This is a genomic window from Mucilaginibacter aureus (assembly GCF_053514885.1).
Window position 1 is genome coordinate 4,204,676 of sequence record NZ_CP170601.1, and the last position, 57,671, is coordinate 4,262,346.

Sequence of the window (57,671 nt, forward strand, 5' to 3'; positions counted from 1 at the left end):
AGGCTTATCGGTGCGGTTTACCACAAAGTAAATATCGTTATTGCCGTCCCTGCGATGGATCCAGCTCAGGTCGCTATCCAATGGTTTTTCAAATTCCAGGTCCGGTTTAACCTGTGCGGCGTTCAGTACATCTTTAAGCGCCGTGCCCCAGTACACCCTGCCTTTGCCGCAAATACGCTGTGTACGGCTTATGCCGTCCAGGTTGCCCCAAACCTCGTCGGCCAGTTGAGTTACCTCCCCCGCCGCATCTTTGCCGCCATAACCTGGTGTGTTAACAGGTTTAGGGCCGCAAACAGTGGCACCGCCGGCAACCAGTTCTTTTATTTTTTTTAATACCGATAAACTCATTTCGCTGGTTTGCGGTAACACTAAAACGCTGTAGGTCATGCCATCGGGCATAATTAATTTACCTCTCGCATTAACACTCATCCGGGTGATCAAAGCATCAGCATTAATAAAATCGTATTGATAACCATCGGGCAGGGCAGGTTGTAAGCCTGCTCCCCAAAACGGCATGGTTGATGGTGCGCCTTCATTCAATAAATAGGCTACATCGGCCACATACAAACCTTTTTGCAGCATATACGAGTTACGCGATACATAATCAATAAAAGGTTTGGCTTGTTCGGCCCAGGTGATATTGCGGTTGATATGTGTGCCTACCATTACATTGCCGGGCTTGGTATCTAAAGGTTGATGCGCAGAGGTATGGAACACCAAACGGTTAATGCCTTGTGTAAACCAATAATCGCTGATCTTTTTCAGCGTGTATGGCGATTCATAATTACCACCGGTAAATGATTCGGCAGCAACAATATTCTTCCCATAAACATGCCCCGCCGATGCCGCGCCCCTTACATCCATGTAATACATCGACGATGGGTGCAGATCCTTCACCCAAAATTCGCCCATGGGAATGTTTACGTATTTTTTGTTGAGCAGCGCATCCTCTGTACTTTCCAGTGATACGCCGCCTGCTTCGCCATAAACGCCTATACCTTGTTTATTCAGGTAATTGGTAACGGTACCATAAGTATTTTCGGCTATCAGGTCAACCAAAGTCCGCCTGAAATCCCACAATACCTCGTCGCTTACAGTTGAACTTTTTACAATTTTTCCGGCTAATGCGGGCAGATATTGTGTCAGATCATAACCCCGGCGCTGCAAAAACTCAAGCGGCATGTTTTCGGTCCAATTTTGTATCCCGGCTTCCCAGCTATCCATCATCACATAATTTAAGCGTGTGCCGTATAACTTGCCAAGCTCTTCCTGCAAAGGCTGTGTATAACCATAAATATAAGCTTCCATATGCTGTTTGCTCAGCTTATCGGCTTCCCACCCTAAGGCAGAGGGCACTGCCGGGCGGTTTTTTGCACCCGTTTGCGAATAGCCAAAGCGCATAATGGTGTAATTACCTTGCGGGATGTTCCAGCGTAACGTACCGTCGGATTCCATTTTATTGGTCAGAATGATGATATCATCGGAATTAATGGCCGAATTTGATGTTACAGCGGGTGTTTCGGTGTTGCTGTATTCAAATAACTGGTTAAAGCCTGCTTTTTCTTCATAGCGGTTTACCCGGCCACCCGAAAATAATTTCATTTCGCACAGCTCATAAACACTGTCTGGCTTAGTTTCAACCTGCGATATCACTTCTGCCGGTGTGTAGGCAGCGCTGGTCATCTCCAGTTTATAATATTTTGCGTTGGTTTCCGCGAAAGCGAAGGTGCGCACACCGCCCGCACGGTAGCCTTGTTTGCCGGGCAATACCACTAACGTTTTGTAGTTAACGCCATCATCGCTTACCAGTAATCGCCCGAAAGGGATGCCTTTACGCGCCGCAATAGTTATTGCTTTGGCCTTAAATGGTTTGTTAAAAGTGTATAGTATCCAGGCAGTTCCGGGTTTGCCCGATGTGGTTTTAATTTTTACCGATGAGTTCAGATCATCGTCTAAAAGCGATGCAGTGCTAACCGCGCCGCTACTCGATGTAATGGTTGGCGGGTTATCAACCATGCTCAATTCATCAGGCGGAGTAGGATAGGCGATCACAGCAAAATCGGCATAATAGCCATTACTGTTACCCCAGTTACGGATAGGCCCAATGGTAGTTGGTGGGTGAGGTAAGATACCTTTAAATGCCTGGCCGCCGATAACGTTCATTTCGCTCCAAACCAGTTTTTTCATCGCTTGCGATGGCTTTACCCAGGTACCGCCGGTTAAACTCCAGCCCGCCGAACTGAATATAGCCATTTCCAAATTAAGTCGTTCGGCCTCGTTGGCGGCAAAGTGTACCGCATCCAGCCATTGCGGCGAACCAAATTCTAATTTGGCGGTGGTGGTTTGCCCGCCGCCCGCATTAACATCGGCTAACTGCATACCTGCAATGCCTACACGTTTCATCCATTCCAGGTCTTCGGTAATGCCTTCTTTGCTTACATTGCTCTTCGTCCAGTGCCACCAGGTGCGCGGGTGCGCCGATGCCGGAGGTTTCAAAAAACCGGCCTTAAGCGTATCGCTTACCTGGGCTTTAGATATGTTATAAATACTTGTTAAGCAGATGGTTATTATGAATAATGTAAACTTGTTTTTCATTGCTTATTCAATAAATATTTTTTGAACGGATCGCCCTTAAGCGTACGCAGGCCCTCAACTACGCAGGCCGCGTTTAATTTGGCACCGGCCTCAATAGTATGGGTATGGTCTTTAACAGTAAAGTAACGCCCCATCACAGTATCGGCGCCAAACTGATCGTATTTATCGGCAATGATCTTATTCAGGTCGATAACCTCAACGCCGGTTTGTGCCGCAACCTCCTTGTCTATCTGTACATATTCGCTGCCTACACGGTCAACCTTGCCGTCCTTCCACATATTACGCGGCACTAAGGTTAATACAACAGGTATACCGCCCCTGGCCTTTGTTTCGCGAATGTATTTGCGGATATTCCAGCCAAATGAATGTGCCATCATGGTTTTTTGCGTGCTCGGATTGGTTACCTCAACACTATCATCACCATTGCCTTTTAACGTGGTAGGGTTGCCGTCGTTATGGCCAAACTGGATCAGTACATAATCGCCGGGTTTAATGTAAGGCTCAACTTTGGCCCAAAAGCCGCCGGTAACAAAGCTTAAACTACTGGTACCGCCAAAAGCTTTGTTTTGCACGGATATTTTAGTGGTATCAAACAGGTTTTGAATAAAGCTGCCCCATCCCCACAAACCACCGTCGCCACGGCCGTAAGTGCCGTTACGCACAGTTGAATCGCCAATGAGCCATAAGGTTGGTTTTGGCGCAGGTTTAAAGGCCATGATCGCGCTTGATACCGCAACTGCCAGTAAAAGCTTATTGATGTTCTTCATTTGTTTAAATGTATTAATTAAGTAATTTATTTACAATTGATTATGGTTTTTATTTGCACCGGCTTATCTCATAAATATAAGCAAAATTATCCTAACTATCAATACCTTATTTATCCCAGGCAATGTTATGTTCGGGCATGGCATCGCCCGCCATCTGCAGCAACTCAATGGCATTTAAACACCACTGCGATGTACTGTTTGTTGATACATTTCTGATCTCGTACAACGGCTTCAATACAGCCGGCCCGGTGAGTAATTTCGAATCGAATTTGTTCGGTCCACCTCCGAACCGTCCTTGCGTTGATGGTAAAAATTCATCCCATGCACGTTTGGCAAACTTTGGGTCTTTAGTAATGTAGTAGGCGTATCCGGGCTGTCGCGCATAATCACCGGCATTATCTCCTAATTTTATGCTTACACCAAAAGCTGCTTTAAATTCTTCGGCAGGAGCACCATACAGCGCGCAATATTGCAGATACATCCGGCTCCAATCTTTATTGTTCAGCAAAGGTGTCAGTTCATAAGCCATCTCCATACCGCCCATCAATGTGGCCAGGTGCAGGTTGCCGATATCCTGTGGCGCCATCTGGTAAATGTGGTTGGTTTTCGGATCGTAACCCATACCGCCGTCTTTACCCTTGTTCGAGTAAAAACCATAAGGCATCTTGGTAAAATCATTTACACCCACCAATATTTTATTTTTCCATTTAATATCGCCGGTACGTTCCCACTCGGTCATCCAGTTGCCCACCAAACCAACCCAATCCGGCCCGAAACGCGCGTGGGTAGGGAATTTATCCTTCGGCAATATCTCCCGCAAAGGGTCAACATGTGCCAAACCGCTATCCGCATTCATGGCCGATTCGTGCATGATCTCGCCGGTACGCTCGTCGGTGCTCAGGTAATAATAAAAACGGCGCAGTATAGCCTGGCTTTCACGCACTTCCTTCGAGCCATCGCCCCAGTGATTTACATTATGACGTGAACCTAATCCGGCAAATGGCCCCAAATGGTAAAGGTCAACCTCGCTGGTATGGCGGGTCATGGCTTCGGCCATTTTAAATATATCTGCACGCCCGGTTCGTAAAAAGCTGTACCAAAGCCATATATCGGTTGATAGTTCGGTATTATCCCAGGCAAAACCACCAATGTCGTATTTCCAGGTATGGCGTGCAGCATCGTAACTATGCATCACATCGCCATAGTTCCAAAAGCCATACCATTCGCGCCGGTCTATCTCACCCTGGTAAAAAGCTATGGCTTTATCTAATTGATCTTCAATCCATTGTTTACCTTTAGTCGAACGATCGGGTAAGCTCCACATACCTAACGCTCCAACACTGTGCAGGTATTGGGGTGTGGCAACCAACAAGGTAGGGTTATTTGTTGCAGCGGCATTATCGGCTAACTGCTGGTTTGACGGCAGTGCGGCATAGGGGTAGATCATTACTTCACTGGTGCGGGCAATGCCATGCGGTGTGCTGTAGCCTTTTTGCACGTCCTCGTAAGTGATGTCCAAACTATGCGCTACAGTATCGTAATGGCGCATGTCCATGGCATCCGAGTAAGGCGACCAGAACCATATTTTAACTTTAGCTGTAGCCATCCGTGCATCATTGATCTCTAATGCTGCCGGATACGATTGCCAGAAGTTTTTCAACCCAACAGCCAGCCCGCCGCTAACATCGCCGGCAAAGGCAAGGCCGGTGGCGCGCTTGCCACCGTTCACGTCCAGCCAGCTGCTGGCGCCATTGGTGCGTTTTTGAATATTAAAACCATCAGCACTGCCTTGCACCAGCTTATAATCGTTCCAGCTGGCCATCTCGTGATACAAAGCTTTTTGATTGGGCGATGCGGCTACACCTGGTAATAATTTACCTGCGGCCTGATCCTGGTAGGGTCCTGGCCTGCGCCCGTTAAGCGGCTGTACAGGCTCGGCCCACACACCATCGCCCTCTCCCGAAAAACGGACATGGCGGTTTTGCAGTTCTTCGCGAAAGGGAACCGAAAAGGTTAAACCTAAACCCTTAATAAAGTCTTTCTGATCGTCGCCGTCAAATATCAGGGTATGTACCAGGCGGATGTTATCGGTATTCTGGTAAAAATACAATCGTACAATAAACCGCAAAAGCTCCCGGCTGCCCGAAACCGATTTGAAATGCCCGTCGATACGCACAACGGCACGTACCGGGCCGGTTTGCTCCACTTTAACGTTCGAGATGCTGCTGATAAATTTTTGTTTTACAGGTGTAGCATCAATATCGCCGTCCGATTGGTTTTGTACAATCGCTTCCAGTTTGCCGTCAATAGCTATTGGCTTACTGCCAATGTTTACGGCAGGGATCAGGATATTTCCTTTTTTTGCGATATCGCATTGCATATTGCCGGTGTTGACATGGATGGTGTTGCCATCATCGGCAACCAGGGTACGGATAGCCATTGATCTTATCGCTTTCGCGGATGTTATGCTTAACGAAACATTCTTAGCTGCCGAATCTCCAACCGAAGCAAAGGCCGTCCATTTGATCGATCCATCCGGCCAGTAAGCCAGGGGCCAGCTTTGTAAGGGCATGCTCTTTCCATCCGCGGTAAGCGTAAAATTAGCAGTGGCTTTTACTTTGCCTTGTGGCCAGGGGATGCCCCAGCTTACTCCGTTTTGCGTTTTTGGTGCACTATTAAGCCAGTTTAGCTTAATATCATCGGGCTGGTTTTGTGCTACCGATAATGTAATATTCAATAATAAAATCATAAAAGGCAACGCAAAACGTTTATAACAGGTATTTAAGTACATAGGGTAAAAATTATGCCTGGTTTTATGGGTTTGCCCGGGCGGTTATTGGTTTATAACAACTAATGTATAATGCAGATAATGATCTACCATCCTGTAGTGTGATGATATCTAAGTAAAATTTTTGTTGTAATTGGATAAATCAATGAATAAGCAGCCCCCGGAAGAATAGAGAGCAATATTGACCGCTGAAAAACGGATAATTGTAGTAACTTTATCAATTGATAATAAGTTGTTGTAGCAGGATGATAAATCCCAGGGCATATATATTCGGGGTGATAATGTTGCTTTTGATCAACATTGCCAAAGCGCAATGCCCCGAAAATATTGGATTTGATTTTGGTACCTTTAAAAACTGGAGCGGGGCAAAAGGTATTGCCAGCAATGTTGACGGCAGCCTTCTTTTTACTCAGCAAGGCATATTTTCGGATGTACATACACTTTTTTTTAGTAAGGATAAATTAGTTGACCCGTATGGTCAGTTTCCGATAGCGAGTCCGAACGGCAGCAGCACCTGTGTGAGGCTCGGTAATACTACAACAGGTACAAACAAGGCGCAGCAGTTAACCTATACCTTTACAATTCCGGCCAACAATCCCGACTATAGTTTAATATATTATTATGCCGTTGTTTTTCAAAACCCCAACCATCAGACATACCAGCAGCCACGGTTTACGGCAAAAGTGTATGATGTAACCGGCGGTAAATACATTACCTGCGGCGATTTCGATTTTGTGGCCTCGTCTGGCCTGCCGGGTTTTAAAAATGTCGGGGATGTGTATTACAAAGATTGGTCTGCAGTTACGATCAATTTGCTTGGGTTTTCGGGCAAAACGTTAAGGTTGGAGTTTGCAACCAATAACTGTACCCTTGGGGGGCATTTTGGATACGCTTATCTTGATGTAAATCAAAATTGTACATCGCCGGTATCGGGCAATACTTTTTGTACAGCAGGCGCATCGCAAATAACATTGGCTGCCCCATCGGGGTTTAAAGAGTATTACTGGTATACAGGCAATGATCTTAAAAATGCTATCGGGAATACCAATACACTTAATATCAGTCCGGCCCCGCCAATAGGTACTCAGTATGCTGTGCGGATAGTCCCATTTCCGGGTATTGGCTGCGAAGACACTATTTATACCACGATAAAACCTTTAGAGCCAATAGTATTTAAGGTAAAGGATACGATAGCCTCATGTTCGGCCAGAGGGATTGATCTCACCGATTCTCTGGTAACGGCAGGCAGTAATTTAAATTTTACTTATACTTATTTTACCGATGCCGCCTGTACCCAGGGAGTTATAGGCCCGCAAAACATTACAACCAGCGGCACATACTATATTAAAGCGACCACGCCCGGTGGCTGTTCGGTAGTCAAACCGGTCAGGTTATTTGTTTTTGGCACATCGAGCCTGACAGTAACCGACCCCGCGCCGGTTTGCAAGTTTAACGTGGTTGATATTACGGCGCCTGCAATAACCAAAGGCAGCGACCCGGGTTTGACGTTTACCTATTGGCAGGATTTGGCAGCTACTAAAAAACTGGCTAACCCTGCCGCGATTACTACCGGGGGCACCTATTATATTAAGGCCGCCAACAACAGTTTTTGCAGCGTCACTAAGCCGGTAACAGTAACAGTAGTTGATCAGCCCAACCTGGTTATTCATCATCCTGCGGGGTGTTTAACCGTTGATATGACCCTGCCTGAGGTAATAGCCGGAAGCGACGCCGGCCTTACGCTTAGCTACTGGCTGGATGCTGCTGGTACCCACATTTTTAATACGCCCGGCAATGTAACAGTTAGCAACACTTATTATATCAAAGCTATTAATAGTACCGGTTGCACAACAATTGCTCCTGTTAATGTAGATGTAAGGCCGGTACCTGTGGCCACAATAACTAATCCGCCGGCCGTGGTATTTCCGGAAACGGTTGATCTAAGCACTACTTACACGCCGCAAAGCGGTTTAACTTATACGTACTGGCACGATGCCGCCGCCACTATTTCATTAGCAAATGCCACTGCTGTATCAAGGCAGGCAACCTATTATATTAAGGTATCAAACACGGGGTGCAGTACAATTTATCCTGTAAAAGTAATTATAGGTAAACCTGCCGATATTGATTTCGGGCCAAATGTTTTTACGCCTAATGGCGATGGCGTGAACGACGTGTTTAAATTTAAAGCGCCTGTTTCTATCAAATTAAAGTATTTTAAAATATACAGTTCGTGGGGGCAGCTGCTTTTTGAAACCACAGATCTTAATAAGGCATGGGACGGCAGTTATAAGGGCAAAGCTATGCCCCTTGGCACCTATTACTGGGTTTTTGATGCATTTGATACATACAGCAATTCCAATCTTACCCGCTCAGGCAGCATCAGCATAGTACGCTGAGAAAATTCAGTATTGTGAAATAAATGTTTTTTTGAATTAAAGAAATTTAGAAAGAATTATTTTTACGCGGTTGTTATTTGAAAAAAAATGAAAATTGGAGCTTAATAACTAACTTTAATTGTAATATTGTTAATTGAATTGAAACCTAACTAATTTATAACCATGAAAAAAATCTTTACCCTGATTTTATTTACAGCCTTTGTAAGTTTTAAGGCAAGCGCACAAAATGACGATATTTCCGGCATTTTTAAAGGTAATTCCGATGATGTTAACAAGTTACTAAACGCTTATACGCTTCCTTTATTTAAAGGGTTTGGCAACAGTTTAAACGGCGGCTGGGCCAATACAGCCAGTACTCAAAAATTTTTACACTTTGATATCAGGATAAGTGCATCGGCCAGCCTGGTTCCTCAATCTGATAAAACCTTCGATATTGCAGCCTTAGGGTTGTCGAGTAGTGTTAAGGCTACCGATCCTAACAAAACCATTACGCCAACTTTTGGCGGTGATACGGGCAACGGGCAGTCAATAACAGTGTCGGACCCTGCCCACCCGAATGATCCAAATTATCAATACAAAACAACATTGCCTGGCGGGGTTATCTCTTATATACCGGCTCCTCAGTTACAATTAACTATTGGTTTAATTAAAAATACTGATGTAAGCCTGCGATTAATACCTACTACCAAACTTGGTGACGACTTTGGTTCGGTTGGTTCGTTCGGTATAGGGTTTAAGCACAATATTGCGCAGGATTTTGGTACTGCCAGCCACCTGGTTCCGTTTGACCTGGCTATAGCTGTTGGTTATACCAAATTAACGTACAATAAGCCTATGGATGTAAAACCCGATGCAAATAATGGTGGTGTAAGCGGCAATACCGATTTTAGTAATCAAACCCTGGAAGGAAATTTCAGCGGTTGGAACGCGCAGGTGATCCTTTCTAAAAAGCTATTGTTTTTTACACCGTTTGTATCTGTTGGCTACTCAACAAGCTCAACCGACGTTGGCTTTAAAGGCAATTATCCATTTGTTACAGGCGTTGCCGTTGGTACGGCTGGTAATGGTAAACCGATCTACACCAGTGTACATGATCCAATCACAATCAATGGCTCTGCTGCAGGTACAAGCAGTATGCGTGCCGATATTGGGTTTAAGTTAAGCCTGTCATTCTTTAAAATATATGCCTCTTACAGCTTTGCCGAATACCAATCGGCCAACGCGGGTATTGGCTTAGGCTTTTAAGTTTCTCTGATCAGTATGAAAAGCCCCGGACAAACCCCGGGGCTTTTTGTTTTAATGATAGTTTAATACAAAAATGTGGCAAATAAATATTACGTGTATACCGGGGGGATATTTACATTTGTTATATAAACCCAATACACCAACACCCTGAATGCCGGTATATCAAAAAATCCTCATTGCTTTTGCAATGGTATTATCTGTTCTCCATTTTAAGTTATCCGCCCAGCAAACTACTGCATTGCCCGGTGTTTTAACCATGAACAATGGTAAAAAGGTAACTACAGCAAAACAATGGTTTAATGAGCGCCGGCCGGAGCTGTTAACGCTATTTAAAAAGGAAATGTATGGCCAGTTGCCCGGAAGGCCCAAAGATATGACCTTTAAGGTTTTTGATACTGATACTAAAGCATTGAATGGTAAAGCCACACGTAAACAAATAACCGTTTATTTTAACGGTAAACCCGATGGCCCGCAAATGGATATTTTGCTGTATATCCCTAATAACGTTAAGCACCCTGTTCCTGCTATAGCGGGATTAAACTTTGACGGTAACCACGCTATTAATAGCGATCCGGCCATTAAACTTTCAACCAGTTGGTTTGATAAAGGCAAAAATGTAATAAATAACCATGCCACCGAAGCCATGCGCGGAACCAACGCCGCCCAATGGCCCCTGGAAATGATCATGGATAAGGGGTATGCCGTAGCGACGGTTTACCGTGGCGATATTGCACCAGATCATGATCACAATTTAAATGAAGGTATTTTCCCGATGTATCCCGAACTGGAAAACCGGCCGGATAATTTCGCAACAGTTGGCGCATGGGCGTGGGGCCTGAGCCGGATACTGGATTACCTGGAAACGGATAAAGCTATTGATAACAAACATGTGGCGGTTTTTGGCTTTTCACGATTGGGTAAGGCTGCTTTGTGGGCCGGTGCCACCGATGAACGTTTTGCTTTGGTGATCAGTAATGAATCGGGTGCCGGGGGCGCAAAACTGTTTCATGAAACGGCAGGAGAGGGCATCCGCAGGTTATCCACAAAATTCCCGTTCTGGTTTTGCAATAATTTTAAAAAGTATACCGATCAGGATTCTATTTTGCCATTCGATCAGCATATGGTTATTTCGCTGGTTGCGCCAAGGCCAATATATGTCGCCAGTGCCGAGGGCGACCTGAACTCAAACCCCAAGGGCGAATTTATGGGCGCATTAGCTGCCAGCCCGGTTTATAAATTATTGGGCACAAGCGGATTGCCGGTTGCCATTATGCCGCCGGTAAATACGCCTGTTGTGGGCCGTATAGCCTATCATATCCGTACAGGCACACATAACGTTACCGATTTTGATTGGACACAATATTTAAACTTTGCCGATCAATACTTAAAGAAACCAACCAAATGATGAGGAAATATTTACTTGTGGTACTGGTATTTGCCGACGTAGTGCCTTCGTTTGCACAAACTTTAAAAGTTGTTAACTTACGCTGCGAATATAAAACCAACCCGATAGCAATTGAACCGGTAACGCCGCATTTAAGCTGGGAAATACAGTCGGACGCGCGCGCGACTTTGCAAACCGCTTACCATATTTTGGTTGCCGATAATGTTGCGCTGCTCACCAAAAACACAGGCAACATTTGGGATAGCCATAAAATCAACTCTGCTGCTTCCATACAGGTTATGTATGCAGGTAAAAAGCTTTTACCTGCAAAAAAATACTATTGGAAGGTAAGAGTTTGGGATAATAAAACCCATGAGTCTGCATGGAGCAAACCTGCCGAATGGCAAATGGGCTTGTTAACCGCTGCCGATTGGAAAGGGGCAAAATGGATCGCTTATGAAACGATGCCCGATTCAAACCGGATATTACCGGGCATTCCGCCGAAAGGCGCAAAAAAACAAAGTCCAGGCAAGGATATTCTACCCATACTTCGCAAAAGCTTTAACGTAACTAAACCGGTTAAAAACGCTACCCTTTTTATTTCGGGGCTGGGTCATTTTGAGGCGAGCCTTAACGGCGATAAAATTGGCGATCACTTTTTAGATGCCGGTTGGGTTAATTATCAAAAGCAGGCGCTGTACGCAGGCTTTGATGTAACTCAACAGCTAAAAACAGGCGAAAATACGATAGGTGTAATGCTGGGAAATGGATTTTATTTTACGCCCAGCGGCAGGTACCGCAAATTAACCGTTGCTTATGGTTATCCAAAAATGATCTGTCGTTTATTGGTTGAGTATGCCGATGGCACAATAGAAAATTTAGTGAGTAATGAGTTATGGAAAGCAGCGCCTGGCCCTATAACCTTTTCGGCGATATACGGCGGTGAAGATTTTGACGGTACGTTGGATCAAAAGGGCTGGAATTTGAATAAGTTTGATGATAGCCATTGGAAAAACGCGTTGGTTACCGAGGGGCCGCCTGCCTTAAATGCGCAAATGGAAGAGCCACTAAAGGTAACCGACGTGCTTGATTCAAAAAAAATAACACAGCCTAAACCTGGCGTGTGGGTTTACGATATGGGACAGAATGTATCGGGCATACCGCAAATTTTGATCAAGGGTAACAGGGGCGATACAGTTAAAATAACGCCATCCGAATTGTTGGACGATCAGGGAATGGCCACGCAAAAAAATACCGGCAGATCTTATAGCTATAAATATACTTTAAAAGGACTCCCGTTTGAAGAGTGGTGGCAGCCAAGATTCACCTATTACGGATTTAGGTATTTACAAATAGAGGGCGCCGTGCCGGCGGGAGAAAAAAATCCGGAACATAAGCCGGTAATGGTGTATGTAAAAACAATGCATTTTCAAAATGCTGCAACTAAAGTTGGCAATTTTACCTGCTCAAACGACTTATTTAATAAAACTGATACGCTGATTGACTGGGCTGCTAAAAGTAATATGGTGAGTGTTTTTACCGATTGCCCGCACCGCGAAAAGCTGGGTTGGCTGGAGCAGGATCACCTGATGGGGAATTCACTGCAATACAATTATGACCTGGTCAATCTTTTCAAAAAAACCATCAGCGATATGCAGCATTCGCAAACGCCGGATGGTTTGATCCCCGAAATTGCACCCGAATTTACCGTATTTGGCGATGGCTTCCGCGACTCGCCGGAGTGGGGTAGTGCTGCCGTTTTATTGCCATGGTATGTGTACCAATGGTACGGCGATAAGCAGGTTTTAGCCGGTAGTTACAGCATGATGCAGCGTTATATGGCATACCTGGATAAATTATCGGATAAAGGCATTTTAACAGAAGGTTTAGGCGATTGGTATGATTTGGGGCCGAAACATCCGGGGGTATCGCAGTTAACGCCAAAAGGTATTACGGCAACGGCCTTTTATTATTACGATCTCGATATCCTTGCCCAAATAGCACAAATGTTGAATAAGCCTGCCGATGTTGTCCGGTATACTAAACAGGCAATCATGGTTCGCACGGCATTTAACAAAGCATTTTTTAATACCGAAACTAAGGAATATGGCACCGGCAGCCAAACTGCAAATGCCATTGCCGTTTACATGAAACTGGTTGAACCGCAATATAAACAGGCCGTGATCGATCATATTGTGAAAGACCTGCGCAGCCGTAACAATAGTTTAACGGCAGGCGATATCGGTTACCGGTACCTGCTTAAAGTATTAGGCGATGAAGGCCGTTCGGATGTGATATTTGATATGAACAACCGCAGCGATGTACCGGGTTATGGCTACCAATTAGCTAAAGGCGCTACCGCCCTCACTGAATCGTGGCAGGCATTACCATCGGTATCAAATAACCATTTAATGCTTGGGCACATTATGGAATGGTTTTATGAGGGCCTGGCTGGAATCCGCCTTCCGGACGGTGCTGTGGCTTACAAACAAATTGTGATCCGCCCCGAGCCTGTAGGCGATGTTACATCGGCAAAAGCAAATTATCACTCGGTTTATGGAAACATCAGCAGCGAATGGAAAAAGACGGCAGGCAGCTTTGATCTGTCAGTAACTATTCCGGCCAATACAACCGCTTCCGTTTATCTTCCCGCAACAGCGGCGTCAAAAATTACAGAGGGTGGAAAAGCTTTATCCGGAAATAATAAGCTATTGAGAATAGAAAACGGTTGGGCAGTGATCAAAGTAGGAAGTGGTAACTATAACTTTAGCGTAAGCGCAAGTTAAGGCCATACTTGTTACCGGATATGTTAAATAACCGTGTGTTTTAGCCGTTTTATGATACTTTTTATATATTGCCGCCCGAAACGTAAAACCGGACTAAAACGGCGGTGAGTAATGGGTATGAAATTCGATATGCGATCACAACTTAACTATAAATTTTTATTGCGCTTAATTGTTTTGTTTTTAACCGGGGTAATCATCAGCACTTATCCGGTGGTTGCACAGCATAAAAAAACAAGTAAAAAATCATCCGGAAGTTCACATTCTTCCAAAACAAGTCATTCTTCATCGGGCTCAAAAAGTTCGGGTAAAAAATCAAGCCACAGCTCATCAGGCAGCAGCCATAAAAAATCAACAGGCAGTAGCAAAAGCAAATCTTCACACAGTAGTTCAAGTCACAGCAAAAGCTCAAAAAAGGGGCGTCATAGTCGCGAATCATCATCGCGGGGCAGACATGGGCATCATGTTAAGGAGCATTTCAGGGTGATGCATTATACCGAAACGCAGCATAACGACCTGGAGCCCATAACCGATAATTCGGATATGCGTAACGCCTTTCAGCATCCGCCCGAAGGCGCCAAACCCTGGGTATTTTGGTATTGGGATCAGGCCGCGGTATCTCAGGAGGGTATCACTGCCGACCTGGAAGCCATGCGTGACAACGGCATCGGCGGAGCATATTTAATGACCATTAAAGGTGTACAAAACAACCAGCCATTAATAAGCCAACCCGTTGTACAATTAACACCGCAATGGTGGCAAATGGTAAAATATGCCATGAACGAGGCCGACAGAATGGGCATTAAACTGGCACTGCACGATTGTGATGGTTTTGCCGTAGCCGGCGGGCCGTGGATAACGCCGGAGCTTTCGATGCAGAAGGTAGTATGGTCGCAGGTGATGGTGCCGGGCAATACCCTGTTTAATGATACCCTGCCAAAACCGCAGGCCACCAATGGTTATTACCAGGATATTGCCGTGTACGCTTACCCGCTTGATTTTGGCCAGGAAACAAATACGCAAAATCGCAAACCACACATCAGCACCAGTAAAACCGGTACGGATGTTCAATATTTAGCTACGCCGGGCAACAAAAAGAGCTTTAGCAGCGACAGCACCTGCTGGATACAATACGCGTTTGATATGCCTTTTACCTGTCGCTCAATAACCATACACCCCAGCAGCGGTAATTATGAAGCGCAACGGCTGATCATAGAAGTAAGTGATGACGGGCATACTTTCAGAAAGCATACCCAGCTGGAACCGCCCCGCAGTGGCTGGCAGGATGGCGATGCGCCAAATACCTATGCCATTAAACCAGTTACTGCCACGTATTACCGTTTTGTATATGAAAAAACTGGATCAGAGCCGGGAGCAGAGGACCTGGAAACTGCCAAATGGAAACCTAATTTAAAGCTCACAGGCATTGAGTTATCATCCGCACCACGTATTAACCAGTTTGAGGGTAAAAGCGGACAGGTATGGCGCGTAGCCAAACGTACCACGGCTACCGAAATACCCGATGCGGCATGCATTCCCAAAAATAAAATTATCGATATTACTAAATACGTAGATGCACACGGCCGTTTAAACTGGACAGCGCCTAACGGGCAATGGGTTATTTTACGGATGGGGCATACTTCTACCGGGCATACCAACGAAACCGGCGGTGCAGGTAAAGGTTTGGAGTGCGATAAGTTTAACCCTGAAGCGATCAAACTGCAATTTAACAATTGGTTTGGCGAAGCAGTTAAACAGGCCGGCCCCGATCTTGCTGCCCGCGTATTGAAAATATTCCACGTAGATAGCTGGGAGTGCGGCAGCCAAAATTGGTCGCCGGTATTTGCCGAAGAGTTTAAAAAGCGCCGTGGGTATGATTTGTTACCATATTTACCTGCTATGGCCGGCGTGCCGGTACAAAGCGCCGATGTATCTGAGAAATTTTTGCACGATGTAAGGCAAACCATCAGCGAATTGCTGGTTGATAAATTTTATGCAACCATGGCCGGTTTGGCACACGAAAAAGGCTTTCAGTTTAGCGCCGAAGCAACTGCGCCTACCATGGTTGGCGACGGCATGCTGCATTATAAAGAAGTTGACCTGCCCATGGGTGAGTTTTGGCTGCGCAGCCCTACTCACGATAAGCCGAACGATATTTTAGATGCGGTTTCGGGCGGGCATATTTATGGCAAAAACATTATACAGGCCGAAGCTTTTACCGAGGTGCGCATGGCCTGTGATGAACACCCCGGAATGCTGAAGACTTTAGCCGACCGTAATTTCGGACTTGGGGTAAATAAATTTGTATTCCACGTATTTAACCAAAACCCCTGGCTTGATAAAAAACCGGGGATGACCTTGGATGGGGTGGGCCTGTACTTTCAGCGCGACCAAACCTGGTGGAAACCGGGCAAAGCCTGGGTTGACTATATTGCCCGTTGCCAAACTATGCTGCAAATGGGTAAACCGGTTGCTGATGTAGCCGTATTTACCGGTGAAGAAACACCAAGAAGAGCCGTATTGCCGGATAGACTGGTAAGCCTGCTACCCGGAATTTTTGGGGACGAGGTTGTTGCAAGCGAAGCCAAACGTTTAAAGAACGAAGGTCAACCCATGCACGTGATACCCGATGGGGTAACGTCGTCGGCAAATATGGCCGAGCCGCAAAACTGGGTCGACCCTTTGCGGGGATACACTTACGATAGCTTTAACCGCGATGCTTTACTGCGATTAGCGACCGTTAAAAATGGCCGGATAGAGTTGCCGGGCGGTGCAAGCTATGGTGTGTTGATATTGCCGGGAGCAACCAAAATGTCGCCTGATGGCGGAACGCTGATGTCGCCGGAGGTATCTGATAAAATATCGCAACTGGTAAACGAGGGTGCTACCATTATCATCAACGGGCAGCCGTTAAGCTCACCGGGGCTGTCATCTGTTTTAAAACCAAAATACTGGGGCCGTGCAATTAAGGCGCCTTATAAAGAAGATACCTTTGATGGCCTGGGTATTGAGCAGGATATCATTCCATCGGATAGCCTGGATAACTACGTGCCGGATATAGCCTGGACACACCGCACCGGCCCCGACTTTGATATCTACTTTATCGCCAACCAGCAAAATATGGAGCGCACGGTCAATATATCGTTACGGGTATCTGATAAGGAGCCCGAACTTTGGGACCCGATGACCGGCGAAACTTACCAGCTAAACGACTGGAGCCATGAAAACGGACGCACCAACTTTACGCTCAACTTTCACCCGAATGGTTCGGTATTTATTGTGCTGCGTAAACCATCATCAAAAGATAATAATCGCGGCGCCAACTGGCCCGAGTATCGCACTATAAAAACAATAAGCGGGGTATGGAGCGTACAGTTTGACCCTAAACTGGGCGGGCCCGAACAACCTGTAGTACTGACCACATTAACCGATTGGAGCAAAAGCGATTATCCCGAAGTGATCAATTATTCGGGTACGGCCGTTTATACGCAGAATTTTGAGTGGAACTATACCTTATCGCATGGCCGCGTATGGCTTGATCTGGGTAATTTATATAACATTGCCGATGTGAGCGTTAACGGCATTCGTTGCGGTACAGTTTGGACACCCCCTTACCGTGTGGATATTACCAAGGCACTGAAAGACCGTAAAAATGTACTGAAAGTAGAAGTAACCAATACCTGGGCCAACCGCCTGATAGGAGACCATAACCTGCCGGAGAATAAACGCATTACATCAACAACGGCGCCGTATAGGTTAGAGGGTAAAAAGTTACTGCCGGCAGGACTGATGGGGCCGGTTAAGATCATTGAAAATGCCAAGAATATCAGTGAAACGGGGCAGAATTAGTGGTTAAAATTGTCATTGCGAGGAACGAAGCAATCGCACGTAGGCATATTCGCCCTGTATATCCGCTCTGTTTCCGTGCGATTGCCACGCTATCGCTCGCAATGACAATCAATTTTATTATTGTTCATCCGCCGGAAAATCTGCACCTACGGTAGTTTCTTCCCAGGTATCGATATCCTTTTTTAATTGCTCCAGTTTGTTGCGCGCGCCTTTTAATGCAGCCGCACCCAGTAACAAACGCAGTGGCGGGTTTTCAGATTCCACCGCTTTTACAATGGCTTTGGCCGCCCTAACCGGGTCGCCGGGTTGTTTGCCGCTGTAACCGCGGATGGCATTTTTGTTGGCTTCGGCTGTTTCTTTATAATCATCAATGATGATCTTGCTGTTGTTTGCCGAACGGCCGGCCCAATCGGTACGGAAACCGCTTGGCGCGATTACCGTTACTTTGATGCCTAATGGTGCGGTTTCTTTGCTTAATGCTTCCGAATAACCGTCAACCGCAAACTTGGTGGCGTTGTAAAAACCAACCCCGGGGAAACCAACCAAACCACCTATCGAGGCGATATTAACAATATGCCCGCTGCGCTGTGCACGCATTACCGGCAAAACCGAATTGGTTACATTAGCTAACCCAAAAACATTGATCTCGAACATGCGGCGCACTTCGTCTTCTTCGCTTTCTTCGATAGCGCCAAAATAACCTATGCCGGCATTGTTAACCAGCACATCAATACGGCCAAATTTTTGTTTAACCTGGGCCGTGGCCGCTTTTATTTCGTCGGCTTTGGTTACATCTAACTTTACAGCGATGGCCGTATCCGGGTAACCGGCAACAATATCGGCAACATCATTGGTGTTACGCGCGGCCACCGCCACACGGTTACCCAATGCTAAAACTTCTTTGGCCAGCTCCCGTCCGAAACCCGTAGAGCAGCCAGTTATAAACCATACTTTACTCATTTATGCTATTTGTATTTTTTGCCAAAGTAACGGCAAGCTTCTTAAATATTTGTCAATGCAAGTTCAATTAATGCCTGCCGGTCAAATAATTTAGTCGGCAATAACTTTTACATCGATGTTGTTGCGTGTGGCTTTTGAGTAGGGGCAGCCACGGTGTGCGGTATCGGCCAGTTTTTGGGCCTGCGCCTGATCAATACCCGGTATATGCACATGCAATTCGGCCGATAAGGCAAAAGATGATTCGCTTTCTTTATTAAAACTTACATGTACATCAACCGTGGCCCCGCTCACATCCACGCCATCGCGTTTACCAACCGATCCTAAAGCGCCCAGATAGCAGCTTCCCCATGCACCGGCGAATAACAGTTCGGGGTTGGCATAGCCATCTTCGGTGCCGCCCATTGCTTTTGGTACTTTCAAATCCAGATCGATAACACCATCGGTGGATTTGATATGGCCGTCGCGGCCGCCTTTTGCTGTAACTACAGCGGTATACAATTTTTCCATGATAACTTGTTTTATTGATACAGCAATTGACCGGGTTAAATGTTTTTTCATTTAAAATAATTGCTTATCGCCGTTTATACGAATTGCTGATCAGGTGTTTTGTATGAGATTCTTAAAATATGTTGATTATCAAACTGTTAATATCCCTAACCGTAAATTACCTGTAAATGCCTTTTTGGGTATGATTTGTGGGTTTTTAAGCTTTCGCGATTGTGTATAACCCTGTAATTGAGGTTAATAACCTGTTTATAAAAACCGGCATTTTTTTATTGACAAACGTTAAATAACGCCCTATATTAGAATCATCAAGAACGACGTACTTTGACAGCCTGACAGAAAATTGGAAATTGAAAAAGGAGAGTTTTCGGACGAACCAGGATCAGTTAAAGAAATTCAAATCGAACTCAGAATAAAAGTTTCGTAAGAGATTTTTAGGAAAGTAAGATGTCGACAAGGCAATACAACATTGCTGCCGAACTTTACGGAGGGAAGCAATAATGAAGTAAGATCGTTGGATCGCAAAACCTGCAAGGGCGGCGAAGGATCAGATTGACAGTTAGAGCTACACAAAACTTGATGCTTTTTGGAAAGCCACGGCCAACCTTAAAGTTAGGAAACGGAAGCACAGATCGAAAGAGACGTCTTCCGTTTTCGCTTTTTATGAGGTTTTGTTGAAACTGCTCTTTCCGCGCGTCATTGCGAGGGACGAAGCAATCCCCGACTTACAGAGCGGATTTGCATAATTCGACCTGCCTATTTGGGATTGCTTCGCTATCGCTCGCAAAGACGTGTATCGTTGATGAGATGTAAGAGTATCTCACCCACATTTAACACCAATTTCACACCCGCTTAACCAAAAGTTTTTTATCATTTTATTAAAAACGGGCGTTTTACGGTTTGTTATTTTATGATTTTTGTAAGAAAATGTTAAAATCCCGAATGTTAATAACCGTGGGTTAAATTATCTCAATCAATAATTAGCTGGTGATTTAAGCAGTTTTCATATTTTGTAAATGTGTATAAACCTATAATTAACGTTAATAACCTGTTTATAAAAACAAGCATTTTTTTATTGACGGATATGGATTATCATCCTATATTAGAATCAACAAGAAGGACGTACTTTGGCAGCCTGACGGAAGATAAGAAATTGAATCGGGGGAGTTTTCGGACGAACTAAAGATCAAGGGAAGATCATCAAGTCGCAACAGGAAAAATGAAAAGCTTCGAAAGAAGTTTGAAAAAGAACGAAGCGATGTCACAAAAAAGGTATTACGAACCGGAAACATAACCTGCAAGGGGGAACAAAAAGGGAGTAAGAGATGACGGACAGCGGTGTTAGCAATAACGGCGAAAAGGTCGCATCATGGTCAAGTCACAAAGAGCTTGCTGCTTATGGGAAGCTACGGCAGACCGTAAGCCGGAAAAACGGGAGATCAAATCGAAAGACGCGGCCTCCCGTTTTCTATTTATAACGTTTTTTGTATTTAAAACAATGTATTTTTACCCAAAAGGTATCATGCAAATTTTCTACTTTTAGCCCATGATCAAAGAGGGCAAAACTAAGAGCAACGGGCGGAGAAAGATATTTGTGCTGGACACATCGGTGATACTGTATGATCATAATGCGTTTCAAAACTTTCACGAACATGATGTTGCCGTACCCATACAGGTTTTAGAAGAGCTGGACAATATGAAAAGCGGGAACGATACCCGCAATTTTGAGGCGCGCAGCTTTATCCGCCTAATGGACGAACTGTCGCATAATAACCTGATCAGCCATTGGCTACCGCTAAATGGCATTAATAAAGGCCATTTTAAAGTTGTTGTAGATAACAAAACGGATACCAATGCCGAAGAGATCTTTGGTGATGATAAGGTTGATCACCGGATATTGAATGCCGCGCTTAGCCTGCAGCACGAAAACCCCGACAAAAAAGTTATCCTGGTATCAAAAGATATCTGCCTTAGGCTCAAAGCAAAAGCACTCGACCTGCATTCTGAAGATTACGAGACAGGTAAGATCAAGAATCTGGAAACACTGTACACCGGCAAAGCCACCATTAATAAAGTAGCCGATACCTTGTTGACCCAGTTTAGCAAAGCAGGTAGTTTAGCGGCTGAAGCAGTAGGTGAGCCCGATGATTTTAAAAACAATCACTTTTATATTCTGCACGGTAAACGCAGATCTATGCCGGCCTTTTATAACGGGCAAACCCAGCAGCTGGAAGAAGTTGTTGAGCAGCCTGTTTTTAATATCAGCCCAAAAAACATTGAGCAATCATTTGCTATACATGCTTTGCTGAACCCCGACATTAAATTGGTGAGCATACAAGGTAATGCGGGCACAGGTAAAACCCTGCTCGCACTGGCCAGCGCATTGGAGCAGCGTAAAGATTTCAGGCAGATCTATGTTACCCGGCCAATTGTGCCTTTAAGCAACAAGGATATCGGTTTTTTGCCTGGTGATGTAAAATCGAAGGTCGACCCGTATATGGCGCCCATCTGGGATAACCTGAAATTTATTAAAGATCAGTTTAGTGAGGATGAAAAGATGCAGGCCAAAATTGATGAACTGGTAGCTAATGATAAGATAGCTATAGCACCATTGGCATTTATTCGCGGGCGCACGCTTACCAAGATATTTTTTATTGTTGATGAGGCCCAGAACTTAACACCACACGAAATCAAAACCATTATATCGCGCGCAGGCGAAAACAGTAAGTTTGTTTTTACCGGCGATATTTACCAGATAGATACCCCATACCTTGATGCGGAGAGTAACGGCCTGTCGTACCTGATCGATAAAGCTAAAAATCATCCGCTTTATGCGCATATTACTTTACAAAAAGGAGAGCGCAGCGAACTGGCAAATTTGGCGACGGAACTTCTTTAAATAAACCGTCATACCGAACTTGTTTCGGGATCTCTCAGTACAAAATATGCGCAATGTAGATCTTGCATGATGTCATGCCGAACAAGTTCGGCATGACATTTCTCTTCATAAAAGTTTAGCCATCTGCTTCCTGATGGCCTTCTTATCAGCAGACGATTTAGTAAGCGATATTGCCGCCTGGAAATGTTCAATAGCTTTTTGATTATCCTCATCGGTATATAAATTTCCCAAAAGGCAATGATACAGATGGTTGTTGGTAAGGTTGAGCTTCTCCGCTTCAATTATGGCGGCGTTTTTACCATAAACTTTATATAGTGCATAAGTGCGGTTGAGCGCCGCGATAGGCGAGTACCGCAGTTGCAGCAGCTTGTTATACAGTTGTAAAATATGCTCCCATTTTTCAGGTGAGCGGGTGGTATGCCAGTAAGCAATACCTGCTTCAAAATGATAAGTGCTTGCTGTATTGCCCTGAGCAGCGTTGTTGAGGTAGTAATTGCCTTTGGCTATCAGTTCATGGTTCCATAAGCTGCTATCCTGGTCATCGTATAAAACCACTTCGCCGTGCTCATCCAGCCGGCTATCAAAGCGCGAGGAATGGAAACACATCAAAGCCATCAGCGCATTAACTGCGGGCACGTTGGTTGCCGGGTTCTCTAACAGCAGGTAATTTAACCGCATAGCCTCCAGGCAAAGGTCCTTACGCAAAATAGCGTTGTGCGATTGTGAATAATACCCCTCGTTAAACAACAGGTAAATGGTGGTGAGTACGGTTTCTATGCGTTTGTCAATTTCCGAAACAGGCGGAACCTCAATGGCTATATGCGCTTCCTTTAGTTTTTGCCGGGCACGGAAAAGTCTTTTGTTGATGTTTTCCTTATTGGTTAAAAAAGCATCGGCGATCTCATCGATACTGAAACCGCAAAGTATCCTCAGCGATAAGCCGATCTGCGCCTCGGGTGGAATTGCCGGGTGGCAAATAGCAAACATCATTTGCAGTTGGCTATCGCGGATGTTTTTGGTAGATAGGTCGATCTCGGTTTCATAAGCCGGGTTATGATCGTGCTGTAGCTGTGTAGTGATCTTACCCTCGAACAGGTTATGGCGCTTCAACTGATCTTTAGCAGCATTTTTAGCGACAGTATACAACCAGGCTACAGGGTTATTGGGTATGCCTTTAATACCCCAGGTTTCGGCAGCTGTCAAAAAAGCTTCGCTCACAATATCTTCGGCCAGCTCAATATGCTCTAAACCAAACGAGCGCGATAGCACAGAAACCAGTTTTCTGAACTCGGCGCGATATAACTGCGGTATAAGCTCTTTTTCGTTTTGCATAAAAACAAGAGCCTCTTATTTGTTAAGAGGCTCTTTTAGTTTGTACGATTATCTTATTTATTGTAATCCATGTTCATCACAATAATGCCGCGTACCTCAACACTACCGCCGATTTGTAAAATAGGGCAGCCTTTAGCCAGTTCGTTAGCCTCTTCCAGTGTTTCGGCTTTGATGATGGTAACGCCGGTCAGTATTTCTTTGATCTCGGCAAAAGGGCCGTCGGTTACCACGTTGTTTGGTTTCAACGTATTTCCTTCGGTCGACAAACGATAGCCACTATTCGACAGTTTGTCCTGCGCGGCCATGCCGCCCATCCAATTTTGCCAATCGGTCATCAGGGTTTGCATTTGTTGAGGCGATAGCGTATTCATCGGTTCGCCTGCGTTTCTGAAAAGTAATACAAAGTCTTTCATAATCTTAATTTTTTGTTTGTTATCTGCCTGACGAACGACCGGATTAAAATTGGACAACGCCCGGCAAAAAAATAATGTCTTTAGTTCATCACAACAACGCTGCGTACTTCAACGCTGCCGTTGACCCTTAAAATTGGACAACCTTTGGCCATTTCTTTAGCTTCGTCGAGCGAGTCGGCTTTTACCACGATAAGGCCGCTTAACATTTCTTTGATCTCGGCATAAGGGCCGTCGGTAACTACGTTTCCTTTAAGGGTGCTGATCTCGTCACCCAGGCGATGGCCCCGGCTTGCCAGCTTATCTTGAGCTGCAATGCCGCCCATCCAGTTTTGCCAGTCGGTCATAAATTCCTGTCTTTGCTGTGGTGATAACTGATTGCTCGGATCGTCATTTACGCCTCTGAAAATCAATACAAAGTCTTTCATAATGTTTAATTTTTTGTTTTATACCCTCATGACGGCCGGCCATTCCCAAACTGGACAAGCCGTGTAAAATATTTTAGTATTCTAAAATGGCGTCAGTTATCCTGGCAATATCGGTACTCACCTTGGTAATAAATTCCAGCTGTTGTTTTAACAGGTGCGCGTCCAAAGTTACCTCCGGTTTTTCCATATCTGCCGGTAGGGCAGGCAAGGTGTTGATGATAGCCGGCAGATCATTACTTTCTTCCAGTTTTTTTGATGTTTCGAATAGGATATTGATGGATCGTTTAACCAGTTTTAAATTATCGGGCTGCACGGTTTGATTTTTTTTATTGACCAGGTTAGAGGCAATGTTTGCAATATAAGAGGTTAAAATATGATTTAACACCACAAACTTGTGCACCTCTTTAATGTGCCGCTGCTTACTTTTAGGTTCTGATGTCATCCGTTCAAAAGCTGCGGAAAGGTTGGCCGAATACACGTAAACATCCTTACGGGCCAGTTTGTATTCGGTAACATCCACAGCCTTTCCCGAAAAGGTTTCGGCTACCTTGAGCAAATAACTTACGTTGCCAACCAGTACATCATCCAGATTTTTCTTGATCTGATCAAACTCCCATATCGGGAAAATGATATAACTGGCAACAAAGGCAATAACTGATCCTATCAGTGTGTCGAGAATACGTTCTTCAACCACGTGGCCAACACCTAAAAACTTAAACAGGATGAGCACGTAAGGTGTCATTAAAATTACGCTCACAATATAATTATAGCGCTGAAAACTGTAGGCGCCAACCATAAATACCATCAAGATGATGAACTGCGCGGTAAAATCCGGAATAAACTTCAATACCAGTATACCCACAATACCGCCGCCGATAGTACCCAGCAAACGCTGAAAGTTGCGCTGCTTGGTTAAACTAAAGCCAGGTTTAAGGATCACGATGATAGTAAGCAATATCCAGTAACTATGGTGGCCGTGTGTGATGGTTTTGGCTGCGATAAAGCCAATAAGGCATACCAGCGCTACCCGTAACGAGTGTTTAAATATGGATGAGCTGAATGACAGGTTATCCGCATAGATCCGCGGATCATAATCCTGGTGAGTAACAAACCTCGAATACTCAACATCGCTGCGGTTTTCGAGCAGCGCTGCCGATTTTGAATTATAGTAATTAAAAATGTTAACCGTTTTTTGATTGAGGTTACGCAGGTTGATCAGTATCTTTTTGAGTACCAGGTTGCTTACTTCCTTATCATTCGCGCCAATCTGGTCTATCTTCGTTTTCAGCGCTTCCAGTTCGGGGTTAAGGTCTTTAAGATGCTTATACCGGGTATTTGATTGGATGGCAAAACCTACATTATCCAGTTCGTCGGCGATATGCTGCAGCAGGTTGGCAATGTCATCCAGAACGCCGGTGGAAGCAAATTTTTGGCGCAATACGTCGTAATCATAATGGGTGGCCATTATTTCTTCAAACATATCCACCATATCCACAAAAGTGAGTATCAAAATGCGGCTGGCGTTGGTCGACTCTTTTACCAATATGCGACTTTTGAACAGCAGGTCGCGCACAGCATCCTGGTTTTGGCTGACGTGGATCTGCTGCGATACCACCTTACGGTAATCTTCGTCGATATCCGTTTCGGGGTGATAGAAATTAATTTTTAACCGCAGGAATTTGGCTACATCCAATATGTTTTCGCCCAGAGCCTGTTGCGCGGCACGGTAGGGCCTGATGCTGAAAAAAGTAATACTTAATAAGGTATACCAAATACTTCCGGCCAGTATGGTTGCGCTATAGCCTAAAATTTCGCCGGGTTTTAATTGTTTTTCCATCATCAATATCATGATGAGCAGGCAGGAAGTGCCTACCGATGCGGCACGATTGCCATAAACCGTAAACATGGAGAAGAAAAAGGACAGAATGACGATCTCGGCGCCAAGGGTATACACATCCAGTCGTGCAAAGCCGGTTAATATCGCCACCAAAAACATGAGCCCGCTGCAAATAAGCATACCATTGCGTTTGTGCATTACGGGGCCGGGATTATCGGCACCGCTTACGCAAAGCGCACCTAATGATAACGTTAAACCCAGTTCAAACTGATTATACTGCCACAATACCAGTGATGGTAATAGCACTCCAAGGCTAATGCGCAGCCCGTCGGAGAAGTACTGGCTGTAAAAAAAACTCTGTATGGCGCGGGTTTGACGGTTCATGATTATCCTGTATACGAAGATATACAAACCGGGCTTAAGTAAAATATTGTACTAAAAATTACCACTTTAATATAAAATAGACAGAGTTAGTAGATTTTTTTCATTTTTATGATGATATACCGCCAAATTTGACTATTTTCAGCTTTTTAAATTAAGGCGTACACATTACACTAAGCAACACCAATAATATGACTTCCGTTTTAAAGCTAAGCCAGAAAGAAACCGCGTTTAACCAGGAAGTTGTTACCCGTTTTGAACTGTATAACAGCCTTTTTTTAACCTTGCCTTTTTACCAGGTAAAAGATACCGGTATCCTGTTGCCTTTTTTTAGTTCGCATTGCGAAAAGGGGGCAGCCGAGCAGCTGGCACCGCTCGATATCATCAGGAGCTTTTTTGAAAAATATGTACCGGATATTGACCGCGAAGAACGCCTGAATCGCTTGTTTCGATTTATTCAATACATTGAACGCCAGGTGGTTTTATTCGATTCGATAGAAGATGCCGCTTTTAATAAATTAGGGCACGATGATGACGGAGGAACCATACAAAGCTTATTGCAACAGGCATCGGGCCGCGAAGAAATGCGCCAGACCATCAGCGAAAAGTTAAAGAATTTTTCGTTACGATTGGTGCTTACAGCTCACCCGACCCAGTTTTACCCCGGGCCGGTTTTGGGCATCATGACGGATTTGAGTGAAGCGTTGAAGAACGACGATATCAACACTATCAACCTGCTTTTACAGCAACTGGGTAAAACGCCTTTCTTTAATAAAACGTCGCCAACGCCGGTTGATGAAGCGATAAGCCTGGCCTGGTTTCTTGAAAATATATTCTATTTTTCGGCAGCAGCTATCCAAACCCGTTTGGATGAAGAGTTTGACCTGGATGGAAAAGGTGAGCACCAGGTTATTGAGCTTGGTTTTTGGCCGGGTGGAGACCGGGATGGTAACCCAAATGTAAGCGTGCAAAGTACAGAAGCCGTTGCCGATCATCTGCGCAAGCTGCTTTTCAGATGCTATTATCGCGAGTTTAAAGCGTTAAAAAAACGTATTACTTTCCGCGGAGTTGATGAGCCTATGGGCGCGCTTGAGAAATTATTTTACGATGACGCGTACAATAATCCGCAGCCTAAAAATCTGCAGGCTGAGATACTAACGCTTTTGGATGAAGTAAAGGAGGTATTGATAAAAGATCACTACGCCTTATTTGTTGATCTGATAGATGGGCTGGCCAGAAAAGTTAAATTATTCGGTTGCTATTTTGCCACACTGGATATCAGGCAGGATAGCCGGATATTGAGAAATGTGCATCAATATTGTGTTGAAAATAATTCGTTGAAGAACCTGGTTAAGCCTGGTTACTTTGATATGAACGAAGAAGACAAGCTCAAAGCCATCCAGTTTACCGAAATCAATTACAGTCCGCTGGAAGATGCCGATGCAATGGTGAAAGATACCTTGCTCACCATCCGTCTGATGAAGGATATCCAGAAAGGGAGCGGGGAGAAGGCTTGCCAGCGTTTTATCATCAGCAACTGCCAGCAGGCATCGGATATTCTACAGCTGATGAACCTGTTTTTATGGTCGGGATGGAAGAAAGATGAGCTGAGCGTTGATTTTATGCCGCTTTTTGAAACGGTGAACGATCTGACCCATGCCGCCGAAGTAATGGAAAGGTTATATACCCATCCGTTTTATAAAGAACATTTACAAAAACGCGGCAGCAAGCAAACCATTATGCTTGGCTTTAGTGATAGTACTAAAGATGGTGGCTATTTGATGGCCAATTGGTCGATCTACAAAGCAAAAGTTGAACTGACTGCCATGTCGGAAAAATACGGTATTGCACTGGCCTTTTTTGACGGCCGCGGCGGACCGCCATCACGTGGTGGTGGTAAAACACATCGTTTTTATGCGTCGATGGGTAAAGAGATCGCTAATGACCATATTCAACTGACTGTACAGGGCCAAACCGTAAGCTCGCAATACGGATCGCTGGATACTGCCGGTTTTAATATGGAGCAGTTGGTTAACGCAGGTATTGTTTCGGCATTGAATCCTGATAATAACGATCTGTTAGATGATAGCCATAAAATGCTCATCTCTAAACTGGCCGAAGTAAGCCACGAAGCATTTATGGATCTGCGCGGGCACCCGCTGTTTTTGAAATACCTGGAAAAAATGAGCCCGCTTAAATTGCTGTCGGGTATCAATATCAGCAGCAGGCCAACCAAACGGAATACCACATCCGAACTTAAACTTGAAGATCTGCGTGCTATCAGTTTTGTAACCTCGTGGAGCCAGCTAAAGCAAAACATTCCGGGCTTTTATGGCGTGGGCGCTGCCTTAAAGCAAATGAAGGACGAGGGGCATTGGGATGGTTTGAAAGAACTGTACAAGGCTTCGGGCTTTTTCAGAACGATGATCGATAATTGTATGATGTCGATGTCTAAATCGGACTTCCGGATAACGGCATACCTGGAAAATGATCAAACCTTTGGCGATTTCTGGAAAATGCTAAAGAACGAATTCGACCTGACCCGCGAAATGTTGTTGTTGCTTACAGGCAGCGATTCGCTGATGCAGGAGTTCCCGGTTGAGAAACGTTCGATAGCCATCCGCGAAAAGATCGTACTGCCATTGGTGATCTTGCAACATTTTGCTTTGCAGCAATTGAATACCCTGCCGCAAAATGATCCGTTTTACCCGGTATACAACAAACTGGTTATCCGCACGGTGTATGGTATCGTAAACGCGGGCCGTAATTTGGCTTAACGATAATTTAGTTAAATTCATCCGTACAATCAATAAACGGATCTTGAAATTAAAAGGCTTAATTATACTGTTTGCTGCACTTAATGGCACTTTTTCGTGCTTTTCGCAGGTTAAAAATATTTATGTATCGCCGCAGGGCAATGATGCCAATAACGGCAGCATTAACAAGCCGTTTGCCACTTTACCCCGTGCACAAACCGAGGCGCGCAAGTATCACCATGGTGTAAATGTATATCTCCGCAAAGGCGTTTATTACCTATCTAAACCCTTAGAGTTTACTGCCGAAGATTCAGGAAGTAGCAGTTATCCAGTAGTTTACCGGGCTTATTTAAAAGAAGAGGCGGTGATAAGCGGTGGGGTAAAACTGGAAAAACTTAACTGGCAGCCTTATCAAAACGGGATCATGCAGGCGCCGGTTCCGGCCGGTTTTCAAACCGATCAGCTGTTTGTGAACGGCGAGCGCCAAATCATGGCCAGGTACCCCAATTTCGACCCAAATCAGCTCATTTTTAATGGCTCGGCAACAGATGCCATCAGCACTGAACATATTGCCAAATGGGCTGAACCTGCCGGTGGCTACATTCACGTGATGCATACCGCACTGTGGGGAGATTTTTCGTACCGGATAACCGGCAAATCAGCAGACGGGCAACTGGAATCGGAAGGAGGATGGCAAAACAACCGCCCCCCTAAAAACGCGGCTTACAAATTTGTGGGCGATATACCCGGAGTACATAAAAAATACCGCTTTGTCGAAAATATATTTGAAGAGCTGGATGCGCCGGGTGAATGGTATCTCAATACCCAAACGCATACATTATACTTTTATCCCCCGAAAGGGTTAAACCTCAAAACTGCAACAATAGAGGGTGTGCGCCTTAAACAACTGGTTGAGTTTAGCGGCACCGGGCAAAAGCCGGTAAAGTATATTACGGTTAAAGGAATTACCTTCAGACATAGTCAGCGCACCTTTATGCAAACCAAAGAGCCCGTAATGCGTTCGGATTGGGCTATTTACCGGGGCGGGGCGCTGTTTTTTAATGGTGCCGAGAATTGTGCGATAACAGATTGCTTTTTAGATCAGTTGGGCGGCAATGCGATATTTGTAAATAATTACAACAGGCACATCAGCATTACCGGCTGCCACATTTTTAAAGCCGGGGCCAATGGGATTGTGTTTATGGGCAGCCCTGAGGCAGTGCGTTCGCCTTTGTTCAACTATAATAACCGCCAAACCTTTGCAGAGATAGATAAGACATCCGGACCTAAAAATAATAATTACCCTGCCGTGTGCCTGGTTGATAATTGCCTTATTCACCAAACCGGAAGTGTGGAGAAGCAAACTGCGCCGGTAACTATTGATCTGGCTATGGATATCACCATCAGGCATTGTTCTATTTACGATGTGCCCCGCGCCGGCATTAATATTGGCGATGGCTGCTGGGGAGGTAATGTTGTAGAGTACTGCGATATTTTTAATACGGTAAAAGAAACCGGTGATCATGGTTCGTTCAACTCGTGGGGGCGCGATCGCTGGTGGGGATTGACCGATATTGACCTGAATACGGCCATTGCTAACGGTAACCTTGAATTACCAAAATTAGATGCAACCAAACCTAATATTTTAAGAAACAACCGCTGGCGCTGTGATCATGGCTGGGATATTGATCTGGATGACGGCTCATCAAACTACCACATCTATAACAATTTGTGCTTAAATGGCGGCATCAAAAACCGCGAAGGTTTTTACCGCGTGGTTGAAAACAACATTATGGTGAACAGTAGCTTCCAGCCGCATGTTTGGTATGCCGACTGCGGGGATATTGTAAGGCACAATATTATGTGGGCGCCCTACAAACCGGCAGGTAAGTTTAACAAGCCCTGGGGTAGTAAAATGGACCATAATTTTTTACAGAATGATAGTTTAAAAACGCCGGTTGTTGCAATTGCACTGCAAGCTAAAAGCGGTCGTGATGAACATTCAATAGCCGGTGACGCTTTGTTTGTTGATGCCGCCCATGGCGACTATAGGGTTAAGCAAGGTTCGCCTGCATTGGCGCTTGGTTTTGTGAACTTCCGGATGGATGAATTTGGCGTGCAAAAACCGGAATTAAAAGCGATAGCTTTAACACCCGAATTACCAAGGCCTGGCCAGTTATCCAAAGAGATGCTGAGCCGTACGGATGAGATCAAAACCTGGCAGGGAGCCAGGGTGAGGAATATATTGAGCAGGGGAGAAATGTCGGTGTATGGCTTGCCCGGTGTTACCGGAATTTTAGTACTTTCGGCAGATGAGGGGAGTGCTTTGTACAAGGCCGGTTTGCGCAAAGATGATGTGATTCTGGAGGTGAATAACAACGTGATCGATAACATAAATGACCTGTTAAAACCTCAGATCAACTTTAAATCCGGGCAACAATTCAAAATAAAAATATCGCGGGCTCAAAACGATTTAACCTTAACTGTTAATTAAGATGGAAAAATTTAAGTATCTGATTATTATTTGTTTATTTTTTCAGTTTTCAATTGTGAAAGCGCATAAAGTTAATGATAAAGTGCTCATTTTTTCGTTAACCAAGGGCTATCATCACACCAGTATTGCTGACGGGATTACCGCGATTACCCAATGGGGAACCGAGGCGGGTTTCGACACGGACACCACAACCGACGTGACAAAATTTACTGATGACAACCTGAAAAAATACAAGGCCGTTGTTTTTTTGAGCCCAACCGGCAATGGTTTTTTTAATGATGACCAGAAAGCAGCTTTGCAAAAATATATACATCATGGCGGCGGCTTTGTTGGCATACATGCCGCTACCGATTGCTTGTACGATTGGGATTGGTATGGCAAATTAGTTGGTGCTTATTTTACCAAACATCCCAAAATACAACAGGCAACTTTGCATGTGGCTGATCAGAAACATATGTCGACAGATATGTTGCCTGCAACCTGGCAGCATACTGATGAATGGTACAACTTTAAAAACATCAGTCCGGATATTAAGGTATTGATCACTGTTGATGAAAAGAGTTATACCGGTGGCGAAGTTGGTGATGTGCACCCGATATCCTGGTACCAGAAATTTGAAGGCGGCAGGGTATTTTATACCGCTTTAGGACACACTAAAGAGGACTATACTACCGATACCTTATTTAAGCAGCACGTACTGGCCGGGATTAAATATGCCATGGGCCGAAAAAAGTAAACTTGACTATATGCCGAATGCAATATTTGATTAATTTTGGAGCAGAATAAATTATATCTCAATGAAATCCAACATCACTAAATTAAATTTGATAGTTATCGCTTTGTTTGCTGCATGTGCAGTACAATCATGCACCGAAGAGAGAGGAAATTCATACACCGCGAAAACTAAAGTTAACGCCGAAGGACTGGCATTTATCAAAACAGCGCACGAAGCCGGTTTAACTGAAATCGAAGCAGCCAAAATAGCTAAAAAGAATTCGACTAACAGCCAGGTAACTGCTTTTGCCGATATGATGATCACCGATCATACTGCGATAGGTGTTGATGTTGACAGCCTTGCACGTCAAAAATTTGTAACTGTAATTGGCGAAGTTGATCATGAAGATAAAGTAGCCTTAGATAGCCTGGCTAAAAAAACAGGCCTTGAGTTTGACAAAGCTTACGCAGAAATGATGGTTGCCGGCCACGAGGAAGCAGCTGAACTGTTTAAAGAAAATAAAGAAAGCAATTACGTAGCTATCAGAACCGTTGCTGATAAATGGGCCTCTAAAATTGAAAACCATTTGGAAGAAGCTAAAAAATTAAAGGCATCATTAAAATAATAGCTTAAAAGCACTTTTGAGAAACCCTCCGGATAACCCGGAGGGTTTTTTTATGCTAAAAATTTTGAGGAATGTGTTGTAATGAGAGTACAAAATTGAATGTGTTTGGCTACAGTTGTAAGCAAATTCTGGTTTTTGGTACAGTTGAAATTGTTGTTTGTACGTATTGATTAGTAGCAATTTAGCAGCTATTTGAAATAAAATCGCCAAAAATGGTAACGTTTTTGCTTAAGCCTTATCGATTTTATAACAAGAAATCAATTTATTCAGTAATAACAACAACTATGAAAAATTCAACAAAATGGATCACTTCAGCATTTGCAGCTGTAGCCATCCTTTTCGCATCAAACGTAAACGCACAAACCACCTCTACTAACCCTGGCGACGTATGGCGCTTAGGTATAGGTGTTGAAGGCGCTATCCCAACAGGTAATTTAAATAACTTTTCTAACTTTAGTTTAGGCGGTACCGCAAGATTACAATATGATACCCGGTCAAACCTTTCATTTATGTTAACATCTGGTTATTATAATGTATTTGCTAAAGAATACACTGTTGGTACTGTTACTACTAAACCAAATGATTTAGGCATTGTACCTGTTAAAGCTGGTTTAAAGGTTTTTGCCGGCCAGAACATTTATTTTAGCGGTGAGCTGGGTGCCGGTTTTGAAACCAATGGCAATAAAAACACCAAATTTATAGCTTCGCCGGGCATTGGTTATGCCAATGCAGGAGGTTTGGATATCGGTGTGCGTTATGAAAACTTTAGCGGCCAGGGCGATAACTATGGCATGGCTGCTTTACGCATAGCTTACGGATTTAAACTTTAAGTTTTTTGATTTCAGTATTGAGAGGCCCGCTTAAAAAGCGGGCTTTTTTTGTTTAATAGTGTCCTGATAAATTATTGGCTATAAAGTTATATTTTTAGCACGTGCAAAAATATACCCTGTTTATCGATACCGAAACATCGGGCTTACCCAAAAATTGGAACCTGCCTTATACTGATAATGCCAACTGGCCATACGCGGTACAGGTATCATGGGTAATTTATGATGAGTACCAGCAGGAGGTAAAACGCGAAGATCATTACATCAGTAACAATGACTTTGTGATAAGTAAACAGGCCCATAAGATACACGGGCTAAGCGCGGAGTTTTTATCGCAGCACGGCGATTCGCGTAAACAGGTAATGAGTTTGCTTTACCGCGATCTGGAAAAATACCAGCCGTTGGTAGTAGGGCATTTTGTAGAGCTCGATTATCATATTACAGCCGTTGACTTTTTTAGGGTGGAAATGGAACAGCCCATGAACAGGTTGCCCATGTTTTGTACCATGATAGCAACTAAAAACCTGGTGCAAAACCCGCAGATGCAGTATTTAAAATTAGGGCAGTTGTACGAAATTTTGTTTAATACCCAGCTAACCAAACAGCACAACGCTATGGCGGATGCTTTGGCTACAGCCGAATGTTTTTTTGAGCTTAGGCGTATTAAGGCTATTGATGAAGATAAGATAGTAAAACAACAAATTGAACGAGAGCGGCTGCAAAAACCGGTTTTAAAAGGCGGATGCGGTGTGCCGGTACTGATGATGTTAATTGTAATGGCTTTAATTATTTATTGGCTATGAACAGCAAAGTTGAATTTTTAAAGAGCTCGGCTCCGTTTGATATTTTACCCGAAGAGGTTTTGCACGAAGTTGCCGGGCAGTTGCAGGAGATACGCTACAGCAAAGACACGGTTATTTACCAGCAGGAAATAACCAAAATGCGCGGCGTTGATATTATAGCCGAAGGCGAATACGAATCGTTTTTTTACGATAGCGCGCAAAACAAGCGTTTACTGGAAATACATAGCAAAGGGTATTGTTACGGCGGGATATCGGTGTTGGTTAACCGTAAGCAGTCTATCCGCACGGTAATAGCTAAAAAAGGGACCGTTGTTTACTTTTTACATCGCAAATACTTTAGAGTGCTGTGCAAAAACTACGACGATTTTTTTCAATACTTCACATCAGAGTTTGGTAAGCGGATGCTGAACGATGACTTTGCTCATTTTTTTAAGCGCCCGGCCACTTTTGAGGAAAGCTATATCGCATCCGAGCAATTGTACTCGCGGCGCATTGAAAGCATTGAGTACCGGGAGGTAATATCGTGCAGTGGTGATACGCCTATTTACGAAGCCGCACGCAAAATGGCCGTGAATAAGATCAGCTGTATTTTTGTGAATGATGGTGGTGACAAGATCATTGGTTATGTTACCGATATTACCTTGCGGGATAATGTGGTAGCTAAAATGGGCGATGTACATAACGCTGTGAGCACCATTATGGATAATCCAATTGTGGCCATTGATGCCAGCGCTTATGTTTACGAGGCTATATTAATGATGTTTCGTACCAAAACGCGCTACCTTCTTATTACAAAGGACGGCCGGTTTGACGGTTTTATCAGCCGGACGAAGTTGCTGAGCGAGCAGGCGCAATCGCCGCTGGTGTTTATCCAATCGGTAAAGCTGGCGCTCTCTAACGATGAACTGAAACGTAAGTGGAAAACTGTACCGCAAATAGTTACACAGCTTTTGGGCAGGGGAGTACATGCCGAAATTGTGAACCAGGTAATTACCACCGTTGCCGATACTATTGCCCAAAAGGTAATTGAAGGAGTAATTGAGCAGCAAGGTACACCACCGGCTAAATTTGTGTTTATGGTATTGGGCAGCGAGGGCCGCAAAGAACAAACCTTTAAAACCGACCAGGATAACGCCATTATTTATGAAGATAAAGCCAACGAACACCGGGAAGAGGTGAGGGCCTACTTTTTGGAGTTTGCCCGTATTGTGTCTGACAGGTTGAATTACATCGGCTTTAGTTATTGTACCGGTGGGTTTATGGCGCAAAACCCGGAGTGGACGCATTCGTTATCCTATTGGAAACGCAACTATGTAAGCTGGATGGCCGAATCGGTGCCGGAAAGCGTGATCAAGTTTTCAACGTTTTTTGACTGCCGGTCGATTTACGGTGAAGAGTCGATCATGAATGAACTGAAAGACTTTTTAGATGAAGAATTGAAAAAGCCGATGGAAAAGCTTTTCTTCCACATGGCTAAAAACGCGCTGCAATATGAGCCGCCATTAACCTTTTTTAAAAAGATCAAAACTTTTACCAAAGGCAGCCAGGAGGTGTTTGATATTAAACGAACGATGACACCAATTGTTGACCTGACACGGGTTTACGCTTTGAAGAATCATATTTTTGATGTGAATACCGGCGAACGCCTGAAAGCATTAAAAGATAAAGGCGTATTTACCGAGGTGGCCTATCACGAACTGATCCAATCGTACTATTACCTGATGGGTATGCGTTTACGCAGCCAGGCATTGCAGATAATGCACGATCATGCTGCGCCCGATAATTATATCGACCCGGCATCATTAACCAAAATTGAACAGGTAACACTTAAAGAGATCTTTAAAACCATCGAAGGTTTCCAGGCTAAGATCAGGATGGAGTTTACGGGGAGTTTGCTGGGGTAAAAATGATAGTGATGCTGAACTTGTTTCAGTACCCCACAGGACAGGTATGCGATGACTAATCACGAGAGATCCCGAAACAAGTTCGGGATGACGTAAAGAGTGTTATTTCTTCTTCCTTTCTTCCCTATATTTTTCCATTATTGCTTTAAGGTCGATTTTCGCGCAATCAACGATCAATTGTGTGGCAACATCAATAGGCATTTCAGCCTCATTTTTAAAGTTGATACAGCCTTTCTGTATTTTTGCATTTGGCAGTAGCGCCTGATATTTTGTATGCAGCGGGGGATTCATATAGATAGGCATGCAATGGATCGACATATAATCTTTCACACTGGCAAGCCCATATTTAAACATCTCACAATTGTACAATATCATTTGTTTACCCATCATACTACCAACGGTTGGTGTAACTGTCGGGTCGTTTTTGATGATGATATCATGCAGGGCCTGTAATAACGGCTGGCGTTCTGCAGGTTGTTGAGCAAAGTGTTCGGCAATGGTCATGATATCAGGTTTTAAGTGTTTTTTGTTTATTCTGCAGCATGATGAGCGCTTTACCTGCCCGTACCTTGCGGGTTTCTTCGGCTTTCGCCGAACCTACCCAATCGCAATAGCCTTGTTTGTACGATTTTGACAAGCTTTCAAAAAATTCCGTCGCCTCCATATCTGTGTTAAGCAATACCTGCAATTCGGCAGGCGTACCTTCAATATGTTCTCCTTTTTTGAGCATAAGTAAATATACTAATATAACTGATTATCAATATTAAATGGCATTATGTTTTTTAACGGATTTTGCTTATATTGTATGATTCTGGAGGAGAATCAAGAGTTAAGAATCAGGAATCAAGAAAATCTTTTTTTTATAAAATACCCACATTTACCCACCCTGTAATTAAGGATTGAATGATTGATTTTTGAATGATTGAATGAAATCAATAATAGAAATCCGGCATCTGAAATCAAAAAAATACCCATATTTACCTATGTGTTTTTCTAACAAGCACAAACTAAACATGCCTGTAGCCTTTAACCCATCCGAAGAGTACATATTACAAGACGAACGTGTTTTATTGCGCCCGTTAAAAGCGGATGATATTGAGCACCTGATGACATTTTCGTTAAATGAGCCCGAAATATGGACCTATTCGAGCCTGACGGGGGCAGGGAAGGAAAACATGGAAAGCTATATCAACGGTGCTTTGGCCGCGCAAAGTGAGGGTACGGAATACCCGTTTATCGTATTCGACAAAAAGCTGAAGGCCTATGCAGGCTCAACGCGCTTTTACGATATCCAGGTTAAAAATAAAACCTTGCAGCTGGGCTATACCTGGTATGGCAAACAATTTCAGGGCACGGGTATGAACAGGCATTGCAAATACCTGCTGTTGGGCTTTGCATTTGATGAACTGGGTATGGAACGTGTAGAATTTAGGGCCGATAATGCCAATGCACGCAGTATTGCCGCCATGAAAGCTATTGGCTGTACCGTTGAAGGGGTATTGCGCAGTCATGGTATAAAAAGGGACGGTACGCGCCGTGATTCGATCGTTTTGAGCATATTGAAAAATGAATGGGAGAATGGCGGCAGGGAAATGTTAAAAGCTAAACTTGTATAAAGATGAAGGGTTTGTGGAGCTATAAAAATTGTTATCTGATCGTTTTATCGTATATAGGGCTTGCTGTATTTTCCAATGTTTTAGGCGGGCATTTATATTATACGTTGCTCAACATCAGTGTAATAAATTGGTTTGTATTTATAGCCTATTTGCTTGTAACTTTTACCATAATAGCTACTTTGAAAGGTTTTAAGGAAAAAACATGGCGTTTAGTGCCATTTTATGTTTCCATGACAGCAAGCGGCATTTCCTTAATTTTAACACCCTTGGTCGTATCTCAGTTTAAGGAACCACGTATGATGAGTGAATTCTTTAGTTTGATAGGTGTGATCTTTATTGTAATTACTATTTACGAAGTAGTTAACGTGTTTTTGATAAAGCACAAGGAAATATCGTTTTACTTTAGACTATATGGCTTGCTCCTTTTGTTGAGTTTAGCGGTGATCTATCTATCCCCGTTTTTATTGTTCAGGATTTTACCAAATGCAATTATTTGGCAAAGCTACATTTCGGCTGTAATGAACATGCTGCCGCCACTTGTGCTGCTGGTGTTATATGTTGATCTGCATAATAAAACTTCACGGTTTAGGTTGGATGATATAGTGATTATCAAAAAAGATATTGAAAACGTACCGGAAGGGACTCAGGGTACAATAACTGCCAGGCATGCAGCTACCGGCTATTATGAAGCAGAGTTTTTTGATGATAGAGGTAACTTGCTGAATGTACTAACGGTATCGGCAAAAGACATTGAGCATGGTAAAACACCCGATCTGCAGGCGCGTATCGAAGCTTTCGGACAATAATTCAGTAAAATGAGCAATATTCAATTTCAAACTATAAACTGGAACCAGGTTGAACAAACCGAGCATATTGGAGATACGGGATCAGCCTTTTGGAAAACCATGCAATATGACGGCTTAAGGATACGCATGGTTGAGTATTCGGAAGGTTATTTTGCAAACCACTGGTGTAAAAAAGGGCACATTGTGCAATGCCTTGAAGGCGAATTTGTGAGCGAACTGGATAACGGCCAAAAGTTTACTTTAACAAAAGGCATGACCTATATTGTTTCGGATGATCTGAGTAATCACCGGTCGGCTACTAAAACAGGGGTAAAGCTGCTCATTATTGATGGCGACTTTTTAAAATTAGGTTAACCGCATGCCCCTAACCTTTGCGCACCCGGCGGCAATATTACCCTTTAGCTATTTACCCAAACGCTGGTTTTCGTTAACCGGATTGATCATAGGCAGTATAGTGCCTGACTTTGAATACTTTATCCGCATGAAGGTATTGAGTGTTTACAGCCATACTTTGCCGGGCTTGTTTTGGTTTGATCTGCCGTTAGGCCTGATCCTTTGCTACGTTTATCACTATGTGGTGCGCAATGCGTTCATTGAAAACTTGCCCGCGGTAATTTATAAACGGCTAGTTGCGTTTAAAACTTTAAACTGGAATAAATACTTTAAGCAAAATTGGCCGGTCGTTGTGATCTCTGTTTTGATAGGCACGGCATCTCACTTGTTTTGGGATAGTTTTACGCACCTTAACGGCCATTTTGTGATTGCCTGGGGGATGAGTAGAGTTGTTTCGGTAAGTGGCCTGTATTTGCCGCTTTATAAGCTCATACAGCATTTAAGTACTTTGGCAGGAGGAATAGTGGTATTGATAGCTATTTTCAGGCTTCCAGCTTCGTTCGCTGAAAAGCGCAAAAGTATTTATCCTTATTGGATAATGGTATCTGTAGTGGCGATGATGGTTGTGATTTTGCGAATAGTTACAGGTTTAAATATTGCGCAATATCCTCACCTGATAGTTACTGCACTTTCAGGATATATAGCAGGAATAATGTTGGTGCCGTTGCTTTCGGGGCGGGTAAAAAGGTAGTCTTAGGAAAAAAAGGCCTGGTATAACATCACCGATCCGAAGATGATCAGTCCGAAAGAGGAATATTTTAAAGTCCTGTCGCGGCTAAACCTACGCATAAAACCTAAACGATTTTTATCCAGACTGAACATATAGAACGAAATGCCCCATACAATGATTAACAGTCCTAAAAAAATATTCATAAAAACATCAAAGCCAGGGTTGAGATCTTGAAAGCCCATAATTTAAGTAATAATTTAAGTCAAATAGGTATGCATTTAAATAGTATATAGTGGGCTTATACGCAAACAATATTTGATTGTTTCGTTTTGTAACGAATTATTTATCACTAAATTAAGTATGTTTCTGTTATTTGATCTGACGTATTATTTTAATAGCTCAAATTTTCATCGGCAACCCAGCCGATGATGATAATTGAAGGGTGTGTTAAATGGGTTTCTTCTGCCAGGCGGGGAAGATCCTGTATTGCGCCGCGTACAGATTTTTGGTGTGCTAACGAGGCGTGCTGGATAATGGCTGCAGGCATCTGGCCATTACCGGCGTCGATATAAGTTTGGGCTATTTCGGTGAGTTTTTTCATCCCCATGTAGATCACCACGGTAGCGTTACTTTGCATGGCCAGGTTTAGATCGGCCGAAAGGCGGCCATCTTTTTTGGTTCCGGTAACTACCCAGATGCTCTCGCTAACAGCACGATGTGTTAAGGGGATATCTAAAAATCCACTGGCCTGCATACTGGTAATGCCGGGAATAAAATAGGTTTTGATACCATGATCGCGGGCGAACAGAACCTCCTCGTACCCGCGGCCAAAAATAAAAGGGTCGCCACCTTTAAGGCGCACTACAAGCCCTTTGGTCAAAGCCTTTTCTTTGATCAGCTCGAGTATTGTTTCCTGCGGGGTATATTCGCCGTAGGGTTGTTTACCAACGTATATTTTTTCGCAATCGGGGCGGGTAATATCCAAAAGTTCTTTATTGGCCAGGTTATCATACAAAACAACATTGGCGCGTTGTAAAATTTTATATCCCTTAACGGTTATCAGTTCAGGGTCGCCCGGGCCGGCGCCTATTACATATAATTCGGGGATAATCGTATCGTTCATATCGTTGTATCAAATATTCGTGCTAACTTAAAAATTATTCACAATAAACCCTCGTTTTACATACGTTTGTATAGCTTTTGATCACAACATGACGGATATAGCCAAACAATACTACCAAAGCCATAGCAAATTGAGTTTTATAGGTGCCGAAGGGCAGTTAAAACTTAGTGAAGCCAACGTATTGGTTATTGGTGCCGGCGGTTTAGGGTGCCCCTGTCTGTTAACCCTGGCAGGCTGCGGTATCGGTACTATCGGGATCGCAGATTTTGATGTGGTATCGCTTTCAAACCTGCACAGGCAGTTGCTTTATGGTGTTGATGATATTGGCAAACCGAAAACAACTATCGCCAAACAAAAACTGTTACAACATAACCCGCTGATCAACATTGTTGAACATCGTTTACTGGTAAATGAGAGCAATGTGCTATCCCTGTTAAAAGATTACGATCTGATAGTTGATGGTACCGATAATTTTGCTGCGCGTTATTTAATAAACGATGCTTGTGTATACTTTGATAAGCCGTTGGTATATGGTGCCATATACCAAAGTGAGGGGCATGTAACGGTATTTAATTATCACAATTCAGCAACGTTACGTTGCCTTTTCCCGGAGCCATCCGCCGACACGCACGTGCCATCGTGCGCCGAAGTTGGGGCCTACAACGTGGTTACCAGCGTAATTGGTAACATGATGGCTAACGAGGCGGTTAAAGTTGTACTTGGACACCAGAATATATTGGCCAGTAAATTAGTGAGTTATGATGCACTATCCGCAGAAATGCGCACAATTACTTACCGCGAAGAGCCAACAAGCCGTAAGTTAAGCATAAACCGGTTTAGCACCGACAAAACTGATAAACAGGCTACGGATATTTCGGTCGATGACCTTTTAAACCTCGAGCCTGAAAGTTACCGTTTAATAGATGTGCGCGAAGACTGGGAACACGACGAGTTTAACATAGGCGGTGAACAAATAGAACTGGCTAAATTTAAACGGATTGATTTTTCGGGATACAATCAAACCGACATGATCATTGTGTATTGCCTGCAGGGGCTACGCAGCCAGTCGGCAGCACAGTTTTTACGTGAGCAAGGTTTCACCAAGGCGGTTAGTCTGCGTGGCGGCCTGAGTGCTTATTTGGCCGTAAAATAAAGTTTTTATCAATTTACCTTGTACCTTTAGCGCATGTTAAGCATCAGCCAGTTGTTTATTTACCCTATCAAATCGCTCGGCGGCATTGAAGTTACTTCGGCAAAGGTAACCGACCGGGGATTTGAATACGACAGGCGCTGGATGCTGGTTGACGAAAATAACCGCTTTTTGAGCCAGCGCGAATTTGCCGAAATGGCCTTGCTGAAAGTAAGTATCATAAACAATGGCTTATCAGTTAAACATGCCCATCATGCCGCCAAGGCTATTAATATACCATTTGCGCCGCAAACCGATCAAAAGGACCAATTTACCGTTTGGGATGATACCGTTACCGGGCAATATGTAAGTAACGAAGCTGATCAATGGTTCAGTGCAGTGCTCCACATCAAATGCCGGTTGGTTTATATGCCCGATGATACTCACCGGGAAGTGAACCCTAAATACGCTGCAAATAAGATCACCTCGCTATCCGATGCGTATCCCTTTATGATGGTGGGACAGGCCTCGCTGGATGATCTGAATGGCAGGCTGAGCGATCAGATCCCCGTTAACCGTTTCAGGCCCAATATGGTGTTTACCGGCGGCGATGCTTTTGATGAAGATACGATGGGCCATATCAGGATCAACGATATTGATTTTTATGGCGTGAAGCTTTGTGCCCGGTGCCCTATACCCACTATAGATCAGGATACTATCGCGAAAAGCAAGGAGCCCACCAAAACGCTGCTCACTTACCGCCGTAGGAATAATGATGTATACTTTGGTCAGAACTTTGTACACCAGGGCGAAGGAACGATCAGCGTTGGTGATGCAATTATTGTTTTAGAGATCAAAGAAATGCCCAATTCGCTAAAATTAGCTTAATATAAACATGCGCGATATAACCCATAAACAAATCACCCTGCGTACCGCCAAAGCTACTGGTATTATATTTTGTACGGAGCACACCATTAACCTCATTAAAAACGATGATTTGCCCAAAGGTAATTTGTTTGATGTTGCCCGTGCTGCGGCATTTATAGGCGCCAAGTTAACGCCGCAGTTGTTGCCGCATTGCCACCCCGTACAAATTGACGGGATGGATATCACTTTTGAGTTTTTGGACAAAGACAAGCATGTTGAGCTGTTTGATGACCATGTATTTAACAAATACGGCATCGTGATAACAGGCAGTGCCAAATCAATTGGCCGTACAGGTATCGAGATGGAGATACTCACAGCGGTTTCGGTAGCGGCGCTGGAAATATACGATATGTTGAAACCGGTAGATAAACAACTGGAGATAGGACATATCAAGCTATTGCAAAAACGGGGCGGTAAAAGCGACCGCGAACGCTTTTTTGCTGAACAGTTGAGCTGTGCCGTACTGGTATGTTCGGACTCGACCGCAGCCGGCGAACGGGAAGACAAGAGCGGCGTTGTCATCAGTGAAATGTTGAAACAGGTTAACGGCAATGTAAAACATTATCAAATATTGCCGGATGATAAGGTGCTGATCCAAAAACAAATACAAGCCTGGGTTAAAGAAGATATCAACTTTATATTTACCACCGGCGGCACCGGATTTGGGCCCCGCGATAATACCGTTGAGGCAGTTGAGGAGATCCTGGAGCGTCATGCCGATGGTATCACGGAAGCCATGCGCGGCTACGGGCAAATGCGTACCCCATTGGCTATGATGAGCCGGGGAGTAGCTGGCTCGATAGCCCAAACGTTGGTTGTTACCCTGCCGGGAAGCGTGAACGGTGCAAGAGAATCGCTCGAAGCTATTTTACCAGCCGTGTTTCATGCCCGTAAAATGATGCTGGGCGAAGGACACTGATTTGATTTCGGATTTCGGATGTACGATTTCGGATTTGGAAAGCGGCGCTAAACTAAATTACTTATTTACCTTTATTGATGTTGACATTCACTGAGGCCCAACGAATCATCACTGCTCTATCCCGCTCTTTCGGGCAGGAAGAAATTGCTTTGGCTGATGCAGATGGCCGTGTATTGGCAGAGGATATTTACGCAGATCGGGATTACCCGCCGTTTAACCGTGCAGCAATGGATGGTTATGCCATTAACGTAGCTGATTGGGAAAGTGGAAACCGAAATTTTGGAGTTCAGCAGATAATTTATGCAGGCGAAAGTGCTACACAGGAATTAGCCCAGGGTGCTTGCTATAAGATTATGACCGGTGCCCCGGTACCTCCATCGGCAAATGTGGTTATCCGTCGTGAGGATGCAATGCAAACAGGCGATATAGTTAGTTTTACCGTTGAAAGTGTAAAACCCTGGCAAAGTATATCCCGGCAAGGAGAAGATATGCTAAAAGGTGATTTGATATTGCCTAAAGGAACCAAATGCACATTCGCGGCTATTAGCATACTGGCCTCGTTAGGTAAAAGTATTGTACAAGTACAACGCTTACCTAAGGTTGCCTTATTTACCACAGGTAACGAACTGGTAGAGGTGGGGATGCCTGTCTCGGATATACAGATTCGCAATAGCAATCAATACCTGCTAAGAAGCCTGCTTAAAAAATGGCAGATTAACCCAGCCCTTTGCAAACACGTTTTTGATGATAAAGAACAGCTTAAATCTGCATTAAGCGAAGCATTGAATTGCGATATCATCATCACATGTGGCGGAGTATCGGCAGGTGATGCCGATTATTTGCCGGAGGTTTTAGCTGGCTTAGGCGTAAAGAAATTATTCCATAAAGTAGCTATAAAACCTGGCAAGCCAATCTGGTGCGGACAAATGCCAAATGGCGGCGTAGTGTTTGCCTTGCCGGGAAATCCGGTATCGTGCATGGTGACGTTTAAATTATTTATCGAAACGTATTTAACGGCTTGTTTAGGTACCGGTGTCAATAAAACCATCGTATTGCCTTTTAAGGGTAATCGTACACATACGGCAAATCTGGACGAGTTCTTCCCGGTAAGTATTTCGGGTGAACCTGCTTCCGCGCAAGCTATTACCATTAACAGCTCGGGCGACATCAGGCTTGGTTTGCATGCCGATGCTTTTGCGCATCATTCGGTTGATATTGATGAATTGAGTGACGGGACTGTTGTCAACTGTTATCTGTTGTAGTTATTTATGACCGTCTAATTTATTTTTGATATCGAAGGACAGATCCCAAAGCTCTTGTATGGGTACTTGTTTCCTCGAATCTTTATTGATATCCTTGCCCTCAGTAGTCCACAGAAAAGGGATGCAATGGATTCCTTTGTTTCCATCCATCTTACTTATTTCAGTTTGCCACCCGTTCCATTGAAGACCGTCATAATATTTTTTCAGATCGCCGGAAAAGCAAAAATTTAAAAATTGAGAGTAGTTCTGTTCGGTCGATTCCCATTTTAAGGTATCAGGTGCAAAGTAAAATACAATTCCGATTTCCGAACTACTTAGTCCCCCAGCATTAATGGCATAAAAACCGCCCAAAGCGTCATCTGCGATCAGTAAAAATGAAGACTTTTCGCCAGGGACTTTAAACGATTTTCCTTTATTCCAACTCATTATGTCACGGTCTAATCTTTTGCAGCCCGATCCTAATATTCTTATCCAGCCATGGTAAACCAGTATTCCACCTGTTTCGTAAATAATAGCGCCCATAGGTGAGCGGGTTGTTATCTGTGCATTATACAGTGTTGCATCAGCGCGCTTGCTATCCCTGGGTAATATCTCTACATCATTTTTACCTTCTTTTATCCATTGCTTAACCAAATCCCATCCAGGCTCCTTTGTATTGATCAATTCGCTTAAATCTTTCATTTTTGGTGTTTGCGCTACGGTAGAGTGTATGAACATACTAATCAACAGGGAGTACAAAAACAGTCTCTTCATTAAAGTATAAGTTGGTAATTCAAAGGTAATTATTAGCATTATACCTGCAACCAGTTATGTTTAACAACACGTCTTTAATATTACAATCGTATATTTGTGATTGAATGATGCTTTTGAACGATAAATTTGGTCGCAGTTTTAAAACTTTACGGGTTAGCTTGCTAAGTACCTGCAACCTGGGCTGTGTTTATTGTACCATGGGCACCGAAGAGGAGGTGATGATCGATCGGAAGCCGCAAACGCCGGCGGCCTTTTTTCTGAACCATATTGCGCAATTGCATCGGCAGCTCGATCTGCAAACTATCCGGTTTACCGGCGGCGAGCCCCTGTTGTACCGCGAACTGCCACAACTGATTGAAGGCGTTAAGGCTTTAGGTATACCCGATATTAAGCTGACTACCAATGCTTTTTTACTGGATAGGGTAGCGCCCGCTTTAAAAGAAGCTGGTTTACAATACGTCAATGTTTCGTTGGACGCGATGGACGAAGATTCTTTTTTCAGGATGACCAGGCGCCATCAGTTGAGCCGTACTTTAAAAGGCATTGAAACCGCCTTAGCCTGCGGGTTGGATGTAAAGATCAATGCGGTGATGATGAAAGGTAAAAATGATGATCAGGTGTTGCCTTTGCTCGCTTATGCTTTCGAACGTAACATCCCGATAAGGTTTTTAGAAGTAATGAGCATGGGGCATTTATTTGGGCATGGGCAGGAGTATTTGATCTTGCAACAGGATATTCTTGCCATCATTTCAACGAAATATAGCTTTGTTAAACAAGGTAGAAGACATTCATCTACAGCTAATTACTGGCAAACAACTGAAGGGAAGGTTTTCGGTATCATCTCTAATAACACGGAGCCTTTTTGCCAGGACTGTAACCGCCTGCGCCTTGATGCAGAAGGTAATATTCATGGCTGTTTGAGTAACAGTCATGCTATCGCTTTAAGCGAACATGAGAATGAAAATGAATTAAAAGATAAATTACAACAAGCCATGTCGCAAAAACAAGAGCTGCATTTTACAGGCAGCGACATGAGCATGATGCATATCGGCGGGTAATTTGAATAATAGTTATTAAGTTAATGGTTACTGAGCTAATAACTATCAACTTAACTAACAGCCCAATAACATAATAACTAAATAACCATTAGCTAAATGACGATACAGGTTTTCGCAGTTTTAAAAGAGCATTTTGACAAGGAGTTTGAGGTGGGTGGTGATATCCATGATATCGCGACACTGAAAGACCACTTGTTGAAGTTGAATGCCGAAGCCGGAAATATTTTACAGATCAGCCGTTTTGCTGTAAATAACGAATTTGTTAACCTTGATTACGCTATAAAATCAAATGATACCATCTGCATATTCCCCCCAAGCAGCGGAGGATGAAATACCGGCGCTATCGGCTATGCCGCTTGATGTGGTAGGTTTGCTTGCGCAAGCCCATCATCCGGAGGCGGGTGCCGTGGTATTATTTAGCGGCGAGGTGCGTAACCATAACCAGGGGCAAGATGTTGATTACCTGGAATACGAGGCGCATGAAGCAATGGCTGCCAAAATGATCAAAAACATTCTGAATGATGCCTGCGCTAAATGGCCGCTTAAAATAGCTGTGGCACAGCACCGCACAGGCAAGGTAACTATAGGCGAAACCGCGGTGATCGTCATCACAGCATCAGCACACCGGGGCGAAGCTTATGAAGCAAACCAATATATTATCCATCGCATTAAGCATGAAGCAACCATCTGGAAATGCGAGTACTTTACCGATGGAACAAAAAAGTGGGGCGGCAATTGCAGTTGTTGCCCTCCAGCCCCCTAAAGGGGGAGTTATAAAGCTATGGAAGATAATTCTCAAAATGCAAATCAAAGTTCCCACTTTAGGGGGGTAGCGGGCTATACTATAACCATCGAATATTGCCCTAAGTGTGGCTGGATGATGCGCGCAGCCTACATGGCGCAGGAATTGCTGACCACCTTTACCGGAGATATCCACGGTGTGATGTTGCGACCAAGCGAGATCAACGGGCGGTATACCATCAGGATAAATGATACGGAGATATTTGACCGTAAAAGGGTAGGGCGCTTTCCGGAGATCAAAGAACTGAAGCAACTGGTGCGTGATGTGGTGAGTCCCGAAAAAGATCTCGGCCATTCTGATAAAAAAATCTGATCATCGGATTTTTCGGTTACCCCACTAACATTCTTATCATTGATCAAAAAAAAGCGTCACTTTATAAAATAAACCGCATATTTAAACGCTATAATGCCGGGGCATTTAGATGGCCCGTTAATGATCGTACCTTTGCCTAAGCGTATTACATATAAGCCGTTAGCTATCAATTATACCGTAATAAAAATATGGGTCGCAGTGGTATTGATGGTACTGCAGTCCGGATTTTTATTTGCACAAACACAGTACACCATTAGCGGAACCATTAAAGACGCCTCAACCGGTGAAGCGCTGATAGGCGCTACTGCCCGCGTTGAAAACAGCGGTTCCAAAAGTGCCGTAACCAATACTTTTGGTTTTTACTCGTTAAGTGTTACCGAAGGCGAGCATGTGCTGCTGGTAAGCTACATAGGCTATAAAACCGATTCGGTGAAAATTAAGGTGCATAAAAACAGCCGCATCAACATCGAATTAACCTCAGGTAATGCTTTAAATGAAATTTTTGTAACTGACAAAGCCTTAGGACGCGAAAATATCCTGAGTCCGCAAATGGGGGTCAATAAATTTAACACCAATGATGTTAAAGATATACCTGTATTTATGGGCGAAAAAGATATTATCCGCACCATTGAATTGTTGCCGGGTGTAAAATCAACCGGTGACGCCAATACCGGGTTTTATGTAAGGGGTGGCGGTGCAGACCAAAACCTGGTACTGCTTGATGGTGCTACTGTTTATAATGCATCACACCTGTTTGGCTTCTTTTCAACCTTTAATTCGGATGCTATTAAAGATATCAGCCTGTATAAAGGCGGTATGCCTGCGCAATATGGCGGGCGGCTGTCATCTGTTTTAGATGTTAAGATGGATGATGGCAATAATAAGAGTTATGATGTGGAAGGTGGTATCGGGTTAATATCGTCGCGTATTAAGGTTGAAGGTCCTATTGTTAAAAACAAAAGTTCGTTTATGGTAAGTGCCCGACGCACTTATGCCGATGTGTTTTTAAAGCTTTCGGGCGACTCAACCCTGAAAGGCAGCAGCCTGTATTTTTACGATCTGAATGTTAAGGCCAATTACCAATTAGATGATAAAAACACCATTTATGTATCGGCATATTTAGGTAAGGATGATATAGGTTTGAAAGATAATTTTGCCACCAACTGGGGTAATACAACTGCCACGCTGCGCTGGAACCACCTGTTAAATAGCAAACTATTCTCTAATACATCATTCATTTATAGTAATTATAACTATACGATCGATAATTTTTCGTCGACGAGCAACATCAAGGTGGTATCAAAAATCGAAGATTTTTACCTAAAACAGGATTATGAGTACTTTGCAAACAACAACAATACATTGAGCTTTGGCGCAGGCATTGTACACCATACTATTGTGCCGGGTAACATTACCACTGCCCAAAAATCGAGCTATAACCCTAAAACTATTCAAAACCGGTATGCGTATGAGGCTAATGCCTACATTAGCAACTCGTGGCAGCCAACAAGCGCTCTAAATATAGTTTATGGCTTGCGAGCCAATATATTTAACCTGGTAGGCCCCGGAACGTTTAATACGTACAATACCGATGGCATGATAACAAACGTAGCTACCTATGGCTCGTGGAAAAGCGTTCAAACTTATTTTAATTTAGAACCACGCATTTTGGTAAGTTATACTGTTAATTCGCAAACATCCGTAAAGGCATCATATAACCATAATTCGCAAAATATTCACCTGCTGTCCAACTCAACATCAAGTCTGCCAACCGACCTTTATGTACTGAGCAGCAACAATATTAAGCCCGGCATAGCCGACCAGGTATCGCTGGGCTATTACAGGAATTTTAAAGATGATCAGTTTGAGTTTTCGACGGAGGTATATTACAAGTGGTTAAAAAATGAGGTTGATTATCGTAACGGTGCCGATTTGGTAGCTAACGAAACAGTAGAGTCGCAGTTACTTTACGGGGTTGGCAGGGCATATGGTATTGAGGTTTTCCTGAAAAAGAAATTCGGTAAATTTAACGGGTGGATCGGTTATACTTTATCGCGCACGGAACGCAAGATGGACGGAGTTAATAATGGAGATTATTTTCCGGCGCGCCAGGATCGCACACATGATGTTTCACTGCTCAGTATTTACAACCTGAGCAAACGCTGGACCTTATCTGCCGTATTTGTTTACGGCACGGGTAACGCGGTTACTTACCCGGCAGGGAAATATAAGGTGGGTGGCTTAACAACTTATTATTATAACCAGCGTAATGCAAACCGCTTACCGGTTGATAGCCGGTTAGATCTGGGTGCTACCTTAGAAGGCCGGCAACATAAAAACTATCATTCGAGCTGGAGCTTCAGTATTTATAATGCCTTTGACCGGATGAACCCCTATAGTGTAATATTCCAGGATAGCCCCGGGACGCCGTCGCATACCGAAGCCGTACAGACCAGTTTATTCGGTATTATACCATCGGTAACCTGGAATTTTAAATTTAAGTAATGGATAAAGAGTAATGAAAATCAGGACTTTAATAGCGATTGTATTTATTCTTTCAGGATTACTGTCCTGCCAAAAGGTTATTAATGTCGACGTGGGCAACGCGTCGCCACAATTAGTTATCGAGGGTAACCTCACAGATCATCAAGGTTTACAAACAATTACCATATCACGGTCCGTACCATACGGAAATACCAATGTTTTTCCCGCAGTGTCGGGTGCAAACGTTATCGTAACCGATGCCAATACAACCTATAAATTTACCGAAACACAACCCGGAACGTATACGATAGGCAACTTTAAATCAAAGCCTTTAACCCTTTATTTGTTAACTGTTAAGGTTGACGGAAAATCATATTACGCCGGTTCAACCATGCAGTTTCCGGTCAATCTTGATTCGCTTACCCTGGTGAGCCAGGCCATCGGTAATAAAAACCTGATAACTACAGTAGTTAACTACGTGGATCCGGGTTCAATAGCCAACCAATACAGGTTTATTATGTATGTAAATGGTGTACAGGTTAAGCGGATATTTGTAGATAATGACCTGCTAAGTAATGGCCGTTCTATATCAAGTACACTTTATCAGCAGGATATTGAGGTAAAAAAAGGAGATAAGGTAGATGTAGATATGGAATGTATTGATCCTGGTATATACAATTATTGGAACACCTTGAGTAGCCAGAGCGGCAATTCTCCCCAAAATTCCGCAACACCATCCAATCCTCCCTCTAATATTACCGGTGGGGCCTTAGGGTATTTTAGCGCCCATACCCTGCAACGCAAAAGCATAATTATACCTTAGTGTTTAAATAAGGTTTTATATTTGCCTTACAAATGAAGAATTTAAAAAAATATTATATCATATCGGCATCACCCGAGGAGGTTTATACCACGTTAACCAATCCGTTAAGTATACAACTGTGGACAGGCGAAGAAGCCGTAATGAGCACTGAACCGGGGAGTGAATTTTCCATGTGGGAAGGAAGCATTACGGGCAAAAACCTCGAATTTATTGAAGGCAAAAAAATAGTGCAACAATGGTATTTTGGTGATAACCCTGATGATTCGATCGTTACCATAATTCTTCACCCTCATAAAGACGGAACCTCGGCAGAGCTACGCCATACCAATATCCCCGATGAGGATTTTAACGACATTGCCGAAGGCTGGGATAACGCATACTTTGGCTCCGTTATTGATTTTTTTGACGCCTTTTAACCAATCTATTCAAAACAGTAGGCCCTGGTTTTTGTTAAGATTTAATGATAGTGTAAAGCTATTATTAAGATCTACTTAAAAACCATCCTATGAAAACTCTGAGATTTTTTAAATTAACTGCCCTGGTACTGCTTGCCACCGGGTTGTTTTTTACATCCGCGCAGGCCCAGCTTAAAGAAGAAAACAAAATAAACGATGCAACTATAGTATTGCGCGAGTTTGGCAAAATGAAAGAGAGCATACCGCACCAGTTGCTCGAAAATACCCATGGTATTATTATTATCCCCAAATTAATTAATGCCGGCTTTGTTGTTGGCGGTAAACGCGGTAAAGGCATTGCCATGGTGAAAGATGCCAACGGCAAATGGAGTGATCCTGTTTTTGTTACACTTACCGGCGGTAGTTTTGGTTTACAGGTAGGTGTGCAATCCGTTGATCTGGTATTGGTGTTTAAACACGATGAAACGTTAGCCAATATTGGTAAAGGGAGCTTTACTCTTGGCGGGGATATATCAGCAGCGGCAGGACCTGTGGGACGTAGTTCAACGGCCAACACCGACTATAAATTTCAAGCCGAAGTGTACAGTTATTCGCGTAGCCGGGGTTTGTTTGCCGGCATCACTTTAAACGGTGCATCACTTTCGGTTGATCAAACATCAAACACCAATTTTTACGGAAAAAATTCTGGTTCGGCTGCCATATTTGCCGAGGTTAAAAATACATCAACCCCGGTTAAAAACTTAAAAGTGACGCTTGAGAGCCTCTGATTGCAATAACTCTTAAAAACAAATGCCCCAACGAATTTCATTGGGGCATTTGTTTTAGGTATCAGTAGTTTCGTGATTACCAGATCTTAACCCGTTGATCAGGGTCGATCCACATTGCGTCACCTTTTTTGACATTGAAAGTTTTATAGAACTCAGGCACATCAGAAAACGGCGCATTTACCCGTAAAAAGCCCGGTGCATGCACATCAGTAGCTAATTGCTGGGCCAGGGCCTCATCGCGCTGGTGGCCTAACCAGCCTAATGCATACCCTAAAAAGAAACGCTGCATTGGCGTTAAGCCGTTAATGGTTTTACCCTCTTTGTATTGCTGAGTCTTTTTAAAGGCATCCAAACCTAAAACTATCCCCCCAAGGTCGGCAATGTTTTCGCCTAGGCTGGCTTGCCCGTTAACATGCAGGCTATCCAGTATTTTGTAGCTGTTAAACTGGTTAACAAGCATTTGTGCGCGTTTGGTAAACTTAACCGAATCTTCGGCGGTCCACCATCCCTTTAAGTTACCTTTTTCATCGTACTGGCGGCCTTCGTCATCAAAGCCGTGGGTAATTTCGTGGCCAATGGTTGATGCCGCCGCGTAACCGTAAACCACAGCATCGTCAATATCTTCGTCTTTAATGCCGGGTACAATAAATTGAGCCGCAGGTAAGGTGATCTCATTGTTCGACGGGCTGTAGTTGGCATTGTATGTTTGCGGGGTCATGTTCCATTCGGCATGATCAACCGGTTTGCCCAGCTTGTTGATATTGGTGAGATATTGCCAGTGCCTTGCGCGCATAACGTTTGCGGTGTACGAGGTACGGTCGATCTCCAGGTTTGAAAAATCTTTCCATTTATCGGGGTAACCCACTTTTGGATGAATAGTGCTTAATTTCAATAAAGCCTTTTGTTTGGTTTCAGGACTCATCCAATCCAGTTTTTCAATATGCTCTTTGTACGATTCGCGGATGGCTTCAACCAGGGCTACATAACGTGCTTTTGCCTTTTCGGGGAAATACTCTTTAACAAATAACTGGCCGAGCAGTTCGCCCATAAGGCCGTTTTCTGTATCTAAAACACGTTTCCAGCGGGGGAGTTGTTGTTTTTGTCCGCGTAGGATAGTGCCGGTAAAATGGAAACTTTCGGCACCGATGGCATTGTTTAAATATGGCGCGTACGACGAAATCAGTTTCCAGCGCAGGTAAGCTTTCCAATCGGCGACAGCAAATGTGGTTAAGCCTTTACTAACCGCTTTATAATATTCCGGCTGACCGATGATCACGCTATCCACATAAGGCATACCCATTTTGGCGAATACTTTATTCCAATCGATATTGGGTGTAAGCTTGTTAAATTGGGCAACCGTCATTTTATTATAGTTGCGATAAGGGTCGCGCAGATCCTCCAGTTTGCGGCTGCTGTCGGCTAACGATTTTTCGATAGCATATACGCTTTTGGCATCGTTTTTAGCCTGCTCATCGCTTAATCCCGAAAGTTTAAGCATGTTAGGCAGGTAATTGGCTTGATATTCGTTGCGTATTTTTACTGTGCGGGCATCTGTTTTAAAGTAATAATCGCGGTTAGGTAAACCCAGGCCTGTCTGATTTAATTGCAGCATCATTTTCGAGCTGTTTTTATCATCCTGGCCAACGCCTGCGCCAATAAAAGTACGTGCACCCACGGTGCTTAAATAAGCCGTAACATCCAACAGGCTATTTACATCGGTAATCTGATCGATCTTGTTCAATGGTTCTTTAAGCGCGTTGATCCCCAGTTTTTCTATACCGGCAGAATCAAGTCCGCTGTAATAAAAATCGCCGATCTTTTGAGTGCTTGTGCCCTTAGGTGCATTGGCCTTCATGGCATCTTCGTTGATTTTTTGAAGACGGGTACGAATGTCTTCGCCAACTACATTGCCGATACCCCAGCTTGAATAGGCAGGAGGGATAGGGTTTTTACCTATCCAGCCACCATTGGCGTATTTAAAAAAATCGGCCCCGGGACTAATGGATTTGTCAAGATTTTGATAAACAGGGTCGTTTGCGGGATGAGTTTGCGCATTTGCCACGCCGTATACCGACAAAGCCAGTACGCCTGCTGTAAGCAGTTTAATGTTAAAGTGTTTCATGAAATCAGTTATACTATATTCAAACATAATAAATTTTACGGCATTTGTTTATGCGAAAGTTAACTTGCTGTTAAAATTGGTAATATTGTAAGATGATATATGGCGATGAGATTTTAAAGATTGTTTTATCGGCTGTTGTGGGCTGCCTTGTAGGGCTGGAGCGCGAGATCAGGCGCAAGCCTGCGGGTTTCCGCACACTGGCATTGATCTGCGTTGGCGCTACCATTTTTACCATTTGTTCGTACAAATTAGGTATTGATGTTAACCGTGACAGGGTAGCCGCAAACATTATTACAGGTGTTGGCTTTTTGGGTGCAGGAGTTATTTTTCGTAATAACGGTTCAGTGTCGGGTATTACCACGGCTGCCACTATCTGGATAGCCGCTGCCCTGGGTATGCTGATAGGCATAGGCGAATATTGGCTTTCGTTAATCACACTGGCCATTTCTCTGGTTATTTTATATGCGCTACAATATATCCAAAACTGGATAGACAGCCGCTTCCAGCACCGGGATTATGTGATCAATTTTAAAGGTGAGTTTAGTGCGGAAGAGTTTACCGGAAAGTTAAATGAATGGAAGCTAACCACACATTATTTTAAAGAGACCCGTGTGGGGCAGCAAACCAGTTTTGAGTTCGACCTGACCGGTAAAGAGGTTAACATGGATAAGTTTAACCAGTGGCTTAAAAATGAATCGCGGGTTTACTCGTTTACCTGGTAAGATCGGCTTTATCCGTTTGCCAATGCAAGTAAGGTTTTTACCCTTTCGCTATCGGTAAATTCTAAAGTAAATTGCTCACCAAAACCATTCAGCAAAATATGGTCATTGCGGTATTCCATCGGGCTGTCGATCCTTGTTTTTGCTGTGGAATGAAACTCTGTAGCACCGGTAAAATGGATAAGGTCAGCAATGTTATGTTCGTTAATGCCGCTGCCTGGCATAATATTAATGCGATTTTGAGCGACCGTAATTAAATGGGATATTACACTGGCTCCTTCCATTGCTGAGCTTTTGCCGCCAGAGGTGAGTATCCGATCGCAGCCAATGGCAATAATGTCTTCCAAAGCTGCGAAATGATCGCGGCACATATCAAAAGCACGATGAAAGGTAACGCTGATACCTGCTGTTTTAGCCATATTAACCAAGTCGGCACAACGCTCTTTATCAACGGTGCCATCTTTTTTTAAGATACCGATCACGATACCATCGCAGCCATTAGTAATAAAATGGGCAATATCAGCCTTGATTACCTCAAACTCGGCATCCGAATAACAAAAGTCGCCACTCCGTGGCCGTATCAACGGATAGACGGGAATAGATAAAGATTTTTTGGTAAGCGCAAACTGACCGTGCGATGGCGTGGTACCACCTTCTTGCAGGTTATCACAGAGCTCAATCCGGATTGCGCCTCCGTTTTGTGCGGCTATAGCTGATGTGACGGAATTGGCGCAAACTTCGATACTGATCATCAGTTAAATATACTGATCTTTTCCAAAATTTAATAAAAACTGTTTCCGTCAATCAATATATCCTGTTTCTGGGCATTGCAAACTGCAAACGAGAAACCTTTTTGAATAGCATAAGCACCGTATTCGCCTTTTTTATTGATCGCTAAAAAGCCAACCTGTATTTCTTTGGCGGTATCAGGTTTCTTTTTGATAATGCGCCTTACGGCTTCTTTACAGGCATCTTCGGGCGTATAACCCTGGCGCATTAGTTCGACAACTAAAAAGCTGCCTACGTTGCGTATCACCTCTTCGCCAACCCCGGTAGATGTAGCGGCGCCAACCTCGTTATCAACGTACAATCCTGCTCCAATTATAGGGCTATCGCCAACACGGCCGTGTATTTTCCAGGCCATGCCGCTGGTTGTACAGGCGCCGCTGATATTTCCCTTAGCATCTATGGCCAGCATACCAATGGTATCATGATTGCCTTTACTGCCAGGTGCTGTATCGGGGTTATATAATTTGTTTTCTGTATTGATCTCGGGTTTGTATTGAGCTGTTTTGAGCCATTGTTTCCAGGCCTTTTCTGATTCGGGCGTTAATAGTTTTTCTTTTTTAAAACCCTGTTCAACGGCAAACTGGGTAGCTCCATCGCCAACCAGCATTACATGCGGTGTTTTTTCCATCACCAAACGGGCAACTGATATGGGGTGGGCAATATATTCCATGCCGGCTACCGATCCGCAATTACCCTTATCGTCCATAATACAGGCATCTAAAGTAACATGCCCGTCGCGGTCGGGGTAACCGGCCTTGCCAACACTGTGGTTGTGCAGGTCGGCTTCAGGTATTCTGGCGCCGGCTTCAACAGCATCAAGCGCGTTACCACCTTTGGATAAAATTTTCCAGGCTTCCTTGTTCGCCGCAACACCAAAGTTCCAGGTTGAGATCACTACAGGTAAAGTTGATCGTTCTACAGTAGTATCGCTTAACGCACGTGCAAAGCTTTGGGTTGATAAAGCGGCTAACGAAGCACCGAAAGCTGAACTCTTGATGAATTTACGGCGGTTATACATGGAATATCGGGTCAGTTTTTGTGAAAATAGGACGAATATTTTAAAGAAGATGCTTTTTAAAGTAATTATTTTGTGATG

General features: G+C 43.8%; 47 protein-coding genes (1 of these 47 cut by a window edge). 30 read left to right on the forward strand and 17 right to left on the reverse strand.

The features are described 5' to 3' along the window. The 3 genes from ACFGVR_RS17930 to ACFGVR_RS17940 all read right to left on the reverse strand — a co-directional run. Positions 1 to 2,595, reverse strand: partial view of a glycosyl hydrolase gene (locus ACFGVR_RS17930; protein WP_448698745.1) — the 5' portion only. Its footprint begins 699 nt before the window's first position; only the first 2,595 of its 3,294 coding nucleotides appear in the window; the start codon lies at positions 2,593 to 2,595; its stop codon lies beyond the left edge, outside the window. Next, positions 2,592 to 3,362: a rhamnogalacturonan acetylesterase gene (locus tag ACFGVR_RS17935; protein WP_448698746.1), complete on the reverse strand. Its 771-nt coding sequence runs from the start codon at positions 3,360 to 3,362 to the stop codon at positions 2,592 to 2,594. Before ACFGVR_RS17935 ends, ACFGVR_RS17930 begins: the two co-directional genes overlap by 4 nt. A gap of 106 nt (positions 3,363 to 3,468) precedes the next feature. Next, positions 3,469 to 6,099 carry an exo-rhamnogalacturonan lyase family protein gene (locus ACFGVR_RS17940; RefSeq protein ID WP_448698747.1) on the reverse strand — a complete coding sequence of 877 codons (2,631 nt, stop codon included), beginning with the start codon at positions 6,097 to 6,099 and terminating at the stop codon, positions 3,469 to 3,471. Between the two features lie 332 nt (positions 6,100 to 6,431). Between ACFGVR_RS17940 and ACFGVR_RS17945 the strand changes: the two genes are divergently transcribed. The 5 genes from ACFGVR_RS17945 (at position 6,432) to ACFGVR_RS17965 (ending at position 17,810) form a co-directional block, all read left to right on the forward strand. Next, the gene (locus tag ACFGVR_RS17945; protein ID WP_448698748.1) at positions 6,432 to 8,549 is read left to right on the forward strand and encodes a T9SS type B sorting domain-containing protein; all 2,118 of its coding nucleotides are present in this window, start codon (positions 6,432 to 6,434) and stop codon (positions 8,547 to 8,549) included. Positions 8,550 to 8,711: 162 nt separating this feature from the next. Beyond that, complete coding sequence (locus ACFGVR_RS17950) at positions 8,712 to 9,794, forward strand: DUF6588 family protein (protein ID WP_448698749.1); 1,083 nt, start codon at positions 8,712 to 8,714, stop codon at positions 9,792 to 9,794. A gap of 187 nt (positions 9,795 to 9,981) precedes the next feature. Then, on the forward strand, positions 9,982 to 11,199 hold the full coding sequence (locus ACFGVR_RS17955; protein ID WP_448698751.1) for a glucuronyl esterase domain-containing protein: 1,218 nt from the start codon (positions 9,982 to 9,984) through the stop codon (positions 11,197 to 11,199). Beyond that, positions 11,196 to 13,964, forward strand: coding sequence for a family 78 glycoside hydrolase catalytic domain (locus tag ACFGVR_RS17960; protein WP_448698753.1), 2,769 nt, complete (start codon positions 11,196 to 11,198; stop codon positions 13,962 to 13,964). The genes ACFGVR_RS17955 and ACFGVR_RS17960 overlap by 4 nt, the downstream gene beginning before the upstream one ends. 129 nt (positions 13,965 to 14,093) lie before the next feature. Continuing rightward, positions 14,094 to 17,810 carry a glycosyl hydrolase gene (locus tag ACFGVR_RS17965; protein ID WP_448698754.1) on the forward strand — a complete coding sequence of 1,239 codons (3,717 nt, stop codon included), beginning with the start codon at positions 14,094 to 14,096 and terminating at the stop codon, positions 17,808 to 17,810. 117 nt (positions 17,811 to 17,927) lie between these two features. On the opposite strand, the gene ACFGVR_RS17970 is transcribed toward ACFGVR_RS17965, so the two are convergent. Together ACFGVR_RS17970 and ACFGVR_RS17975 are read right to left on the reverse strand one after the other, a co-directional pair. Continuing rightward, complete coding sequence (locus ACFGVR_RS17970) at positions 17,928 to 18,770, reverse strand: oxidoreductase (RefSeq protein WP_448698755.1); 843 nt, start codon at positions 18,768 to 18,770, stop codon at positions 17,928 to 17,930. A 90-nt stretch (positions 18,771 to 18,860) separates the two neighbouring features. Continuing rightward, on the reverse strand, positions 18,861 to 19,277 hold the full coding sequence (locus ACFGVR_RS17975) for an organic hydroperoxide resistance protein (protein ID WP_448698756.1): 417 nt from the start codon (positions 19,275 to 19,277) through the stop codon (positions 18,861 to 18,863). 1,543 nt (positions 19,278 to 20,820) lie between these two features. Between ACFGVR_RS17975 and ACFGVR_RS17980 the strand changes: the two genes are divergently transcribed. Further along, a complete protein-coding gene (locus ACFGVR_RS17980) occupies positions 20,821 to 22,173 on the forward strand; it encodes a PhoH family protein (protein WP_448698757.1) in 1,353 nt (450 codons plus the stop codon). A gap of 105 nt (positions 22,174 to 22,278) precedes the next feature. On the opposite strand, the gene ACFGVR_RS17985 is transcribed toward ACFGVR_RS17980, so the two are convergent. From ACFGVR_RS17985 to ACFGVR_RS18000, 4 genes are all read right to left on the reverse strand, one after another. Next, positions 22,279 to 23,505, reverse strand: coding sequence for an RNA polymerase sigma factor (locus ACFGVR_RS17985; RefSeq protein WP_448698758.1), 1,227 nt, complete (start codon positions 23,503 to 23,505; stop codon positions 22,279 to 22,281). 53 nt (positions 23,506 to 23,558) lie between these two features. Continuing rightward, the gene (locus ACFGVR_RS17990) at positions 23,559 to 23,918 is read right to left on the reverse strand and encodes a YciI family protein (protein ID WP_448698759.1); all 360 of its coding nucleotides are present in this window, start codon (positions 23,916 to 23,918) and stop codon (positions 23,559 to 23,561) included. Between the two features lie 80 nt (positions 23,919 to 23,998). Beyond that, the gene (locus ACFGVR_RS17995) at positions 23,999 to 24,343 is read right to left on the reverse strand and encodes a YciI family protein (RefSeq protein WP_448698760.1); all 345 of its coding nucleotides are present in this window, start codon (positions 24,341 to 24,343) and stop codon (positions 23,999 to 24,001) included. A 73-nt stretch (positions 24,344 to 24,416) separates the two neighbouring features. Then, positions 24,417 to 26,564, reverse strand: a complete 2,148-nt coding sequence (locus tag ACFGVR_RS18000; protein ID WP_448698761.1) for an FUSC family membrane protein — start codon at positions 26,562 to 26,564, stop codon at positions 24,417 to 24,419. Between the two features lie 188 nt (positions 26,565 to 26,752). Here ACFGVR_RS18000 and ACFGVR_RS18005 point away from each other — a divergent pair, with 188 nt between their 5' ends. From ACFGVR_RS18005 to ACFGVR_RS18035, 7 genes are all read left to right on the forward strand, one after another. Next, a complete protein-coding gene (locus tag ACFGVR_RS18005; RefSeq protein ID WP_448698762.1) occupies positions 26,753 to 29,338 on the forward strand; it encodes a phosphoenolpyruvate carboxylase in 2,586 nt (861 codons plus the stop codon). Between the two features lie 43 nt (positions 29,339 to 29,381). Beyond that, positions 29,382 to 31,811 (forward strand): PDZ domain-containing protein, encoded by a 2,430-nt coding sequence (locus tag ACFGVR_RS18010; RefSeq protein ID WP_448698763.1) that lies wholly within the window; start codon positions 29,382 to 29,384, stop codon positions 31,809 to 31,811. 55 nt (positions 31,812 to 31,866) lie between these two features. Next, positions 31,867 to 32,547, forward strand: coding sequence for a ThuA domain-containing protein (locus tag ACFGVR_RS18015; protein ID WP_448698764.1), 681 nt, complete (start codon positions 31,867 to 31,869; stop codon positions 32,545 to 32,547). A gap of 61 nt (positions 32,548 to 32,608) precedes the next feature. Beyond that, a complete protein-coding gene (locus ACFGVR_RS18020) occupies positions 32,609 to 33,151 on the forward strand; it encodes a DUF4142 domain-containing protein (protein ID WP_448698765.1) in 543 nt (180 codons plus the stop codon). 284 nt (positions 33,152 to 33,435) lie between these two features. Next, the gene (locus ACFGVR_RS18025) at positions 33,436 to 33,981 is read left to right on the forward strand and encodes a hypothetical protein (protein ID WP_448698766.1); all 546 of its coding nucleotides are present in this window, start codon (positions 33,436 to 33,438) and stop codon (positions 33,979 to 33,981) included. 101 nt (positions 33,982 to 34,082) lie between these two features. Then, positions 34,083 to 34,781 (forward strand): 3'-5' exonuclease, encoded by a 699-nt coding sequence (locus ACFGVR_RS18030; protein ID WP_448698767.1) that lies wholly within the window; start codon positions 34,083 to 34,085, stop codon positions 34,779 to 34,781. Further along, a complete protein-coding gene (locus ACFGVR_RS18035) occupies positions 34,778 to 36,685 on the forward strand; it encodes a DUF294 nucleotidyltransferase-like domain-containing protein (RefSeq protein WP_448698768.1) in 1,908 nt (635 codons plus the stop codon). Before ACFGVR_RS18030 ends, ACFGVR_RS18035 begins: the two co-directional genes overlap by 4 nt. A gap of 102 nt (positions 36,686 to 36,787) precedes the next feature. Here the strand turns inward: ACFGVR_RS18035 and ACFGVR_RS18040 are convergent, their stop codons facing one another. Together ACFGVR_RS18040 and ACFGVR_RS18045 are read right to left on the reverse strand one after the other, a co-directional pair. Then, positions 36,788 to 37,189 (reverse strand): DUF1801 domain-containing protein, encoded by a 402-nt coding sequence (locus ACFGVR_RS18040; RefSeq protein WP_448698769.1) that lies wholly within the window; start codon positions 37,187 to 37,189, stop codon positions 36,788 to 36,790. 4 nt (positions 37,190 to 37,193) lie between these two features. Beyond that, on the reverse strand, positions 37,194 to 37,415 hold the full coding sequence (locus tag ACFGVR_RS18045; protein ID WP_448698770.1) for a YdeI/OmpD-associated family protein: 222 nt from the start codon (positions 37,413 to 37,415) through the stop codon (positions 37,194 to 37,196). Positions 37,416 to 37,698: 283 nt separating this feature from the next. Between ACFGVR_RS18045 and ACFGVR_RS18050 the strand changes: the two genes are divergently transcribed. The 4 genes from ACFGVR_RS18050 to ACFGVR_RS18065 all read left to right on the forward strand — a co-directional run bounded on the left by ACFGVR_RS18050 (position 37,699) and on the right by ACFGVR_RS18065 (position 40,191). Further along, a complete protein-coding gene (locus tag ACFGVR_RS18050; protein ID WP_448698771.1) occupies positions 37,699 to 38,301 on the forward strand; it encodes a GNAT family N-acetyltransferase in 603 nt (200 codons plus the stop codon). Between the two features lie 296 nt (positions 38,302 to 38,597). Continuing rightward, positions 38,598 to 39,107, forward strand: a complete 510-nt coding sequence (locus ACFGVR_RS18055; protein ID WP_448698772.1) for a DUF4926 domain-containing protein — start codon at positions 38,598 to 38,600, stop codon at positions 39,105 to 39,107. 9 nt (positions 39,108 to 39,116) lie between these two features. Further along, positions 39,117 to 39,461 carry a DHCW motif cupin fold protein gene (locus tag ACFGVR_RS18060; RefSeq protein ID WP_448698774.1) on the forward strand — a complete coding sequence of 115 codons (345 nt, stop codon included), beginning with the start codon at positions 39,117 to 39,119 and terminating at the stop codon, positions 39,459 to 39,461. 4 nt (positions 39,462 to 39,465) lie between these two features. Then, positions 39,466 to 40,191: a DUF4184 family protein gene (locus ACFGVR_RS18065; RefSeq protein WP_448698776.1), complete on the forward strand. Its 726-nt coding sequence runs from the start codon at positions 39,466 to 39,468 to the stop codon at positions 40,189 to 40,191. Between the two features lie 2 nt (positions 40,192 to 40,193). On the opposite strand, the gene ACFGVR_RS18070 is transcribed toward ACFGVR_RS18065, so the two are convergent. Beyond that, on the reverse strand, positions 40,194 to 40,412 hold the full coding sequence (locus tag ACFGVR_RS18070) for a hypothetical protein (protein WP_448698777.1): 219 nt from the start codon (positions 40,410 to 40,412) through the stop codon (positions 40,194 to 40,196). A gap of 149 nt (positions 40,413 to 40,561) precedes the next feature. Continuing rightward, the gene (gene cobA / locus ACFGVR_RS18075) at positions 40,562 to 41,293 is read right to left on the reverse strand and encodes a uroporphyrinogen-III C-methyltransferase (RefSeq protein ID WP_448698779.1); all 732 of its coding nucleotides are present in this window, start codon (positions 41,291 to 41,293) and stop codon (positions 40,562 to 40,564) included. An 88-nt stretch (positions 41,294 to 41,381) separates the two neighbouring features. Here cobA and ACFGVR_RS18080 point away from each other — a divergent pair, with 88 nt between their 5' ends. From ACFGVR_RS18080 to ACFGVR_RS18095, 4 genes are all read left to right on the forward strand, one after another. After that, entirely contained in the window at positions 41,382 to 42,446 is a 1,065-nt protein-coding gene (locus ACFGVR_RS18080; protein ID WP_448698780.1) for a ThiF family adenylyltransferase, read from the forward strand. A 33-nt stretch (positions 42,447 to 42,479) separates the two neighbouring features. After that, a complete protein-coding gene (locus tag ACFGVR_RS18085; RefSeq protein ID WP_448698781.1) occupies positions 42,480 to 43,310 on the forward strand; it encodes an MOSC domain-containing protein in 831 nt (276 codons plus the stop codon). 7 nt (positions 43,311 to 43,317) lie between these two features. Next, on the forward strand, positions 43,318 to 44,268 hold the full coding sequence (gene moaCB, locus ACFGVR_RS18090; RefSeq protein WP_448698782.1) for a bifunctional molybdenum cofactor biosynthesis protein MoaC/MoaB: 951 nt from the start codon (positions 43,318 to 43,320) through the stop codon (positions 44,266 to 44,268). 77 nt (positions 44,269 to 44,345) lie between these two features. Next, a complete protein-coding gene (locus tag ACFGVR_RS18095; protein WP_448698783.1) occupies positions 44,346 to 45,530 on the forward strand; it encodes a molybdopterin molybdotransferase MoeA in 1,185 nt (394 codons plus the stop codon). On the opposite strand, the gene ACFGVR_RS18100 is transcribed toward ACFGVR_RS18095, so the two are convergent. Beyond that, positions 45,531 to 46,211 carry a DUF2625 domain-containing protein gene (locus ACFGVR_RS18100; protein WP_448698784.1) on the reverse strand — a complete coding sequence of 227 codons (681 nt, stop codon included), beginning with the start codon at positions 46,209 to 46,211 and terminating at the stop codon, positions 45,531 to 45,533. A gap of 176 nt (positions 46,212 to 46,387) precedes the next feature. Between ACFGVR_RS18100 and ACFGVR_RS18105 the strand changes: the two genes are divergently transcribed. From ACFGVR_RS18105 to ACFGVR_RS18140, 8 genes are all read left to right on the forward strand, one after another. Next, the gene (locus ACFGVR_RS18105) at positions 46,388 to 47,341 is read left to right on the forward strand and encodes a GTP 3',8-cyclase MoaA (RefSeq protein ID WP_448698785.1); all 954 of its coding nucleotides are present in this window, start codon (positions 46,388 to 46,390) and stop codon (positions 47,339 to 47,341) included. 96 nt (positions 47,342 to 47,437) lie between these two features. Next, positions 47,438 to 47,671 carry a MoaD/ThiS family protein gene (locus ACFGVR_RS18110; protein WP_448698786.1) on the forward strand — a complete coding sequence of 78 codons (234 nt, stop codon included), beginning with the start codon at positions 47,438 to 47,440 and terminating at the stop codon, positions 47,669 to 47,671. Beyond that, complete coding sequence (locus ACFGVR_RS18115) at positions 47,631 to 48,104, forward strand: molybdenum cofactor biosynthesis protein MoaE (RefSeq protein WP_448698787.1); 474 nt, start codon at positions 47,631 to 47,633, stop codon at positions 48,102 to 48,104. The genes ACFGVR_RS18110 and ACFGVR_RS18115 overlap by 41 nt, the downstream gene beginning before the upstream one ends. A gap of 18 nt (positions 48,105 to 48,122) precedes the next feature. After that, complete coding sequence (locus tag ACFGVR_RS18120; protein ID WP_448698788.1) at positions 48,123 to 48,455, forward strand: SelT/SelW/SelH family protein; 333 nt, start codon at positions 48,123 to 48,125, stop codon at positions 48,453 to 48,455. Positions 48,456 to 48,548: 93 nt separating this feature from the next. Next, complete coding sequence (locus tag ACFGVR_RS18125) at positions 48,549 to 50,960, forward strand: TonB-dependent receptor (RefSeq protein WP_448698789.1); 2,412 nt, start codon at positions 48,549 to 48,551, stop codon at positions 50,958 to 50,960. A gap of 13 nt (positions 50,961 to 50,973) precedes the next feature. Beyond that, positions 50,974 to 51,762 carry a DUF4249 family protein gene (locus ACFGVR_RS18130; protein WP_448698790.1) on the forward strand — a complete coding sequence of 263 codons (789 nt, stop codon included), beginning with the start codon at positions 50,974 to 50,976 and terminating at the stop codon, positions 51,760 to 51,762. A gap of 32 nt (positions 51,763 to 51,794) precedes the next feature. Next, positions 51,795 to 52,178 (forward strand): SRPBCC domain-containing protein, encoded by a 384-nt coding sequence (locus ACFGVR_RS18135; RefSeq protein ID WP_448698791.1) that lies wholly within the window; start codon positions 51,795 to 51,797, stop codon positions 52,176 to 52,178. An 89-nt stretch (positions 52,179 to 52,267) separates the two neighbouring features. After that, on the forward strand, positions 52,268 to 52,945 hold the full coding sequence (locus ACFGVR_RS18140) for a lipid-binding SYLF domain-containing protein (RefSeq protein WP_448698792.1): 678 nt from the start codon (positions 52,268 to 52,270) through the stop codon (positions 52,943 to 52,945). A gap of 76 nt (positions 52,946 to 53,021) precedes the next feature. Here the strand turns inward: ACFGVR_RS18140 and ACFGVR_RS18145 are convergent, their stop codons facing one another. Beyond that, positions 53,022 to 55,067 (reverse strand): M13 family metallopeptidase, encoded by a 2,046-nt coding sequence (locus tag ACFGVR_RS18145; protein ID WP_448698793.1) that lies wholly within the window; start codon positions 55,065 to 55,067, stop codon positions 53,022 to 53,024. 92 nt (positions 55,068 to 55,159) lie between these two features. Between ACFGVR_RS18145 and ACFGVR_RS18150 the strand changes: the two genes are divergently transcribed. After that, complete coding sequence (locus tag ACFGVR_RS18150) at positions 55,160 to 55,789, forward strand: MgtC/SapB family protein (RefSeq protein ID WP_448698794.1); 630 nt, start codon at positions 55,160 to 55,162, stop codon at positions 55,787 to 55,789. Between the two features lie 8 nt (positions 55,790 to 55,797). On the opposite strand, the gene ACFGVR_RS18155 is transcribed toward ACFGVR_RS18150, so the two are convergent. Continuing rightward, entirely contained in the window at positions 55,798 to 56,538 is a 741-nt protein-coding gene (locus tag ACFGVR_RS18155; protein WP_448698795.1) for a copper homeostasis protein CutC, read from the reverse strand. A 29-nt stretch (positions 56,539 to 56,567) separates the two neighbouring features. Beyond that, the gene (locus ACFGVR_RS18160; RefSeq protein ID WP_448698796.1) at positions 56,568 to 57,593 is read right to left on the reverse strand and encodes a N(4)-(beta-N-acetylglucosaminyl)-L-asparaginase; all 1,026 of its coding nucleotides are present in this window, start codon (positions 57,591 to 57,593) and stop codon (positions 56,568 to 56,570) included. Between the last annotated feature and the right edge of the window lie 78 nt (positions 57,594 to 57,671).

Coding starts and splice junctions, on each gene's coding strand:
- ACFGVR_RS17990 (WP_448698759.1), bottom strand. CDS start 23,918: ATGAAAGACTTTGTATTACTTTTCAGAAACGCAGGCGAACCGATGAAT.
- ACFGVR_RS17980 (WP_448698757.1), top strand. CDS start 20,821: ATGATCAAAGAGGGCAAAACTAAGAGCAACGGGCGGAGAAAGATATTT.
- ACFGVR_RS18145 (WP_448698793.1), bottom strand. CDS start 55,067: ATGAAACACTTTAACATTAAACTGCTTACAGCAGGCGTACTGGCTTTG.
- ACFGVR_RS18125 (WP_448698789.1), top strand. CDS start 48,549: ATGCCGGGGCATTTAGATGGCCCGTTAATGATCGTACCTTTGCCTAAG.
- ACFGVR_RS18000 (WP_448698761.1), bottom strand. CDS start 26,564: ATGAACCGTCAAACCCGCGCCATACAGAGTTTTTTTTACAGCCAGTAC.
- ACFGVR_RS18005 (WP_448698762.1), top strand. CDS start 26,753: ATGACTTCCGTTTTAAAGCTAAGCCAGAAAGAAACCGCGTTTAACCAG.
- ACFGVR_RS17960 (WP_448698753.1), top strand. CDS start 11,196: ATGATGAGGAAATATTTACTTGTGGTACTGGTATTTGCCGACGTAGTG.
- ACFGVR_RS18095 (WP_448698783.1), top strand. CDS start 44,346: ATGTTGACATTCACTGAGGCCCAACGAATCATCACTGCTCTATCCCGC.
- ACFGVR_RS17965 (WP_448698754.1), top strand. CDS start 14,094: ATGCGATCACAACTTAACTATAAATTTTTATTGCGCTTAATTGTTTTG.
- ACFGVR_RS17950 (WP_448698749.1), top strand. CDS start 8,712: ATGAAAAAAATCTTTACCCTGATTTTATTTACAGCCTTTGTAAGTTTT.
- ACFGVR_RS18050 (WP_448698771.1), top strand. CDS start 37,699: ATGCCTGTAGCCTTTAACCCATCCGAAGAGTACATATTACAAGACGAA.
- ACFGVR_RS18100 (WP_448698784.1), bottom strand. CDS start 46,211: ATGAAAGATTTAAGCGAATTGATCAATACAAAGGAGCCTGGATGGGAT.
- ACFGVR_RS17970 (WP_448698755.1), bottom strand. CDS start 18,770: ATGAGTAAAGTATGGTTTATAACTGGCTGCTCTACGGGTTTCGGACGG.
- ACFGVR_RS18070 (WP_448698777.1), bottom strand. CDS start 40,412: ATGGGCTTTCAAGATCTCAACCCTGGCTTTGATGTTTTTATGAATATT.
- ACFGVR_RS17985 (WP_448698758.1), bottom strand. CDS start 23,505: ATGCAAAACGAAAAAGAGCTTATACCGCAGTTATATCGCGCCGAGTTC.
- ACFGVR_RS18045 (WP_448698770.1), bottom strand. CDS start 37,415: ATGCTCAAAAAAGGAGAACATATTGAAGGTACGCCTGCCGAATTGCAG.
- ACFGVR_RS18080 (WP_448698780.1), top strand. CDS start 41,382: ATGACGGATATAGCCAAACAATACTACCAAAGCCATAGCAAATTGAGT.
- ACFGVR_RS18040 (WP_448698769.1), bottom strand. CDS start 37,189: ATGACCATTGCCGAACACTTTGCTCAACAACCTGCAGAACGCCAGCCG.
- ACFGVR_RS18155 (WP_448698795.1), bottom strand. CDS start 56,538: ATGATCAGTATCGAAGTTTGCGCCAATTCCGTCACATCAGCTATAGCC.
- moaCB (WP_448698782.1), top strand. CDS start 43,318: ATGCGCGATATAACCCATAAACAAATCACCCTGCGTACCGCCAAAGCT.
- ACFGVR_RS17955 (WP_448698751.1), top strand. CDS start 9,982: ATGGTATTATCTGTTCTCCATTTTAAGTTATCCGCCCAGCAAACTACT.
- ACFGVR_RS18110 (WP_448698786.1), top strand. CDS start 47,438: ATGACGATACAGGTTTTCGCAGTTTTAAAAGAGCATTTTGACAAGGAG.
- ACFGVR_RS18060 (WP_448698774.1), top strand. CDS start 39,117: ATGAGCAATATTCAATTTCAAACTATAAACTGGAACCAGGTTGAACAA.
- ACFGVR_RS17945 (WP_448698748.1), top strand. CDS start 6,432: ATGTTGCTTTTGATCAACATTGCCAAAGCGCAATGCCCCGAAAATATT.
- ACFGVR_RS18115 (WP_448698787.1), top strand. CDS start 47,631: ATGATACCATCTGCATATTCCCCCCAAGCAGCGGAGGATGAAATACCG.
- ACFGVR_RS17935 (WP_448698746.1), bottom strand. CDS start 3,362: ATGAAGAACATCAATAAGCTTTTACTGGCAGTTGCGGTATCAAGCGCG.
- ACFGVR_RS18150 (WP_448698794.1), top strand. CDS start 55,160: ATGATATATGGCGATGAGATTTTAAAGATTGTTTTATCGGCTGTTGTG.
- ACFGVR_RS18120 (WP_448698788.1), top strand. CDS start 48,123: ATGGAAGATAATTCTCAAAATGCAAATCAAAGTTCCCACTTTAGGGGG.
- ACFGVR_RS18140 (WP_448698792.1), top strand. CDS start 52,268: ATGAAAACTCTGAGATTTTTTAAATTAACTGCCCTGGTACTGCTTGCC.
- ACFGVR_RS17995 (WP_448698760.1), bottom strand. CDS start 24,343: ATGAAAGACTTTGTATTGATTTTCAGAGGCGTAAATGACGATCCGAGC.
- ACFGVR_RS18055 (WP_448698772.1), top strand. CDS start 38,598: ATGATGAGTGAATTCTTTAGTTTGATAGGTGTGATCTTTATTGTAATT.
- ACFGVR_RS18065 (WP_448698776.1), top strand. CDS start 39,466: ATGCCCCTAACCTTTGCGCACCCGGCGGCAATATTACCCTTTAGCTAT.
- ACFGVR_RS18105 (WP_448698785.1), top strand. CDS start 46,388: ATGATGCTTTTGAACGATAAATTTGGTCGCAGTTTTAAAACTTTACGG.
- ACFGVR_RS17975 (WP_448698756.1), bottom strand. CDS start 19,277: ATGGAAAAATTGTATACCGCTGTAGTTACAGCAAAAGGCGGCCGCGAC.
- ACFGVR_RS18160 (WP_448698796.1), bottom strand. CDS start 57,593: ATGTATAACCGCCGTAAATTCATCAAGAGTTCAGCTTTCGGTGCTTCG.
- ACFGVR_RS18130 (WP_448698790.1), top strand. CDS start 50,974: ATGAAAATCAGGACTTTAATAGCGATTGTATTTATTCTTTCAGGATTA.
- ACFGVR_RS18020 (WP_448698765.1), top strand. CDS start 32,609: ATGAAATCCAACATCACTAAATTAAATTTGATAGTTATCGCTTTGTTT.
- cobA (WP_448698779.1), bottom strand. CDS start 41,293: ATGAACGATACGATTATCCCCGAATTATATGTAATAGGCGCCGGCCCG.
- ACFGVR_RS18085 (WP_448698781.1), top strand. CDS start 42,480: ATGTTAAGCATCAGCCAGTTGTTTATTTACCCTATCAAATCGCTCGGC.
- ACFGVR_RS18035 (WP_448698768.1), top strand. CDS start 34,778: ATGAACAGCAAAGTTGAATTTTTAAAGAGCTCGGCTCCGTTTGATATT.
- ACFGVR_RS18025 (WP_448698766.1), top strand. CDS start 33,436: ATGAAAAATTCAACAAAATGGATCACTTCAGCATTTGCAGCTGTAGCC.
- ACFGVR_RS18135 (WP_448698791.1), top strand. CDS start 51,795: ATGAAGAATTTAAAAAAATATTATATCATATCGGCATCACCCGAGGAG.